The sequence below is a fragment of the Agriterribacter sp. genome, assembly GCF_035445465.1.
Taxonomy (GTDB): Bacteria; Bacteroidota; Bacteroidia; order Chitinophagales; family Chitinophagaceae; genus Agriterribacter.
In genome coordinates this window covers 42,883-100,553 of record NZ_DAOMQT010000005.1, presented here as the reverse complement: position 1 = coordinate 100,553, position 57,671 = coordinate 42,883, and the positions used below count along the sequence as shown (strand labels likewise).

Annotated in this window: 51 protein-coding genes, 1 tRNA gene and 1 pseudogene (1 of these 53 running past the window's edge); 29 read left to right on the top strand and 24 right to left on the bottom strand. The window is 42.5% G+C overall.

Annotated features, from left to right (window positions below; translation table 11 throughout):
- Nucleotides 1–1,128, bottom strand: the 5' end (the start) of a protein-coding gene (locus tag PLE34_RS04435; RefSeq protein ID WP_324554574.1) for a YfhO family protein. 1,356 nt of this gene lie to the left of the window's left edge; 1,128 of the gene's 2,484 nt are visible here — the first part of the coding sequence; its start codon is at nucleotides 1,126–1,128; the stop codon falls past the left edge of the window.
- Between the two features lie 126 nt (nucleotides 1,129–1,254).
- Here PLE34_RS04435 and PLE34_RS04430 point away from each other — a divergent pair, with 126 nt between their 5' ends.
- Nucleotides 1,255–2,028, top strand: coding sequence for a queuosine precursor transporter (locus PLE34_RS04430; protein ID WP_324554573.1), 774 nt, complete (start codon nucleotides 1,255–1,257; stop codon nucleotides 2,026–2,028).
- 93 nt (nucleotides 2,029–2,121) lie between these two features.
- Nucleotides 2,122–2,583: an NUDIX domain-containing protein gene (locus PLE34_RS04425; protein ID WP_324554572.1), complete on the top strand. Its 462-nt coding sequence runs from the start codon at nucleotides 2,122–2,124 to the stop codon at nucleotides 2,581–2,583.
- A gap of 16 nt (nucleotides 2,584–2,599) precedes the next feature.
- Here PLE34_RS04425 and PLE34_RS04420 read toward each other — a convergent pair whose 3' ends face one another.
- From PLE34_RS04420 to PLE34_RS04410, 3 genes are all read right to left on the bottom strand, one after another.
- On the bottom strand, nucleotides 2,600–3,538 hold the full coding sequence (locus tag PLE34_RS04420; protein WP_324554571.1) for a magnesium transporter CorA family protein: 939 nt from the start codon (nucleotides 3,536–3,538) through the stop codon (nucleotides 2,600–2,602).
- A gap of 252 nt (nucleotides 3,539–3,790) precedes the next feature.
- Nucleotides 3,791–4,573: a diaminopimelate epimerase gene (dapF, locus tag PLE34_RS04415; RefSeq protein ID WP_324554570.1), complete on the bottom strand. Its 783-nt coding sequence runs from the start codon at nucleotides 4,571–4,573 to the stop codon at nucleotides 3,791–3,793.
- 95 nt (nucleotides 4,574–4,668) lie between these two features.
- A complete protein-coding gene (locus tag PLE34_RS04410; protein ID WP_324554569.1) occupies nucleotides 4,669–5,544 on the bottom strand; it encodes a nucleoside phosphorylase in 876 nt (291 codons plus the stop codon).
- A gap of 63 nt (nucleotides 5,545–5,607) precedes the next feature.
- Between PLE34_RS04410 and PLE34_RS04405 the strand changes: the two genes are divergently transcribed.
- A tRNA-Cys gene (locus PLE34_RS04405) sits at nucleotides 5,608–5,681 on the top strand.
- A 45-nt stretch (nucleotides 5,682–5,726) separates the two neighbouring features.
- On the opposite strand, the gene PLE34_RS04400 is transcribed toward PLE34_RS04405, so the two are convergent.
- Nucleotides 5,727–5,972, bottom strand: a complete 246-nt coding sequence (locus tag PLE34_RS04400; RefSeq protein WP_324554568.1) for a hypothetical protein — start codon at nucleotides 5,970–5,972, stop codon at nucleotides 5,727–5,729.
- Between the two features lie 254 nt (nucleotides 5,973–6,226).
- On the opposite strand from PLE34_RS04400, the gene PLE34_RS04395 reads away from it, so the two are divergent.
- Both PLE34_RS04395 and PLE34_RS04390 read left to right on the top strand, forming a co-directional pair.
- On the top strand, nucleotides 6,227–6,997 hold the full coding sequence (locus PLE34_RS04395; protein WP_324554567.1) for an acyl-CoA desaturase: 771 nt from the start codon (nucleotides 6,227–6,229) through the stop codon (nucleotides 6,995–6,997).
- Between the two features lie 151 nt (nucleotides 6,998–7,148).
- Entirely contained in the window at nucleotides 7,149–10,223 is a 3,075-nt protein-coding gene (locus PLE34_RS04390) for a zinc-dependent metalloprotease (protein WP_324554566.1), read from the top strand.
- Nucleotides 10,224–10,275: 52 nt separating this feature from the next.
- Here the strand turns inward: PLE34_RS04390 and PLE34_RS04385 are convergent, their stop codons facing one another.
- The 3 genes from PLE34_RS04385 to rpmI all read right to left on the bottom strand — a co-directional run bounded on the left by PLE34_RS04385 (nucleotide 10,276) and on the right by rpmI (nucleotide 12,480).
- Nucleotides 10,276–11,676 carry a type III PLP-dependent enzyme domain-containing protein gene (locus PLE34_RS04385; RefSeq protein WP_324554565.1) on the bottom strand — a complete coding sequence of 467 codons (1,401 nt, stop codon included), beginning with the start codon at nucleotides 11,674–11,676 and terminating at the stop codon, nucleotides 10,276–10,278.
- A 154-nt stretch (nucleotides 11,677–11,830) separates the two neighbouring features.
- Entirely contained in the window at nucleotides 11,831–12,175 is a 345-nt protein-coding gene (gene rplT, locus PLE34_RS04380) for a 50S ribosomal protein L20 (protein ID WP_324554564.1), read from the bottom strand.
- Nucleotides 12,176–12,282: 107 nt separating this feature from the next.
- Nucleotides 12,283–12,480: a 50S ribosomal protein L35 gene (gene rpmI, locus PLE34_RS04375; protein ID WP_324554563.1), complete on the bottom strand. Its 198-nt coding sequence runs from the start codon at nucleotides 12,478–12,480 to the stop codon at nucleotides 12,283–12,285.
- A 495-nt stretch (nucleotides 12,481–12,975) separates the two neighbouring features.
- Between rpmI and PLE34_RS04370 the strand changes: the two genes are divergently transcribed.
- The 15 genes and pseudogenes from PLE34_RS04370 to leuB all read left to right on the top strand — a co-directional run bounded on the left by PLE34_RS04370 (nucleotide 12,976) and on the right by leuB (nucleotide 29,081).
- The gene (locus PLE34_RS04370; RefSeq protein WP_324554562.1) at nucleotides 12,976–15,411 is read left to right on the top strand and encodes a penicillin acylase family protein; all 2,436 of its coding nucleotides are present in this window, start codon (nucleotides 12,976–12,978) and stop codon (nucleotides 15,409–15,411) included.
- 147 nt (nucleotides 15,412–15,558) lie between these two features.
- Nucleotides 15,559–15,903, top strand: coding sequence for a hypothetical protein (locus PLE34_RS04365; RefSeq protein WP_324554561.1), 345 nt, complete (start codon nucleotides 15,559–15,561; stop codon nucleotides 15,901–15,903).
- Nucleotides 15,904–15,962: 59 nt separating this feature from the next.
- A complete protein-coding gene (locus PLE34_RS04360) occupies nucleotides 15,963–18,425 on the top strand; it encodes a DUF5686 and carboxypeptidase regulatory-like domain-containing protein (RefSeq protein WP_324554560.1) in 2,463 nt (820 codons plus the stop codon).
- A gap of 116 nt (nucleotides 18,426–18,541) precedes the next feature.
- Nucleotides 18,542–19,582 carry an aldose epimerase family protein gene (locus PLE34_RS04355; protein ID WP_324554559.1) on the top strand — a complete coding sequence of 347 codons (1,041 nt, stop codon included), beginning with the start codon at nucleotides 18,542–18,544 and terminating at the stop codon, nucleotides 19,580–19,582.
- A 91-nt stretch (nucleotides 19,583–19,673) separates the two neighbouring features.
- Entirely contained in the window at nucleotides 19,674–20,252 is a 579-nt protein-coding gene (def, locus tag PLE34_RS04350; protein ID WP_324554558.1) for a peptide deformylase, read from the top strand.
- Nucleotides 20,221–21,198 (top strand): hypothetical protein, encoded by a 978-nt coding sequence (locus PLE34_RS04345; protein ID WP_324554557.1) that lies wholly within the window; start codon nucleotides 20,221–20,223, stop codon nucleotides 21,196–21,198. The genes def and PLE34_RS04345 overlap by 32 nt, the downstream gene beginning before the upstream one ends.
- A 189-nt stretch (nucleotides 21,199–21,387) precedes the next feature.
- Nucleotides 21,388–22,296: a ribonuclease Z gene (locus PLE34_RS04340; RefSeq protein WP_324554556.1), complete on the top strand. Its 909-nt coding sequence runs from the start codon at nucleotides 21,388–21,390 to the stop codon at nucleotides 22,294–22,296.
- A 120-nt stretch (nucleotides 22,297–22,416) separates the two neighbouring features.
- Nucleotides 22,417–22,911 carry a BON domain-containing protein gene (locus PLE34_RS04335; protein WP_324554555.1) on the top strand — a complete coding sequence of 165 codons (495 nt, stop codon included), beginning with the start codon at nucleotides 22,417–22,419 and terminating at the stop codon, nucleotides 22,909–22,911.
- A 19-nt stretch (nucleotides 22,912–22,930) separates the two neighbouring features.
- A complete protein-coding gene (locus tag PLE34_RS04330) occupies nucleotides 22,931–23,353 on the top strand; it encodes an SH3 domain-containing protein (RefSeq protein WP_324554554.1) in 423 nt (140 codons plus the stop codon).
- Between the two features lie 216 nt (nucleotides 23,354–23,569).
- Complete coding sequence (locus PLE34_RS04325) at nucleotides 23,570–23,827, top strand: hypothetical protein (RefSeq protein WP_324554553.1); 258 nt, start codon at nucleotides 23,570–23,572, stop codon at nucleotides 23,825–23,827.
- Between the two features lie 23 nt (nucleotides 23,828–23,850).
- A pseudogene (locus PLE34_RS04320) lies at nucleotides 23,851–24,108 on the top strand (type II toxin-antitoxin system RelE/ParE family toxin); the annotation flags it as partial.
- A 253-nt stretch (nucleotides 24,109–24,361) separates the two neighbouring features.
- Nucleotides 24,362–25,780 carry a 3-isopropylmalate dehydratase large subunit gene (gene leuC / locus PLE34_RS04315; RefSeq protein ID WP_324554552.1) on the top strand — a complete coding sequence of 473 codons (1,419 nt, stop codon included), beginning with the start codon at nucleotides 24,362–24,364 and terminating at the stop codon, nucleotides 25,778–25,780.
- 73 nt (nucleotides 25,781–25,853) lie between these two features.
- On the top strand, nucleotides 25,854–26,450 hold the full coding sequence (gene leuD / locus PLE34_RS04310; RefSeq protein ID WP_324554551.1) for a 3-isopropylmalate dehydratase small subunit: 597 nt from the start codon (nucleotides 25,854–25,856) through the stop codon (nucleotides 26,448–26,450).
- Nucleotides 26,451–26,464: 14 nt separating this feature from the next.
- Nucleotides 26,465–27,994 (top strand): hydroxymethylglutaryl-CoA lyase-like TIM-barrel protein, encoded by a 1,530-nt coding sequence (locus tag PLE34_RS04305; protein WP_324554550.1) that lies wholly within the window; start codon nucleotides 26,465–26,467, stop codon nucleotides 27,992–27,994.
- Between the two features lie 10 nt (nucleotides 27,995–28,004).
- The gene (gene leuB / locus PLE34_RS04300) at nucleotides 28,005–29,081 is read left to right on the top strand and encodes a 3-isopropylmalate dehydrogenase (protein ID WP_324554549.1); all 1,077 of its coding nucleotides are present in this window, start codon (nucleotides 28,005–28,007) and stop codon (nucleotides 29,079–29,081) included.
- A gap of 302 nt (nucleotides 29,082–29,383) precedes the next feature.
- On the opposite strand, the gene PLE34_RS04295 is transcribed toward leuB, so the two are convergent.
- Nucleotides 29,384–29,701, bottom strand: coding sequence for a hypothetical protein (locus PLE34_RS04295; RefSeq protein ID WP_324554548.1), 318 nt, complete (start codon nucleotides 29,699–29,701; stop codon nucleotides 29,384–29,386).
- Between the two features lie 298 nt (nucleotides 29,702–29,999).
- Here PLE34_RS04295 and PLE34_RS04290 point away from each other — a divergent pair, with 298 nt between their 5' ends.
- Nucleotides 30,000–31,100 (top strand): hypothetical protein, encoded by a 1,101-nt coding sequence (locus PLE34_RS04290; protein WP_324554547.1) that lies wholly within the window; start codon nucleotides 30,000–30,002, stop codon nucleotides 31,098–31,100.
- 129 nt (nucleotides 31,101–31,229) lie between these two features.
- Complete coding sequence (locus tag PLE34_RS04285; protein ID WP_324554546.1) at nucleotides 31,230–32,366, top strand: redoxin domain-containing protein; 1,137 nt, start codon at nucleotides 31,230–31,232, stop codon at nucleotides 32,364–32,366.
- Between the two features lie 560 nt (nucleotides 32,367–32,926).
- Here PLE34_RS04285 and PLE34_RS04280 read toward each other — a convergent pair.
- The 7 genes from PLE34_RS04280 to PLE34_RS04250 form a co-directional block, all read right to left on the bottom strand.
- A complete protein-coding gene (locus PLE34_RS04280) occupies nucleotides 32,927–34,591 on the bottom strand; it encodes a RagB/SusD family nutrient uptake outer membrane protein (protein ID WP_324554545.1) in 1,665 nt (554 codons plus the stop codon).
- Nucleotides 34,592–34,611: 20 nt separating this feature from the next.
- Nucleotides 34,612–37,614 (bottom strand): SusC/RagA family TonB-linked outer membrane protein, encoded by a 3,003-nt coding sequence (locus tag PLE34_RS04275; RefSeq protein WP_324554544.1) that lies wholly within the window; start codon nucleotides 37,612–37,614, stop codon nucleotides 34,612–34,614.
- Between the two features lie 242 nt (nucleotides 37,615–37,856).
- Complete coding sequence (locus tag PLE34_RS04270) at nucleotides 37,857–38,951, bottom strand: FecR family protein (protein ID WP_324554639.1); 1,095 nt, start codon at nucleotides 38,949–38,951, stop codon at nucleotides 37,857–37,859.
- Between the two features lie 42 nt (nucleotides 38,952–38,993).
- Nucleotides 38,994–39,524 (bottom strand): RNA polymerase sigma factor, encoded by a 531-nt coding sequence (locus PLE34_RS04265; RefSeq protein ID WP_324554543.1) that lies wholly within the window; start codon nucleotides 39,522–39,524, stop codon nucleotides 38,994–38,996.
- A gap of 387 nt (nucleotides 39,525–39,911) precedes the next feature.
- On the bottom strand, nucleotides 39,912–40,271 hold the full coding sequence (locus PLE34_RS04260; RefSeq protein ID WP_324554542.1) for an ORF6N domain-containing protein: 360 nt from the start codon (nucleotides 40,269–40,271) through the stop codon (nucleotides 39,912–39,914).
- A gap of 64 nt (nucleotides 40,272–40,335) precedes the next feature.
- Complete coding sequence (locus PLE34_RS04255; protein WP_324554541.1) at nucleotides 40,336–42,375, bottom strand: ComEA family DNA-binding protein; 2,040 nt, start codon at nucleotides 42,373–42,375, stop codon at nucleotides 40,336–40,338.
- Nucleotides 42,372–43,202: a hypothetical protein gene (locus PLE34_RS04250; protein ID WP_324554540.1), complete on the bottom strand. Its 831-nt coding sequence runs from the start codon at nucleotides 43,200–43,202 to the stop codon at nucleotides 42,372–42,374. The genes PLE34_RS04255 and PLE34_RS04250 overlap by 4 nt, the downstream gene beginning before the upstream one ends.
- 129 nt (nucleotides 43,203–43,331) lie before the next feature.
- Between PLE34_RS04250 and PLE34_RS04245 the strand changes: the two genes are divergently transcribed.
- Nucleotides 43,332–44,489, top strand: a complete 1,158-nt coding sequence (locus PLE34_RS04245) for an MFS transporter (protein WP_324554539.1) — start codon at nucleotides 43,332–43,334, stop codon at nucleotides 44,487–44,489.
- A gap of 75 nt (nucleotides 44,490–44,564) precedes the next feature.
- Here the strand turns inward: PLE34_RS04245 and PLE34_RS04240 are convergent, their stop codons facing one another.
- From PLE34_RS04240 to PLE34_RS04225, 4 genes are all read right to left on the bottom strand, one after another.
- Nucleotides 44,565–45,065: a hypothetical protein gene (locus tag PLE34_RS04240; protein ID WP_324554538.1), complete on the bottom strand. Its 501-nt coding sequence runs from the start codon at nucleotides 45,063–45,065 to the stop codon at nucleotides 44,565–44,567.
- A gap of 152 nt (nucleotides 45,066–45,217) precedes the next feature.
- Nucleotides 45,218–45,859: a GNAT family N-acetyltransferase gene (locus PLE34_RS04235; RefSeq protein ID WP_324554537.1), complete on the bottom strand. Its 642-nt coding sequence runs from the start codon at nucleotides 45,857–45,859 to the stop codon at nucleotides 45,218–45,220.
- Between the two features lie 343 nt (nucleotides 45,860–46,202).
- Nucleotides 46,203–46,649 (bottom strand): DUF1573 domain-containing protein, encoded by a 447-nt coding sequence (locus PLE34_RS04230; protein ID WP_324554536.1) that lies wholly within the window; start codon nucleotides 46,647–46,649, stop codon nucleotides 46,203–46,205.
- A gap of 2 nt (nucleotides 46,650–46,651) precedes the next feature.
- A complete protein-coding gene (locus tag PLE34_RS04225; protein ID WP_324554535.1) occupies nucleotides 46,652–47,101 on the bottom strand; it encodes a DUF1573 domain-containing protein in 450 nt (149 codons plus the stop codon).
- 160 nt (nucleotides 47,102–47,261) lie between these two features.
- On the opposite strand from PLE34_RS04225, the gene PLE34_RS04220 reads away from it, so the two are divergent.
- The 4 genes from PLE34_RS04220 (at nucleotide 47,262) to PLE34_RS04205 (ending at nucleotide 50,040) form a co-directional block, all read left to right on the top strand.
- Nucleotides 47,262–47,759: a TlpA family protein disulfide reductase gene (locus PLE34_RS04220; protein WP_324554534.1), complete on the top strand. Its 498-nt coding sequence runs from the start codon at nucleotides 47,262–47,264 to the stop codon at nucleotides 47,757–47,759.
- Nucleotides 47,760–47,865: 106 nt separating this feature from the next.
- Entirely contained in the window at nucleotides 47,866–48,795 is a 930-nt protein-coding gene (mdh, locus tag PLE34_RS04215) for a malate dehydrogenase (protein WP_324554533.1), read from the top strand.
- Nucleotides 48,796–49,032: 237 nt separating this feature from the next.
- A complete protein-coding gene (locus PLE34_RS04210; RefSeq protein WP_324554532.1) occupies nucleotides 49,033–49,593 on the top strand; it encodes a hypothetical protein in 561 nt (186 codons plus the stop codon).
- A 168-nt stretch (nucleotides 49,594–49,761) separates the two neighbouring features.
- A complete protein-coding gene (locus PLE34_RS04205) occupies nucleotides 49,762–50,040 on the top strand; it encodes a hypothetical protein (protein ID WP_324554531.1) in 279 nt (92 codons plus the stop codon).
- 8 nt (nucleotides 50,041–50,048) lie between these two features.
- On the opposite strand, the gene PLE34_RS04200 is transcribed toward PLE34_RS04205, so the two are convergent.
- The 4 genes from PLE34_RS04200 to PLE34_RS04185 all read right to left on the bottom strand — a co-directional run bounded on the left by PLE34_RS04200 (nucleotide 50,049) and on the right by PLE34_RS04185 (nucleotide 54,905).
- Nucleotides 50,049–51,041 carry a glycosyltransferase family 9 protein gene (locus PLE34_RS04200; RefSeq protein WP_324554530.1) on the bottom strand — a complete coding sequence of 331 codons (993 nt, stop codon included), beginning with the start codon at nucleotides 51,039–51,041 and terminating at the stop codon, nucleotides 50,049–50,051.
- A gap of 161 nt (nucleotides 51,042–51,202) precedes the next feature.
- On the bottom strand, nucleotides 51,203–52,429 hold the full coding sequence (locus tag PLE34_RS04195) for an MFS transporter (RefSeq protein WP_324554529.1): 1,227 nt from the start codon (nucleotides 52,427–52,429) through the stop codon (nucleotides 51,203–51,205).
- 12 nt (nucleotides 52,430–52,441) lie between these two features.
- Nucleotides 52,442–53,413, bottom strand: coding sequence for a DedA family protein (locus PLE34_RS04190; RefSeq protein WP_324554528.1), 972 nt, complete (start codon nucleotides 53,411–53,413; stop codon nucleotides 52,442–52,444).
- 115 nt (nucleotides 53,414–53,528) lie between these two features.
- On the bottom strand, nucleotides 53,529–54,905 hold the full coding sequence (locus PLE34_RS04185; RefSeq protein WP_324554527.1) for a dicarboxylate/amino acid:cation symporter: 1,377 nt from the start codon (nucleotides 54,903–54,905) through the stop codon (nucleotides 53,529–53,531).
- A gap of 192 nt (nucleotides 54,906–55,097) precedes the next feature.
- Between PLE34_RS04185 and PLE34_RS04180 the strand changes: the two genes are divergently transcribed.
- Entirely contained in the window at nucleotides 55,098–56,741 is a 1,644-nt protein-coding gene (locus PLE34_RS04180; protein WP_324554526.1) for an amino acid permease, read from the top strand.
- A 109-nt stretch (nucleotides 56,742–56,850) separates the two neighbouring features.
- On the top strand, nucleotides 56,851–57,399 hold the full coding sequence (locus PLE34_RS04175) for a hypothetical protein (RefSeq protein WP_324554525.1): 549 nt from the start codon (nucleotides 56,851–56,853) through the stop codon (nucleotides 57,397–57,399).
- Nucleotides 57,400–57,671: the final 272 nt, after the last annotated feature.

Sequence of the window (57,671 nt, the reverse complement as noted above, 5' to 3'; positions counted from 1 at the left end):
AGCAGCAAGTATCCACCATTTTATACGATCTTTTATTAAAACAAGTCCTGTAATTGCCAAAAAGCAGATGATCGCTCCAAAATAAATAGTACCGGCAGTGCCCTCTTCTATTCCGCCCCAGTAACGCGGGAGGGAGTAGGCGAGTTGAACTGCGTTGTTCTCGGGTATGTTTTTTTCTGTAAGTGCAGTTACCAATTTGGAGTTTTCATCGAAATGGTCTGAAGAGCTGCTGCCAAATATATCGGGTATAAAAAAAGTAAGTATTTCGCTTTTGCCTATGCTGTAGCTGAAAGCATAATCTTTATCTAATCCTTTTGTATCTACTTTTTTTATTTCCGCCCCGGATGTTTCAAGAGTTTTACCGCCCCTCATGGTATACTTTGCATATTCGGCGGTAGTAAGTAAACTCATGGCCGAGTTGGCAAGTGCTGCACAGCCGGCAACTGCAGCCAGGGCAAGCGATATAGCCAGGTGTTTCCAGTCTTTCGCTTTAATCCATTGTACAATATACCCAAGGGTGATAATGCCTGCGGTAATAAAAAAGTAATAGCTGATCTGGGGGTGATTAAACGCTATTTCCCAGGTGGCGAATATGGCGGTAACGGCAAGTCCTAACAAATACTTTTTTTGATAGATCAGCAATAACCCCGCGAGCACGCCCGGCATATAGGCTATTGCCCACATTTTACTTTCGTGCCCCACTGCTATCAAAATAGGATTGTAACTGGCATATGCAAAAGCAAGACTGCCCATGATACCCAGAACCGGTTTTATATTAACAACGCAACAAAGGATATAAAAGCACAGGCAGGCAAGAAAAAAGAAATTGATAGGTTTAGGCAGTCCTAATGTGAATAGGGTATGAAAGTCCGGTAAAAAAGAATGAGCCTCCATAGCTACCTGGTAATTGGGCATACCGCTGAAGAGATGGGTATTCCATAGGGGAAAATGTCCATGCTCCTTTTTATATTCAAAAGAATTGTGCGACATACCTTCCCAGTGCACAATATCACTCTGCTGCAGCACCTTTCCTTCTAAAGCAGGCCGGCAATAAATTACAGACACCACTAAAAAAATGCCTATAGCTACCAGGTGAGGCACAAACGCTTTAAAATTAATTTTTTTCACTTTCAGATATTTTAATACTGATCATAATCAGGGTCGCCAAAGCAAAACTTCCCGCGAAAAGAATTTCAAATTTAAGGCGGCAAATTAACGTTATTTTTAATCTTCCCTTTAATTTTAACGCATAATATGATACAGCAAATACTCAAAGACCGGCCAACTAAACTATTTATCGGCTTTGCGGCTTTTTTTGTGGCCAATGCGCTGATCGCAGAATGTATAGGCGGTAAGATATTTTCATTGGAAAAACTATTCGGTTTCGATCCGGTTAATCTTACACTTTTCGGTCAGAGCGGGTTATCGTTTAGCCTTACCTGTGGCGTGCTGTTATGGCCTTTGGAATTTGTGATGACGGATATTGTAAATGAATATTACGGCCCCAAAGCGGTAAAAAGGATCAGCTATACAGCAGTTGCATTAATATCCTATGCTTTTATCATGTTTTATGCCAGCATCCATATTCCCTATGCCGACTGGTGGCCGGCATCAAAAGCAGGCGACGGGATACCCGACCTGCAGGTAGCCTTTAACGGCATATTCGGGCAGGGAATGTGGATCATTGTGGGAAGCTTAGTGGCTTTTTTGGTGAGCCAGTTGGTAGATGTAGCGGTGTTTCAGCGCATCAAAAAAGCAACGGGTGAAAAGAAAGTATGGCTGAGGGCTACCGGCTCTACACTGGTATCACAACTGATTGATAGTTTTATCGTTCTAACCATTGCCTTTAAATTGGGCAGTAACTGGACATGGGCGCAGGTAATTGCTGTGGGGTGCGTAAATTATATGTATAAATTTGCCATAGCCATTTTGCTTACTCCGCTTATTTATTTTGCCGAATACAGGATAGAAAAATATGTGGGTAAGGAAACGGCTATACGAATGAAACAGGCGGCGATGGAGGGATAATTTGAAAATATGAGAATATAGTTGTGGGTATGCGGGGCTGAGGGTTGAACGGATGCACAACTATAAACAACAAACTATAAACAACAAACTTCAATGTTCAACCTCAGGGTTTACGGTATACTTACGAATGAAAAGAAACAGGTATTGGTAAGTGATGAATTTATCCGGGGCAGCTATTATACCAAGTTCCCGGGTGGCGGACTCGAATTTGGCGAGGGCACAAGGGATTGCCTGAAGCGGGAATTTATGGAAGAAATGGATCTTGAGGTGAAGGTAGCATCTCATATTTACACCACCGATTTCTTCCAGATGTCGGCATTTACGCCGGATCAGCAAATTATTTCCATCTATTATTTTGTTGAGCCGTTGGCAGACATTACTGTTCCGCTAAGATCCAAACCTTTTGATTTTGACGGGCGGCAAATGAAGGTATATGAGCAAACCGGTGAAACGGAAACATTTCGCTTTATTAACTGGAATGATTTTTCTGAAGAAAGCGTAACACTGCCAATAGATAAGGTGGTGGCGGGGATGGTGAAAAGAGGTAAGTGGTAAGAGGTAAGTGATAGGGTTAGAACCATTTCTTTTTCATAAAATAAGCGCCCATAATAATAGAAACAGAGAGGGCTAATATAATGGGAATATAAAATGCGTGGGGTTGATGCTGGTAGGGAATGGGCACATTCATGCCGTAAATACTGGCTATCAGCACAGGGAACTGTAAAATGATGGTAATAGAAGTGAGCCGCTTTAATACAAAGTTTTGATTATTGGAAATAATGCTCGCAAAAGCATCTAAAGTAGCGCTGAGAATATTGGTATAGATATTGGCCATTTCAAGCGCCTGAGAAGTATCAACCACCAGGTCATCCAGCTCTTCTTTTTCCTCTTCATTCAGTCCAAGAAAGTTTGTTCTAACTAATTTCATCAGCAGCATTTCGTTGGAACGTAGTGCGGTAACAAAATATACCAGGCTTTTTTGTATGCGCATCAGATCCAGGAGTTCCTCATTTCTGTTAGAAGCATACAACTGCTGTTCCAGTATATTCCTGCGGTGATTGATTTCCTTAAGATATTCCATATAGGTTTGCGTGATCTTCTCAAAGATCTTAACCACCATCATGTTTTTTTTATCGGCGTGCCTGTTCTGAAACGTATTCAGGAATTTTTTAATAGCTCCGTTCTCAAAGGAATTTACGGTTACGATCTGGTTATGGGTGAGAATAATGCAGATAGGTATAGTAATATAAAAGGAATCGCTTTCATTGAAAGAATTATTTTCCGTAGGCGTTTTGATAACGATCAGCCTCACATTGTCTTCCAGCTCAAATCTTGAGCGCTCATCAATATCTAAGGAATCCTGTAAAAACTCAATGGGTATTTCCAGTGCTTCCGACACTTCTGCAAATTCTTCATGCTTCAGTGGTGGCAAAATATTTACCCAGGTTTCATTATCCGCCTTTTCTATTGCGGTAGTTACCCCGTTGATATTTTTGAAGTATTGAATCATTGCGGCGCAAAGGTAGGGGTATTATAATTTGAGATTTTAGATTTAAAATTTGAAATTTATACCACCAGATCATCCACCGCGCTTGTTTATTTACTATCCGGAAATTCTGTTTTATTTACTCCCGCCTGTTCAGTAGGACGAAGCAGGCATTTCCACATTCCCCACATTTGTATGCAGTCAGACGCTCCTGCGTCGCTTACCAACCGTTTTCTTCATTTTCAAATTTTCAAATTTCCCACATTTTCACATTTATTATATCCCAATCTCTCCTTTAAATACAAATTCTGCAGGACCGCAAAGCCAGATATTACTGTAATGTTTTTTTTCCGACAGGTTAAACTCCACGCTCAGCTTTCCTCCTTTGGTTTCCACGGCAATTTCATTAAAACTGTTTTCATGGTGTGCCGAAACCAATGCGGCAGCCGTTACACCGGTGCCGCAGCTTAATGTTTCGTTTTCAACCCCCCGTTCATACGTACGCACAAAAATGCTATGATCATCTAATACTTCTACAAAATTCACATTAATCCCTTCCGCTGCAAAACCATCGCTGTACCTTATTTTTCTGCCTTCTTCTATTACATCTATTTTCTGCAGGTTTTGTACAAATTGCACATAATGCGGAGAGCCCGTATTCAAAATGAAGTGATCCTTCCTGTCTGTTGTTTCCTGAACATCTTTCATCTTTAAACGAACGGTGCCCTGAACGTCTATCTCCGCTTCATGCGGGCCATCGGTGGCAATAAAATGATAGGTGGTTTTTTTTATGCCGGAATCGAACGCAAACTTTACCAGGCATCGCCCGCCATTTCCACACATGCTGCCTTCTTTTCCATCGGCGTTATAATATACCATTTCAAAGTCATAGTCTTTGTGTTTATTCAACAGCATCAGCCCGTCTGCACCTATACCAAACCGCCTGTTGCACAAAAAGTTTACCTGCGCTATAGTGAGAGAAGCATAAGCATTGTCGCGGTTGTCTAATATAATAAAATCGTTTCCCGTTCCCTGGTATTTGTAAAAATGTATATCCATCTCCTGCTTTTATGGTGCAAAGTTATTGCTTGACCGCGTTAAAAGGTTAAATAAGTTAAATGGACTCATGGTTGTTATGTTGGTGCTTTTAACACTTATATACCGGAAATAATATCAAGCGTTTTTTGAATGAGCCGGTCAATGGCCGCATTGGCGTCTTTACTGAATTGTTTGCTGATGCGGTTAGCTATAATGGCGCTAAGGCTAAGGCAATGGTGTCCCAAAAGTTTCCCCATGCCATAAATACCGGCTGTTTCCATTTCAAAATTACATATCCGGTGGGTACCAAAGCTAAAAGCAGACAATCTGTCTATAAAAGCCGGGTTGCTTAACCCCAGTCGCAGAATTCTTCCCTGCGGGCCGTAAAAACCCGGGCAGGTTACGGTAATACCCTGGTGAAACCCTTCAACGAAATGCTTGAGGAGACCTACGCTGGCACTGCTAATATAGGGCGATGCCGTATGATTATGCAACTGGATTTGGGTAATAAAAGACTGGATCAGTTGATTCTCTTCGTCATTGTTTTCATTACGATAAAAATGCAATAGGTTATCTGTCCCGATTCCGTGTGTGCTGGCAACATAATGATCAACAGGGATATCTTCCTGCAAAGACCCGGCAGTGCCAATCCGGATAACCTGCAATGTGGTAAGCGGTGATTTCACTGTTCTGGCAGCCAGATCAATATTAACCAGTGCATCCAGTTCATTCATCACAATATCAATATTGTCGGTTCCAATACCTGTTGATACAACAGAAAGCCGCTTATTGCCTATACGCCCGGTATGGGTAACAAATTCGCGGTGCTGGCACGTGTACTCTATTTCGTCAAAATGTTTGCTTACTTCTTTTACCCTGCCGGGATCGCCCACTGTTATAATAATACCGGCTAATTCTTCGGGCAGCAGATCTAAATGATAAACAGCTCCCCGCTTATTGAGAATTAGTTCAGATTCAGCAATATATTGCATGCGTAAGATAGTTGTTGTTCATAAAAATATCCTATTTTTGCAACCCGGAAAAAAAGATAAAAAGGTCCTGTGGCCGAGTGGCTAGGCAGAGCTCTGCAAAAGCTCGTACAGCGGTTCGAATCCGCTCGGGACCTCCAAAAACAATCGGCCTCAGCAATGAGGCCTTTTTTTTAAACTTAAACTTAAAAGCTGGGATATAATTTATGAATACGGTCAATCCACTCCTGGATCCCGGTATTGGTTATGTCGCTGGTACTGAAATTGGCGAGGCTAAAGCGGATGGTACGGTTTCTGGCATTTGATATAAAAATGAAATTGCCGCCGGCATAAATAGTGTACGTTTCTAAGCCGGGTGGAGAAGGCAGCTTTTTAAAATTGATAGTATTGGTCAATGCTTCAAAATCTGTCAATACACTAATGTTATTCATGATGCAAAAATAAGTGAAAAAATCAGAAGCCGGAGAAGCATTCATTACATTTTTGCTTTTCCCATTAATAATTCTTACATACGTTGTGTATTTCTTAACATAATTGTACGTAACTTTAAAGCAGTTGTTAATACAGTCAATCGTTTTCCCCGCCAGTTCAAGAACTCGTTTTTTCCTCCGGCATGTTTCCCAAAAAATAATTCCTGTATTTCATCAAGCTACCTTCTGATTGATTGGGAACAAAATCAAATGTTATGACTATACTTATTTTTTTTGTATCACTGTGGTACATGTCTTTGTTTACACAAACATTTTTTCAGCACCGTTATGCTGCGCATGCCGCGTTTAAGATGAGTAAATTCTGGGAAAGATTTTTTTTCATTTTTACTTACGTCATGCAGGGATCTTCTTATTCATGTCCGCGTTCCTATGCCGTAATGCACCGCATGCATCATGCTTATACCGACACGGAAAAGGATCCGCACTCGCCAAAATTTTCATCGAATATTTTTTCAATGATGTGGCGTACCCGGAATATTTATGTTGGGATACTTAAAGGAACCTTGCCTGTGGAATCGAGGTTTACCAAAAATCTTCCTAAATGGAATGGTTTTGATAAGTGGGCCAATTCTACTACTTCAAAAATTTTATGGATTTTGCTTTATATTAGTTTCTTTATCATTTTTGCTTCCTCGGCATGGTGGTTTTTATTGCTTCCCGTAGTAATTACGATGTGTGCTTTTCATGGTGCAATTATTAATTGGTTCGCCCATAAATACGGATATATAAATTTCAGGCTGAAAAACACTTCGCACAATTTATTTTTGGTTGATGTTTTAATGCTGGGAGAATCGTATCATAACAATCATCACAAAAATCCATCTTCCGTTAATTTTGGAAAACGCTGGCATGAAGTGGATCCTGTTTACCCGGTTATACTTTTTTTTAAATGGCTGGGTATTATCCGTTTTAATAAACCATATTATTCAAAAGGAATTATCCGCCAGGATAATAATGACCAATAATTGAAACGCTCCTTTAGGGGATGGCATCCGTTGAAGAACTTTGATGGTTAAAATAGCAGGGCATACAGAGAAACACTGAGTGAACAAAATTGGCCGGTTAAAGATCATAGTATTTACTTTATTATTTACATTTAGGTCATAAAATGCTGCTATGAGAGGCGTAATCGCTGCTTTTTGTTGTGTGTTGCTGAGTAGCGCCAAAATCTTAGCCCAGCCTGTATGTGGCTTCGACCAGTCTGATTATGCCCTCCGGCAGGCAGACCCCGCCTATAAACTCCATGTAACGTTAAATGAACAAAAGATCGAACAGCTTCTTCAGCAAAGAAAAGCCGAACGGCAATACCAGAAAAAAGAAACGGGTATTTTCACCATTCCCATTGTAGTGCATGTACTGCATGCGGGCGAACCGGTTGGTACGCCTTTTAATCCTGCCGATGAACAGATACTTGCTGCAATTGAGTATTTGAATGCTATATACAATGGCACACATGTTTCCCTAACTCCTGCGGGTACCGATGCTGCCGGTGACCTGGGCTTACGCTTTGTGTTGGCTAAAAGAGATCCTGGCTGTAATCCAACAACTGGTATTCACCGGGTTGATATGTCTTCCAATGCTGCGTATGTGGCCAATGGCGCCAGCAGTGGTAATACTAGCGAGGACATTGCTATGAAAGCCCCTATAGTATGGGACCGGTCACAATATTATAATATTTATGTAGTCAATAAAATCAATGGTCAGGATGGAACTACGGGTCAGTTTGTTGCCGGGTACGCCTATTTCCCTACTTCCAGCGTGGTAGATGGTACGGTAATGCTGGCTACGCAAATGAAGGCAGGCTCTAAAACGCTTTCGCATGAGATAGGGCATGCTTTTAATCTTTATCATCCTTTTGAAGGCTCTTCCAATATGAGCAAATGCCCCATAGGTAAAGGCGATCATGTTGACGATACAGATCCTGTTTCCTTTAATACCAGTGCTTTAGGGGTAGTTGATTTTGCCTGTCGTACGGGCAATAATACCTGTATTGATCAGCCTTATAATATCCGTACGGAAAGTAATTTCATGAATTATACCAATTGTTATACGCTTTTTACGCCCGGGCAAAGAGACCGTATGCAGGCAAGTGTATTATTAGAAGACAGAAACAGCCTTATTACATCCGCAGGTGCTGTTCCTACCTATGCAAGTCCTTCCTGCACACCTAAAATTAATTTTGAACAGCAAAGCGCCGAGCTTCCCAAAACAGCAACAACAGTAAGCGGATGCCTGAAATACCGCGACCATGTTTTTAAGCTTACCATTGGTGGCGATCCGCTGCAAAATGCCACTGCTCTGCTTGCTGTTGACCCGGCATCCACGGCGATTGAACATGGCGACTTTGATTTTCCTTCAGGGAAAAATATCGTATTCCCTGCAGGCTCAAATAGCAGCAGACCTTTTGTATTGCGGGTTTACGATAATGGCAGTTCCGCCGAAACAAAGCTTTTACGCCTGAATTTTTCTGTTAATAGCGGAGGAGGAATTGCCGAAAGGGGAAGTGCTGCCCCGGTAATGAATATCAATATTCAACCCCGGGACTATAGCCCCGTAGTTCCGGGTGGGACTGCGATCGCAACAATCGGTTCACCAACCTACCATATCAATAACGCTAAAATTTTTGATGCAACGCTTCCAAAACAAAAAACACAGATCCTTTATAAGTCGGGTGAGCTTGCAGCAGCAGGACTTTCCGCAGGAAGCCTCATTACCGGGTTACGGTTTTTTGTAGAAAAGAATACCAGCCGGGCTTTTAAGAACCTGCGCATAAAGATGGCGCAGACTACTCTTGCTCATCTCGCGGAAAATGGCAGTATCCAATTTGCCGGCAATATGACAAACGTATTATCGCTGGCATCATATGCTACGGTAAATGGCTGGAATACTTTCACGCTTGAACAGCCTTTTGGCTGGGATGGTACCAGTAACATTGCGGTAGAACTTTGTTTTGATAACGGCACGCCGGCTGCCGGGGCCGCGGATATCGTACATGCTTATAGTGATGGAAGCGATGGCGAACAAGGGAGCATGATAGAGGATGGTACCGTGAATTGCTCACAAAGCTTTGCTTTGGTGAGCTTTTACCGGAATGGTGTAAAACCTGTTGTTATGCTGGATTATACCATACAGGGTAATCCGGCGGGAAATTCAATGGGTGAATCCAAAGAAGAATATCTTGGTCCGTATAACGAGGTATACTTCTATGATAAGTTGCAGCCACAGAAAATTATGGCTAAAATTAAAAACCTGGGCGCATGGGATTATGGTTGTACAACGGTAAGTATTGACAGGGAAGGCGAAGGCGTAGCACCATTTTGGAACAACACACCGGCTCAATCCCTTGCGCGTAAAACATTTTTTGTTGCACCCCAAAATAACAACGCTTCGGGAAACTACGAAATAACCCTTTATTATACCGATGCGGAAAAAAGGGGGTATGAAACGGCAACGGGTAAAAGCTGGACCGATGTAAAAATGATCAAAACAGAAATTCCTGTTTCATCTGTTACGCCGGCAACCCCTGAAGCGGATAAGGTAAAAATAAATGCAGCGGTTGGGCATGGCCGTTTTGGTAAAGATCATACTGTGCAGGCTGTTTTTAATACGGGTTTTTCGGGGTTTTCAGTGGGTGCTTTAGATGCTGTTTTGCCTGTAAGCTGGCTTAGCTTTGAAGCTGTAAATAAGGATGGAAACGTAAAGCTCCGCTGGTCAACCGCTATGGAGTTTAATAACAGCCATTTTGAAGTGCAGGCGAGCACCGATGGAATGGGTTACACTACGGTTGGCACATTGCCTTCAAAAGGTAACAGCAATACAGCGGTAGATTATGAATATTTTCATTTGCAGCCCCGGAAGGGAAAAATGTATTACCGCATAAGGCAGGTAGACCTGGATGGAAAAAGCACTTACAGCAAAATTATAGAAGTATACATTGCAGGGAGCACCGGCCCTGAACCCTCACTATATCCTGTACCGGCAGGGAATAGTATTACGGTTCATTTTGGGAAGCCTGCTGCTAATGCCACTATTGAAATTTTAAGCAGTGATATGAAACCCGTGTATACGGGAAAAGCAGACGGCACGCTTCTAATCAAAACGATTTATACCGGCAACTGGGCCGCAGGAACGTACATAGTGAGAATAACTGCCGGGAAAAACAGTTATGTACTGAGGTTTGTTAAGCTTTAACAGGGTAGTTTATTACCACCCTGCAACTTGTAACCTGCGAATCACTTACCCCTTACTTAATATACCCCAGTATCTTCAGCATGCTTTGCGAAGATTGTTCTTTGGCGTATAGCCAGTCAACCAGTTTACCGTTCTTGTCGTATTCCACAATAACATGTTTTGGAGAGGGGATAAGGCAGTGTTTAATGCCACCGTAGCCGCTGATCTGATCCTGGTATGCGCCGGTATGAAAGAAGCCCAGATACAGGGGTTCTCCATTCACAATTTTAGGAAGAAATACTTCGTTGATATGTTCTTCAGAATCATAGTAGTCGTGACTATCGCATGTCATACCGCCAAGTACCACCCGTTGATACTCTTCTTCCCATTTGTTAATGGGAAGCAATAAAAATCTTTCGCCAATGCCCCAGGTATCGGGCAATGTGGTAATAAAAGAAGAGTCTATCATATACCAGGTTTCCCGGTCGTTCTGTACTTTTTGTCCTACTACGCTATAAATATGTGCCATGCTTTCCCCAACCGTAAAGCTGCCAAACTCTGTATAAATGTTGGGCATGGGCACTTTGGCTTTTTTACAGGCGCTTTTAATATTACGTACAATTTCATTGATCATGAACTGGTAGTCGTATTCAAACCCGAGCGAATGCTTGATAGGAAAACCGCCGCCAATATTAATGGAATCCAGCTCAGGGCATATCTTTTTTAACTGGCAATACAGGTGAATGATCTTATTGAGCTCACTCCAGTAATAAATATCATCTTTGATGCCTTTATTGAGAAAGATGTGCAGCATCTTTAACTGGAACTTGTGTTCATTTCCCTCAATCTTATCTACATAAAATTCCAGTATATCCCTTGCCCTCATGCCTAACCGGGAAGTATAGAAAGGAAAAGTAGGCTCTTCTTCAGCGGCAACACGTATGCCCAGCTTAAACGGCACTTTTACCGAACGGCGGTAAGCATCAAGCTCCTCTTTGTTATCAAGAACGGGAATTACATTTTTAAAGCCGGTATTCAGCAGCCTGGCAATACGCGAAGTATATCCTTTTTGTTTAAAGCCATTGCAGATAATATGAATGTCTTTATTGATCTTCCTTCTTTCATACAGCCGGTTAATGATCTCTATATCGTATGCATAAGAGGTTTCAAGGTGAATTTCATGCTTGAGCGCCTCTTCAACCGCAAAAGCAAAATGTGAGCTTTTGGTGCAGTAGCAATAAAAGTACTTGCCTTCATACCGGTGTTTCTTGAACGCATCTTTAAACATCTTTTTTGCCTTATCTATCTGCATGCCTATTTTGGGCAGGTAGGTAAGCTTAAGGGGTGTGCCATATTTGTCAATAAGTGCTTTCAGGTCTAATCCGTTAAAGCGAAGGTAGCCGTCTGTTACATCAAAACCTTCCTGTGGAAAATAGAAGGTTTGTTTCACCAGATCGGTGTATGATTTGTTCATTTTTTACTGTAGAAATGTTGTAAGGGTGAGCAATAAATATACAAATGTAGTTTTTTGGTGCTTTTTCCAATAAAAAACCGGTTGTGAATTTTTTTCACTACCGGTTACGTGTAATTATCTGGAAAAATTATTCAATTCATCCCTGTGTTTATCGTTATTTAACGGAAGCAATCAGCTTCTTAAAGCTTTCGGCTTCGTTCATCGCAAGGTCGGCTAAAACCTTGCGGTCAAGTTCTATCCCTTTCTGGCGCAATTTAAAGATAAACTCCGAATAGGTGAGCCCTTCTTCGCGCACAGCGGCGTTAATACGCGCTATCCATAAAGCACGGTATTCTCTTTTCTTCAGTTTCCGTCCAACATAGCTGTAGGTTAATCCTTTTTCCACTACGTTTTTGGCAACGGTTAATACATTTTTACGTTTGCCATAAAAGCCTTTGGCGGCTTTTAATATTCTTTTCCTGCGGGCCTTGGATGCAACGGCATTTACTGAACGTGGCATAATTATTAAGTTTTAAGTTGTAGTACGCTCCGGGCGTACGTAAACTGTTTTTTAAATGTTATTCTGTTAATATACGGTCTGCTGTCTCCATACAGGGAGCAACCAGCCTATTTTAAACGCAAAAGGCGTTTCACGAAATCCATATTAGACTGGTGTACCTGTCCATCAATTCTCATGGCGCGTTTGCGTTTTTTTGATTTTTTGGTAAGAATGTGACGGCGAAAAGCCTTTTGATGGGTGATCTTGCCGGTGGCGGTCACTTTAAACCTTTTCTTTGCGCTGGAATTGGTTTTAACCTTTGGCATATAAGTAAAAGTATTTATGTTATACCCGTGGGGCGGTCCCGAACAGACGGAACACTTATGGAGCCTTTGGGGCAATTTGCACTTTGTTGCTGCAAAGCAGTAAACCAAGTACACCCGTTTTTGCGGGGTGCAAAGGTATATAAAATATATGTATAGAAAAACAACTTTTTCAGATGGCTGTCAGGTGTCAGGGATCAGCCGTCAGATCAGGTGAGGTAACTACCGGGGATAGGGCGGATACTCCCTCTTTCATCTTTTTCTCTTCTCCCCCGAATTTCGGTTTTCCGGCTTCGGAATTTTAGGTTTGTGATTTATGTTGCATTACTTCGAACTTCGGATTTCCATCTTCGAATCTGGCATTTGAAATTTATTTGGTTCTTGTTATTTGTCTTTTGGTGCTTTGTATTTCTTCGGATTTAGGATTTTAGATTTCGTGCTTTATCCATAACCACAAATATTTTACCGACTTTCGCCTCAAGCCCTTAATTTTAAACCATGAGAATTGTCTTCTTTTGTCTTTCCTGTATCATAACGGTGGCAATGGTTATTGTCCTGGGTACTAACACCTTGCTACCACTTCCTTTGGGCAGCTTTTTAAGCCCCCAGCATGGTATATGGCAAAATGCAGAACCTGTGAAGCAGCATTTTAATGCCCGGCTGCACTTTTCTGAACTTAAGGGAAAATCCACGGTATATCTTGATGATCGCCTGGTGCCCCATATTGTGGCAGATAATGATGAAGACGCCTGTTTTTTACAGGGCTACCTCCATGCCCGTTTCCGCTTATGGCAGATGGAATTTCAAACCTATGCGGCGGCAGGGCGCATCAGTGAGATCGTGGGCGATAAAGCGCTGGATTTTGATAAGGGCAGAAGAAGGCTGGGAATGGTATATGCAGCGGAAAATATGCTGAAGGAAATAGAAGTCAACCCCCTTTCCAAAGCGCAGGTAGATAGCTATACAGCGGGAGTGAACGCTTATATAACGTCATTGCCCGAAAGCCGGTTGCCGGTAGAATATAAACTATTAGGATATAAACCGGAAAAATGGAGCAACCTGAAAACCGCGCTGTTTGTAAAACAGATGGCTCAAACGCTGTCGGGCTTTTCGGATGATCTGCCTTTAACAAAAGCCAAAGCTTTTTTTGGTGATGAAGCCCTGCGTATTCTTTTTCCCCAGGTAAGCGATTCGCTTGATCCTGTAATACCTAAAGGCACGCTTTTCCCCCCTGCTTCTGTTACTCCGGTTGCACCCGCACTTACCGATTCGGTATATATTAATAACATTACGGGAAACTTGCAGGAAATAGAAAAGCCCAACCCCAACAATGGGAGTAATAACTGGGCGGTAAGCGGCGCGCGAACACGAAGTGGCGCGCCTATACTTTGCAATGATCCGCATCTAGATCTGTCGTTTCCCTCCATCTGGTACGAAATGCAGGTAACCACACCCACTATGAACGCTTACGGTGTAAGCTTTCCGGGAGCACCGGGGGTTATTATAGGCTTCAACGATAGTATCGCTTTTGGCTTTACCAATTCAGAAAGAGATGTAATGGACTATTATGCCATACAGTTTAAAGACAAAACCAAAACGCAGTACAGGTTCGGCAGCGGCTGGGAAAACAGCCGGCTGAGAATTGAAACGATTAAAGTAAAAGGCAGGCCGATAGTGTATGATACGATTGCGTATACTGTTTTCGGCCCGGTTATATACGATGAAAGTTTTCCTTCTGCTACTGAACCCGGCGCAGCGTTGGCTTTGCGCTGGAAAGCGCATGATCCTTCGAACGAATTGCTAACCTGGTATTATTTAAACCGGGCCAACAATTACGAAGATTATAAAAATGCATTGCAATATTTTACCAACCCGGCGCATAATGTTGTTTTTGCATCCAAAGCCGGCGATATCGCCATCTGGCAGCAGGGCGTTTTTCCCGCGCTGTGGAACAGGCAGGGATTGTATGTGATGCCGGGAAAAGACAGCAGCTATATGTGGCAGGAGTTTATTCCCGCAGATGAAAACCCGCATATCCTTAATCCCGAAAGAGGGTTTGTGAGCAGCGCTAACCAGCGTCCGGCCGACAGCACCTATCCTTATTTTATTCCGGGCTACTATGACCTGTACAGGGGTATTGCCATTAACAGGGAGTTGTATGCCATAGATGACGTTACCGCAGATGATATGATGAAGCTGCAAAACGATAACTACAATGTATTTGCGGAAACTGCAAGACCCTTATTGCTGAAGTATGTTAACGACAGCAGCCTGAATGAAAATGAAAGAAAATACCTTGACATCGTAAGCGGGTGGTCGTTATACAATAATATTAATGAAAGAGGCGCTACTATCTTCAAGCTGTGGTACGATAATCTTGAAAAGCAGGTATGGGATGATGAATTTGAAAAAGCCGGCGTTACAGGGCTCCGTCCTTCCGAAAAAACATTAACGGAAGCCTTGCTGCGCGATACGGCGTTTAAGTACATTGATAATATTAATACGCCTGAGCAGGAAACCATTACCGATGTAATAACCAATGCTTATAAACAGGCTGCAAAAGCTGCGGATTCGCTCAGCGCTGTCAATCAGCTTACCTGGGGCGCTAATAAAAACACATCCATTTATCATTTACTGGGTGCTGCCATGATGCCTTTTGCAAGAACAGGATTGCCGGTAGGCGGCGGATCGCATATCATTAACGCCATGCAGCACAATCATGGTCCCAGTTGGCGCATGGTCATTGAACTAACAAAAGAAACGGATGCTTATGTAATATACCCTGGCGGACAGTCGGGGAATCCCGGCAGCCTATACTACGATTCATTTGTAGATAAATGGGCGGCAGGTGAATACTATAAGGCCTGGTTTATGAAAAGAGGAGAACAGGAGGGAGACAGGCTGGTATGGAAAATGGAGTTTGGGAATGAGTGAGGGGCGCAGTGGTGAATAGTCAATAATGAATAGTCTGTCGTGAGTGACGAACATTTAGCAACTAACCGGCAAATCAACCGGGCAACCAGTTAATTAACCAATCATCTGATCAGACAGCAAACTGACTAACGCATAACAATCAACAACATGAAATTTACAGCCTCCATTATATTAACCGCATTGCTGAGTTTTGTAGCCTGCCTGTATCTTCCCTGGTGGAGCATTGCGGTGGTTTCTTTTTTAATACCCCTCATCATCATTCAAAAACCTTACATGGCTTTTATAACAGGGTTTGTTGCGCTTTTATTGCTGTGGGGCGGACTTGCCTGGTGGATCAGTACCGCCAATGATCATTTGCTTGCGCATAAAATTGCTGTGCTGGTAATAAAAGCCGATAGCCCGTTGTTGCTGATTGGCTTAACGGCTTTGATTGGCGGGTTGGTAGCTGCATTTTCGGCACTCAGCGGCTCTCTGCTTCGCCGGCTGTTCTGAGTGGTTTTGCAATTTCATTTACTTACAAAGCCTTATTTTCGTTGAGGGAATGTTGTTGCATGAAAAAATACTTGCTCCTTATTATTTTTCTTACCGGCTCTCATTTGCTTGCGCTGGCTGTTCCTGTTACGGGAACAGTAAAAGACAATAAGGGAAACCTCCTTCCATTTGCTTCCGTAATAGTTAAAGGCGGCATACTGGGTACTACCGCTAATAATGAGGGAAAGTATGTGTTGAACCTTCCTGCCGGCAGCTATATACTGCAATGTATGCATGTGGGGTATAAGATGATGGAGAAGGAGGTTACGGTGCTTCAACAACCTTTGCAAATTGATTTCACGCTTCTTTTACAGGAACTCACACTGCAGGAAATTGTAATCGGCGATGGGGTGGAAGATCCCGCCTATGAAATTATACGTCAGGCCATAAAAAAGCGATCTTTTTACAAAAACCAGGTAAATGCTTTTCAATGCCAGGTATATATCAAGGGACAGCTCAGGCTGCAGGACTATCCTGCAACGATCTTCGGACAAAAAGTTGATTTTGCCGATGGAGATACAGGGAAAAATAAAATGATCTATCTCTCCGAAACCATTGCTACCTATTCGTTTCAAAAACCCGAAAAGGAAAAGGTAGAAGTTACTTCCACCAGGGTAAGCGGCCAGGCGGAAGGTTTTGGATTCGGCAGTCCGCGATACGTTACTTTTTATGATAACAATATACAGATCAGCAATGCGCTTAATCCGCGTGGTTTTATTTCTCCCATTGCTGAAAACGCCCTGAATTTTTACCGTTATCAATTCATGGGCAGCTTTACGGAGAACGGCAGGCTGATCAATCATATAAAGGTTACGCCCAAACGAAGTTATGAGCCCCTGTTCAGCGGCTATATCAATATTGTTGAGGAGGAGTGGCGGATTCATAGCGTGGACCTGATGCTTACCAAAAGATCGCAGATGGAGCTGGCAGATACATTGCGTATTGAGCACCTCTATGTGCCCGTTTCCAAAGACGTATGGATGATTCACAGCCAGGTAGTATATCCCGCGGTTAAAATGTTTGGGTTTGATGCCAAAGGAAGTTTCGTAACCGTGTATTCGGATTATACGCTTGATCCGGAATTTGATAAAAAATTTTTCAGCAATATCATTCTCGCATACGACACCGGGTCTAATAAAAAGCCGCGTGCTTACTGGGATACCGTTCGTCCGGTGCCGCTTTTGGATGATGAACTAATGGATTACCTGAAAAAAGACAGCCTGGAGATCGTACGGCGTGACCCCCGCTACCTTGATTCTGTTGACAGGAGAAAGAACAGGTTTACTCCTGCCGGTATTTTAATTTTCGGACAAACCTTTAACCGGCAAAGCAAGAAGTCATCCTTCAGTTATCCGCCATTGATTGAAATAACGAACTTTAACACGGTGGAAGGGTTCAATATCAATTTAGGTCCAACCTATGCCAGGAATTTTACAGAAAACCGGTCTGTTTCCATTACACCCACGGTGCGTTATGGATTTACCAACCGTCACCTGAATGCCGATGTTGCCACACAATATACTTTCGGGAAATGGCGTATGAATTCGATTGCGCTTGCCGGAGGTAAAAAGGTATTCCAGATCAACAATAACAACCCGGTAAAACCGATTGTTAATTCTTACAATACCCTGCTGTTTGGAAGCAACTATTTGAAAATTTATGAGGCGGCCTTTGCCGAAATATTATATACAAGAGGAGTGGGAGAGGGCACTACCATAAAAGCGAATATCAGCTACCAGGACAGGATGCCGCTTGAAAACACCGATGACACCTATTGGGGAAAAGCTAAAAACATCACCCGCCGAACGCCCAACTACCCGGTGGAACTGGTTTCAGAGAACTTTCAGCGGCACCAGGCACTGGTAGCGGCATTTACGGTTAGCTACCGGCCCGGAACAAAATATATCCAGCTACCCGAGCGGAAAATTAACCTGGGTTCTAAGTATCCGATGTTTACCGTAAGCTTTGCCAAAGGCATTAACGGCTTACTGGGCAGCGATGTGGATTATGACCGCTGGAAATTTTCCGTAAAGGATGATATTAATGTAAAGCTGGCCGGCATGTTTGATTATAACATTTCAGTAGGCGGTTTTTTTAATAACCGCAGGCTGGAGATACCCGATTACCAGCATTTCAATGGTAACCGGATGCTGGTAGCAACGGAATACCTGAACAGTTTTCAGTTGGCTCCCTATTATGCCCGCTCAACTACCGAAAGGCTGTATGCTACCTTAAATATAGAGCATCATTTCAACGGGTTCCTCACCAATAAAATACCATTCATTAAAACGCTCAACCTGCATCTTATAGGAGGCGCCAATGCGTTTGTAGTGAACAAGAATAATTATTATTATGAGGCCTTTGGTGGTATCGAAAACATACTTAAAATCCTGAGAATTGATTATGTATGGGGTTTTGGCAACCAGGGGTTCCAAACTTCCGCGGTTCGTATCGGCTTCAGGGGAGGGTTTGGTGGAAATTAATGAACAGGTATCAGGGCAGATCATACAGGAAGGCAGGACTGTATTTTTCTTCAGTTACATTATTTATTTCGAACTTAGGTCATAACTTCATCTATTATCTTTTAAATGGATTTATAATGGTTAACGAACAGGTAAAAAAATGGGGAGAGCTGGAAGGAAAAGATGTGCTGCAGTATACGCTGGCTAATAAGAAGGGTGTAACGGTAAAAATATTGAACTACGGAGGCACCATCACCGATATCATAACGCCAGGCAAAACAGGTGAAAAAGGGAATGTTATATTGTGTTTCGATTCGCTGGAAGGTTATCTGCAAAAGAACAATCCTTTTTTTGGCTGCTTAGTTGGACGGTATGCCAACCGCATTGCCAACGCCCGTTTTTCGTTAAATGGCAAAGTATACCAGCTGGCGCCGAACAACAATGGCAATACCCTGCACGGGGGCATAAAAGGATTTGATAAAAAAGTGTGGGATGCCGTTTTTACCCCCGAAAGTGCTTCGCTTCAGCTCACATATAAGAGCCCTGATGGCGAGGAAGGTTATCCGGGCAATCTTACTGTTACTGTTGTGTATACTTTATCAGAAGAAAGTGAGCTCATCATTGATTATACAGCGGTTACGGATGCGGCCACACCCGTTAACCTTACCAATCATGCATATTTTAATTTATCGGCAGGCAGTGATGCCACTGTGCTGGATCATGAACTGATGCTGCGGTCGGGTTATTACACCACAACCAACGACAAGGTTATTCCTACGGGCGATTTGGTTCCGGTAAAAAATACCCCTTACGATTTCACTTCTCCTAAAAAGATCGGAAAGGACATTGCTGCAACGGGAAATGGTTACGACCACAACTTTGTGCTGGGTAATAATACAGGTAAGCTGCAAACCATCAGCACATTGTATCATGCCGCCAGCGGCCGGCTTATGGAAACCGCCACCACACAGCCGGGGGTGCAATTGTATACAGGCAATTATTTAGATGGCAGCCTGCAGCACACACCCGCTAATATACCATACCATAAGCACGCAGGTGTTTGCCTCGAAACCCAGCACTACCCCGATTCGCCCAACCAGCCTGCATTCCCCGACAGTATTTTGCGCCCGGGTGAAAAATATCACCAGATAACCGTATATAAATTCTCGGTTAAGTAAGTTTGGATCATGCCGGTGAACAGGAATATTAGTTTACGGAATTTCAGCTAAATTTGCAGCCATAAAATAAGCGAATCAATAAGTAAAACCCATGATTTTACCCATTATAGCATATGGCGCCCCGGTGCTGAGAACAGTGTGTAAGGATATAACGCCGGACTATCCCAAATTAGGTAAGCTGATTGAGGATATGTGGGAAACCATGTATGCATCCAGCGGGGTAGGCCTGGCAGCACCCCAGGTTAACCGCGATATCCGCCTTTTTATTATAGACAGTACCCAGGTGTTTGCGGGTATGGATGATGGAGAGCGTAATAAATATCCGGATACGCCCGGAATTAAGCAGGTTTTTATTAATGCCCATATTAAGGAACTGGATGGTAAGGAATGGGCATATAACGAAGGCTGCCTCAGCATTCCCAAAATACGGGAAGATATTTACCGCAATGAGGAAGTAACCATCGCGTATGTGGATGAACAATTTGAGCCCCGCACTGCAACATTTAACGGAATAACAGCTAGGGTCATCCTTCATGAATACGATCATATTGAAGGTAAATTATTCATTGATTACCTGAAACCTTTTAAGCGCAGGTTAATGAAAGGTAAGCTCGACGATATTTCGAAAGGAAAAGTGAATGTTGATTACAAAATGTCTTTTGCAAAGTAAATACCGGCATATAACGCAACTCCTGCTGTTGTTTTTTTTACTTCCCGTGTTGCTCCCTGCCCAGCAGAACGATACCGTGACGGTGGATAAAAAAGTGATTACACTGTCGGAGATCATCATCCGTAATAATATAGACATACCTTCCTTTATTGAAAGAGTAAAAAACGATACTACTTTTTACAAGGCTTTCCGCAACCTGCGTATACTGAACTTCACTTCGCTGAATGACATCCGCATGTTTGATAAAAAAGGAAAGGTGAAAGCCGCCTTATACAGCAAAACTACGCAATGGGCCGATAAGGGCTGCCGTCATACCAGCATTGTACAGGAAGAAGTTACAGGGGATATGTATGGCAGCAACCAACAGTATAATTATTACACGCCTGAATTATATGCCAGTCTTTTCTTTGCCCCCGATACCATTTGCGGTGAAACCAATATAGTAAAAGGAACGGAGCTGAACCTGAAGGGTAAATCGGGCATGGCTAAACGTAAGGAACAATTAAAAATGCTTTTTTTTAACCCCGGCAAAGCCATACCCGGACTGCCGTTTATTGGCAGCAAAACGGCCATTTTTGAAGAAGATATGGCGCCCCTCTACGATTATCATCTCGATCTGCAGGAACACCTTGGCGAGCTGTGCTATTTGTTTGTTATAAAAGCCAGAGCGGGATTAAAAGGAGCAAAAAAAGACCGGGTAGTGATTGATGAAATGACCACCTGGTTTAGTGTAAATACATTTGAGGTGCTGGCCAGGAATTATGCTATGAGCTATAAAGCGGGTGTATACGATTTTGAGGTGCAGCTGCAGGTGGAGATGACAAAAGCGAATGGTTACCTGGTTCCGAAGTTATTGCGCTACACGGGCAACTGGGATGTGATCTTTAAAAAAAGAGAAGATGGGGTTTTTACAGCAACACTTTTCGATTTTGAGAGAAGGGAATAGTGAGAAGTGAATGGTGAATGGGTAGTCTCACGGTTATCATTTATCGTTTCACCAGGTGGAACATGAATGGTGAGAAAAGAAACGAGAGAAGTGAAAGACACTTACTCCTTATACCCTATTCCTTACCCCTTTGATACGGCATATTATGATTAACTTAACACTACTTTTTCACTTTTTAATCGTAACAATGTGTTTGCAGTAACCATACTTGGCAATAACTCGGCGCTTCCAATGCACGACAGGCATCCCACTGCCCAGGTGGTTTATTATGATGAGCATCTGTTTTTAGTGGATTGCGGCGAAGGCACGCAAATACAAATGAACCGCTATAAGATCCGCCGTAACCGTATCCGCTATATATTCATTTCCCATTTACACGGCGATCATTATTTTGGATTACCCGGTTTGCTCACCAGTTATGGGTTAAACGGACGTACGGAAGACCTGTGGATATTTTCACCGCCGCTGCTCAGGGAAATCATTGATATACAACTGCAAGCCGCCGATACGGTTTTACCTTACTCTTTACACTTTGTTGTCATCGAAAAGGAAGGTATCTTGGTTGATGAAAAGAAGATAACGGTAAGCTGCTTTGCGGTAAATCATCGTATACCCTGCTGGGGTTTTATGTTTAAGGAAAAGAACAAACCCTTAAAGCTGGATAGCGAAAAACTGAGGAAGTATGCCATCCCTTCTTCCTTTTACCAGCGGCTTAAGGCAGGGGAAGATTATATTACTAAAGATGGGATGGTTATAAAAAAAGAGTGGCTCACCCTGCCGGTACCGCCTGTGGAAAGTTATGCCTATTGCGCGGATACGGTTTATGATGAAAGCATTGCTGAAAAATGTAAGGCCGTTGATCTTTTATATCATGAAGCCACTTACTTAGATGATCAAAAAGAAAAAGCCGCCGGCCGTATGCACTCCACCAGTGTTCAGGCTGCGGCTATTGCTTTAAAAGCCAATGCCGGCAAGCTGCTGATCGGGCATTTCAGCAGCCGCTATGAAACCTTGGATGATTTTGTTACGGAAGCCCGGGCTGTGTTTCCCAATACAGACTTAGCCATAGAAGGAGCAACGTATATCATACATAAATAAGGCTAAGGGTTAAAGGCATTGAATAACCTTCAATTTAAAAATTTAATTTCAGGCAATTTTTTAGTTGGCATGATTTTCTTTTGAGTCTTAATATTATTTATTCTTAAAACCAACACTTGTATGGAAAAAACACTTTTTCGTTTGCTTAAGGGTACTATGTTTGTTGCTATGGCCGGCATCTGGCTTTTTTCGTGTAAACCTAAAATAAGCGACCAGGACATAGAAGCCAAAATTCAATCCAATACCGCTTTATCACATCTTGTGGCTACCGTACAGGATGGCGTAGTTACGCTTAGCGGGGAAGCTAAAGACCAGGCCGATCAAATGGACAGTGAAGCTGCCGTTAAAAGTATAGAAGGCGTGAAGCAGGTTATCAACAATACCACCATCGCTCCGCCTCCTCCGCCCGCTCCTGTTGAAATTGCGGCAGATGATCCTTTAACGAAAGGTATTGCAGATGCGCTTAAGGATTTCCCCACGGTTAAAGCCACCGCTGCTGATGGCATCATTACCGTTACCGGCGAAACCACGGCGGCTAACTGGAGGAAAATTAAAATGACACTGGATGGCTTAAAGCCTAAGAAAGTAGACGCCACCGCGTTAAAAATTAACTAATCTAAAAAACTAAACATATATGGCACTACAGGATAAATACAAACAGTTAGTAGATACGGCTACCGGTTCGGGTGTGGCCAATTTGCAGGTAAGAGAGCAGGATGGCGTATTATATATTGATGGTGAAGCGCCATCGGGCAGTGTAAAGGATCAATTGTGGGATATATACGGGAAAATTGACCCCAATTTTTTATCGGGAGATGTGGTAATGAATGTAAATGTAGCAACTGCCGTGGCAGGCGCTAAGGCTAAAGTAACTACCGAAACGTCTAATCTGAATATCCGTAAAGGTCCCGGTACCGATCAGCCCATTGTTGGCAAAGCGGCGCACAATGAGCTGGTAACGCTGGTGAGTAAGGCAAACGACCAGTGGTGGCTGATTAGAACCGATGACGGGGAAGAAGGCTATGCCTATGCCCGGTATTTAACGCCGGAAGAATAGGAGTATAGTATATTTTCTGTATTAAGATATAAGGGGGTACTGTTTGGTATTCCCTTTTTTCGTTCTGCAAGTCCAGATACAGTATAACCCCTTTTGTTCTATCTCCTTCGGATTTCGAATTTTAGTAACAGGCAGTATGCGGAAAATTTCTATAGTAGGCCTGCAGAACTCTTGGCGGAAAATGGTTAACTTTGAACAAACCATTAATGTTAATATATGGGAGCGTTGCCTGCTGACAAAGAAATAAAGGAATACTGGCCTAAACTTAGTCCCGGGCAGAAAGAAGTTGTATTACAGGTAGTAAAAAGTTACATTATTACTGAAGTGCCTGTAGTTCCTGAAATCGGAACAACTTTTTCAAACTACAACAACGAACTTAAGGAAGCTGAACAGGCTATTTTGGAAGGCGAGTTTTATACCCACGATCAAATGCAGGAAAGGATTGCAGGATGGAAAAAGAAACATTCCAAATAATTTGAGGTAAGAATGCTGAAAAACAATTATCCGGTATTTTCGAATATATCCTAAAAGATTCCTTTCAGCAGGCGGAGAAGGTGGTAGATGCCATCGTAGCCCGGGTAAATGCTACCGCTAAGAACCCTGAAAAGTTCCCACCAGATAAGTACAAACGGCAGAATGACGGTTCTTACCGGGCTTTTACGAGGTTTCATTATCGTGTTTCCTATCGTGTTAGTAAAAACACAATATTAGTATTGCGGATACGACATACAAGCAGGAAAGTGAAGCCATATTAAGGTGCACAGCCCTGATGAAGATCCCCTTGTGCCATTTTAATCACCAATTGAAGAAGCCTTGATCCGCTGCTGTCTGGTCTTATAGAAAAAGGTTATTTTGATCCATAGTCTGGCTCTGAAAACTCCGTTCGACATAAGGGGAGTGAAGACATCATGAGCCGGAATTGCTAAAGATTTAAATTTAAACCGGATAAATCCTGATTATCTGGCTATAATTTAAGAAATTTGCGGTTCTCTTTTAAACTCGTAAAAAATGAGCAGTAAACCGGCAACATTATTTGATAAAGTGTGGGATTCCCATGTGGTAAGAAAAATTGAGGATGGACCCGATGTGTTTTTTATTGACCGTCATTTTATTCATGAAGTAACCAGCCCGGTGGCCTTTTTGGGTTTGGAGCAAAGAGGGTTAACGGTAATGTTCCCCGGTAAAACATTCGCTACCGCCGATCATAACACGCCTACCATTAACCAGCACCTGCCCGTGCAGGATCCGCTTTCGGCCAACCAGTTAAAAGCGCTGGAAACCAATTCCGGCAAATACGGCATTTCGCATTGGGGACTCGGTAATCCCAAAAATGGTATAGTGCATGTGGTGGGTCCTGAAAACGGTATTACCCAGCCGGGCATGACCGTTGTTTGCGGCGATTCGCATACTTCCACCCATGGCGCTTTTGGCGCTATTGCTTTCGGCATCGGTACCTCCGAAGTAGAAATGGTGCTGTCTTCCCAATGTATTATGCAGCCTAAGCCAAAGAAAATGCGTATCAGCGTTAACGGCAGGCTGGGGAAGGCCGTTACGCCCAAAGATGTAGTGCTCTATATTATTTCAAAGCTAACGGCCGCAGGCGCTACCGGTTATTTTGTTGAATATGCCGGGGACGTTTTTGAACAAATGAGCATGGAAGGCCGGATGACGGTATGCAACATGAGTATTGAAATGGGGGCAAGAGGCGGAATAATAGCGCCGGACGAAACAACATTCGCCTATATTAAAGGAAAAGATAAGGCGCCTAAAGGGGAAGCCTGGGATACGGCCCTGGCTTACTGGAAAACGTTGAAAACGGATGATGACGCCAGCTTCGACAGGGAATATCATTTTGATGCTTCAGATATAGAGCCTATGATCACTTTTGGCACTAACCCGGGTATGGGCATGGGTATCAGCAACCGCATTCCCGTATCGGAAGAAGCTGGAAGCGGAAAATCGAGCTATGAAAAATCGCTCGATTATATGGGATTCCGGGAAGAAGAATCTATGCTCGGTAAAAAGGTAGATTATGTTTTTATAGGCAGTTGCACCAATGGCCGTATCGAAGACTTTCGCGCATTTGCTTCCATTATAAAAGGCCGGAAAAAAGCGGATCATGTTACCGCATGGATCGTTCCGGGCTCACACGTAGTAGAGCAGCAGATAAAAGAAGAAGGCATTCTGGATCTTTTATTAGATGCGGGATTTCAGCTGCGCCAGCCCGGTTGTTCGGCATGCCTGGCAATGAACGATGATAAAATTCCTGCCGGTAAATACGCAGTAAGCACCAGCAACCGGAACTTTGAAGGCAGGCAGGGCCCCGGCGCCAGAACAATGCTGGCCAGTCCGTTGGTAGCAGCAGCGGCAGCAGTTACGGGGGTGGTTACAGACCCAAGAGAATTGATTGCTGAGGAGAAGGTGTGAGGTATAAGGCATGAGGTATAGGGTATAAGGTATAAGGCTACAAACAAAAAACTACAAACTACAAAACTCCGAAATGGCTTACGATAAATTTACAGTACTTAAAAGCACCGCGGTGCCTATGCCTATTGAAAATGTAGACACCGACCAGATCATCCCCGCCCGCTTTTTAAAGGCAACGGAAAGAAAAGGATTTGGCGATAATCTTTTCCGCGACTGGCGGTACAACAACGATAATACCCCTAAAAAAGATTTTGTGCTGAATAACCCGTTGTATACCGGCAAAATCCTGGTTGGCGGTAAAAACTTTGGTAGCGGCAGCAGCCGTGAGCATGCTGCATGGGCCATTTACGATTATGGTTTTCGTTGTGTGGTGTCGAGCTTTTTTGCAGACATCTTTAAAAACAATTCCATCAACGTGGGCATCCTCCCGGTTCAGGTAAGTGAAATATTTTTAGATAAGATATTCACTGCTATTGAAGCCAACCCCAAAAATGAAATAGAAATAAACCTTCCCGAACAAACCATCACCATCCTTTCCACCGGGGAATCGGAATCGTTTGACATTAACGGGTATAAGAAAAATAACCTCATGAATGGTTATGATGATATTGATTACCTCCAGGCAATGAAAGCAGATATCCGTTCATTTGCAGCCACAAGTTTATACTAAAAGTTTACCTGAAAATGCCGGCAGCCCAACGCTATATTGAAATAATGGATACCACGCTCAGGGATGGAGAACAAACCAGCGGCGTATCTTTTTCCGCTTCAGAAAAATTAACGATCGCCAAACTTTTGTTGTCGGAAGTAAAGGCAGACCGGATTGAGGTAGCTTCGGCCCGCGTGTCGGAAGGGGAATTTGATGCGGTAAAAAGAATTACCAAATGGGCGAAAGCCAACGGGTATCTGAACAGGGTAGAAGTACTCACTTTTGTTGACGGAGACGTATCCGTGCAATGGATGCAGAAAGCCGGGGCAAAAGTAATGAACCTGCTTACCAAAGGCTCATTAAATCATTTAACGCACCAGCTGAAGAAAAAACCGGAACAGCATTTCGCCGATGTTGCCGCCGTTATCGCTCTTGCCGCGAAAAAAGGTATAGCGTGTAATGTATATCTTGAAGACTGGAGCAATGGCATGCGTTATTCAAAAGAGTATGTTTTTCAATATCTTGATTTCCTGCAGCACCAGCCTGTTAAAAGAATAATGTTGCCCGATACACTGGGCGTTCTGATCCCTTCGGAAACGTATCAGTATGTATCCGAAATCGTTGCGCGGTATCCCGGCATCCATTTTGATTTTCATGCGCATAACGATTACGACCTGGGAACGGCAAATGTGCTGGAAGCGGTGAGGGCAGGCGCTCATGGCATTCATCTTACTATAAACGGTATGGGTGAAAGGGCAGGTAATGCACCCCTGGCCAGTGCTATAGCCGTTTTGAACGATTTTATGCCGAAAGTAAAAACTGCGGTCGCTGAAAAATCACTTTATACGGTGAGTAAGCTGGTTGAAACATTTTCAGGATTTCGCATTCCTGCAAATAAGCCGGTAGTGGGAGAAAACGTATTTACCCAAACGGCAGGCATTCATGCAGACGGCGATAAAAAAAATAAGCTATACTGCAGCGACCTGATGCCGGAACGCTTTGGCCGCCAGCGAAAATATGCGCTGGGCAAAACCAGCGGCAAAGCCAATATTGAAAACAATTTGCAGCAGTTGGGCATACACCTGTCTGATACCGATTTAAAAAAAGTAACGCAACGGATCATAGAACTGGGCGACAGGAAAGTAGATGTTACGCAATCAGATCTTCCTTATATTATTTCGGATATATTAAACAGTGATGTTACGGAAGAAACAGTGAAAATTGAGAACTATGTATTAACACATTCCAAAGGCCTCAATCCGTCTGTAACAATAAAGGTTATGATAGCAGGCGAATTGTTTGAAGAGCATGCGCAGGGCGACGGGCAATATGACGCGTTTATGAATGCGCTCAAGAAAGTATATAAGCAAAAAAAGCTGGAGCTGCCGCTTTTAACCGATTATGCGGTTCGCATACCACCCGGCGGCAGAAGCGATGCGTTGTGTGAAACGATCATAACATGGCAGTACAATAATAAGGAATTCAAAACGCGCGGGCTCGACAGTGATCAAACCGTGTCGGCAATTAAAGCCACGCAAAAGATGTTGAATAGCATTGATGGATAAATAAAACAAAATGGCAACCAAAAAAATCTTAATTGTTCCCGGCGATGGGATAGGACAGGAAGTAACAGCAGTTGGTAAAAAAGTATTAGATAAAATTGCAGCTCAATTTGGCCACAGTTTTTCCTATGATGAAGCATTGATTGGTCATGTGGCCATTGAAGCTACGGGAGATCCGCTACCCGCTGAATCGCTGGAAAAAATGAAGCAGTCGGACGCTGTGTTGTTTGGCGCTGTAGGTCATCCCAAATATGATAATGATCCATCGGCTAAAGTAAGACCGGAACAGGGCTTGCTGAAAATGCGCAAGGAGCTGGGTTTGTATGCTAATATCCGTCCTATTAAATTATTTGACGAATTGCTGGGCGCTTCCAGCATTAAGCCCGAAATATTGAAAGGCGCCGATATTATGTTTTTCCGGGAGCTAACCGGCGATATTTATTTTGGCGAAAAAGGAAGAAAGAACAATGGCGATACAGCTTATGATGTGGCGGAATACAGTCGCTATGAAGTAGAGCGCATTGCCCGTAAGGCATTTGAATCGGCCGGAACAAGAAGAAAAAAATTATGCTCGGTTGATAAAGCCAATGTAATTGAAACCTCCCGTTTATGGAGAGAAGTAGTGCAAAAGGTAGCATTGGAATACCCGGATATTGAAGTGGAGCACCAGTTTGTAGATGCTACTGCCATGCTGCTCATAAAAGATCCCCGCCGCTTTGATGTTGTGGTTACGGCCAATTTGTTCGGCGATATACTCACCGATGAAGCTTCGCAGATAGCCGGTTCCATGGGTATGCTGGCTTCGGCTTCTATTGGTGATGGCACAGGGGTGTACGAACCCATCCATGGTTCCGCGCATGATATTACCGGCAAAGGCATTGCCAACCCGCTGGCTTCCGTTTTATCGGCTGCTTTATTATTGGATATTTCTTTTGGAATGAAAGCCGAATCCGATGCGGTTATCAATGCCGTTGATCAAGTACTTAAGTCGGGTTTTCGTACCAGGGATATTGCCGATGCGCAAACACCGGCTGATAAAATTTTAGGCACCACCGCAATGGGGGAAGAGGTGTTAGGATATTTGGGTTAAGAAAAATGTTGTGAAGTGAACGGTGAATGGTGAATAGTTTATCGTTTCACGGGCTGAGGGGTGACACGTGAGAGGTGAGATGTGAGAACAGGAACGTGAGAGTTGAATGGGAGTTTTCGTATCTGGTTTGCATTTTTATTAACAAAAGCCCCTCCGTAGAAACGAAAGGGCGTTAGTGATTGCTTGCTTTATGACTCCGCAGTTACGGGTGGAATCGAACCACCGTAAAAGGACTTGCCCGCCTTTGCCTGTCCGCTCGGCCACGTAACTCATATGTTGTGCCTGTCAAAACCGCTTATGCCTTATTGTGCCTTAAGCAATACTACCATTTCATGGATTCCTTTCTCCATGGTTAATTTTTTTTCAGTGAAATCCTTATGCTCTATTGTACATTGCACAGGTAAGCGCTGCCAGGTCTTCAAAATAAAGCTGCCATCCCTGCCGCTTATCGTTTCTTCTTCACCACTTACAATGCAGATATAGGCTCCGTTAACCGGGTTACCCGTTCCCTCTTCCACCAGTTTGCCAGCTATAATTACCGGGTCTGTATGAAGCGCTCCCGGAGTAATTAATAATAGTAATATGCAGGCCAACCAATACGGGCTAAAGAAATATTTCATAACGGGAAGATGAGGAAGAAAAAATGATAGAGAAAAATGCGCATCGTCAGCTACTTAACATCGCGCCATGGAGTTAGTGATAAGATGCGAAAAACTGTTCATCATGAAGCAAATATAGCGTTGATTTATTAGTCTACAAAATTTATAGACTAATAATTTTCATTTTTTCTACTCAGGCACAGCCTTAAAAAAATAATGTAAAATTGTTGATAATATTTACCTGATTATCACGTTTTTGGAAGAATAGGATGTTACTTTGCCTGTTCATTTTTAGACACTTATAAACATTAATTGTGTTATGCGTCATGTTTTGGTTAAAGCTGTGGAAAACATTGCTGTGAAAGGATGCGGTTCTGCTTTTCATTATTTTCAACGGGTTGCGTTTTTGGTGTGTTTATTTGCTTTTGTGTTGCTTTCCGCCGGTTGCGGGCAAAGTTTTTCAGAAACGGATCAGGCAAAAGATAGCAGTGTAATGGAGCTCCGGGAAGATGTATCGCTGAAACAGGATGCACCCGCACCGATTGATACTGCATTGTATAATCAGAAAAATATACAGTTGGCCAATGGCGACAGTTCCGGCTTGTGGCCGGTAAATGCGCCTTATCCGCTTCCGGGTGCTATTTTTCCTTTTAAGAGAGTAGTTTCCTATTATGGCAACCTGTATTCGAAGCGGATGGGGATCTTAGGCGAATTGCCGCCTGCTGAAATGTTAGCCAGGCTAAGGGAAGAAGTGGATAAGTGGGAAGCTGCAGACACCACCACTAAAGTTTTACCGGCTTTGCATTATATAGCGGTAACCGCTCAGGAAAGCCCTGGAAAAGGTGGAAAATACAGGCTGCGCATGCCTTTTCACCAGGTGGATTCTGTTTTGAGCATGGCCGCGCAAATTGATGCCATTACTTTCCTGGATGTGCAGGTGGGATTAAGCACTTTGCAGGAGGAGATCCCGCAATTAGAAAAGTATTTAATAATGCCCAATGTACATTTGGGTATAGATCCCGAATTTTCAATGAAGGGCGGGCAACGGCCCGGCACGGTTATCGGTACTTTTAATGCAGATGATATCAACTATGTTACGGGCTACCTGGCCAACCTGGTTAAACAACATAACCTTCCTCCTAAAATATTAGTAATACACCGCTTCACGCAGGGAATGGTAACCAATCATAAGCAAATCAAAACGCGCCCCGAAGTTCAGATCGTAATGGATATGGATGGCTGGGGACTGCAGGCGCGCAAAATCAATACCTACAGACAATACATTTATAAAGAACCTGTGCATTATGCAGGATTCAAAATTTTTTACAAAAACGACTTCAGGGAACCCAACAGCCGTACTATGACGCCCGAAGAAGTGCTGCAGTTAAAGCCGCGGCCGATATATATTCAGTATCAGTAGTAAGTGGTAAGTAGTATGTGGTAAGTGTTCACCCGGCAGGCTATAAAATAATAACAATGTTTTGCCATCATTGCGGCTGCAGGCAGGCGCTTAATGCTTAATTTTACGCCTTAATTAAAAATATTGTAAATGCGAAAGCTACTTATTGTATTGAGTTTTGCCTTTATACTGGCATCCTGCGCTGATAAAGGCAAATCCTCCGCCGGAGGAAAAACAGCGGGTGACACTACGTTCCTCTTAACCGGTAATATTAATGGACTGGATAATGGATGGGCTTATTTGTATCATCCGGAAAAGGAACAGCAAATACCCGATTCTGCTGAAATTGTGAATGGTAGCTTTACATTTAAAGGAACGGCGGTTCAGCCTGAATTCGTGCTTTTGGGTTATGACCAGCACGGGCAAAAAAGGTTTCCGCTGGGATTCTTCCTGGAAGGAGGAAAAATAAACATTAAAGGAACCTTAGATTCATTGTATAAAGCGGAGATCACAGGTTCTGCCGCGCAGGAAGAGCTTAAGAAATTTAATGCATTGCGTAAGCCTATAGAAGAGAAACAGAAACAATTATATGAAGCGTACCAGGTAGCTTCTATGTCGGGCGATGGACAGAAAGCAGGTGAAATTCAGCGGCAATATGAAGCGCTGGAAGGTGAAAATAAAGCGCTGGTAGCAAAGTTCGTTAAAGAGAATCCCGCTTCTTATGTTTCCGCTTTTCAACTGGCGCAAACTTTTGGCTACGATGCGGTGCCTGAAGACCTGGAGCCATTGTATAATGGATTGGATGAAGAGATTAAATCCTCTCATTTTGGGCAGGCTGTTAAGAAAAGCTTAGATGCCGCAAAAGCCACAGCTATCGGAAGCGAGGCGCCGGATTTTATATTGAACGATATTAACGGTAAGCCCGTTTCATTAGCCGCCTATAAAGGAAAGTATATCCTTTTAGATTTTTGGGCAAGCTGGTGCGGGCCATGCCGCCAGGAAAACCCGGCCGTGGTGAAAGCATATAATACTTATAAATCAAAAGGGTTCGACATCCTGGGCGTTTCTTTAGATGAGAAAAAAGACAAATGGGAGCAGGCTATTAAGCAGGACAATCTTACCTGGACGCATGTGTCGGATCTTAAAGGATGGGAGAGTGATGTGGCCGCTTTATATGAGGTTAGAGCCATACCCATGAATTATTTATTAGATAAGGAAGGAAAGATCATTGCCAAAAGCCTGAGAGGGGAAGACCTGATCAAAAAGCTGGGTGAAATATTGAATTAATATCCCGGTACATTAAACAGGGAAAGGGTCAGGGATGAAAAATACATCGCTGACCTTTTTTATTTTGTTGCACCATTATGAATGATTGAGTATTTGGGCCAAAGTTCTACCACCAAGATTGTATGCCATTAATCTAAGTAAAAATCCTTTCTTCTTTCCCCCCGGTTAGATTTCGAAGAAGGAAAGGGGCATTTGTCGGTGCTTTTTCATAAACCAATTTTTGAGAGTTCTTGACGGTTAAGCGTACAATCTTTTAAAAGAACAAACTAAAAGCAGCGATATCTTTAACCTTTAAAAAAATTGTCACCGATGATGGTGGTTTGGTTGGTGTATTGTTTTTTGGCGATCAGTTTTTAGATATAGGTGGTTTTTGGAGGGATGTTACAACCCGCGGTCAAACTTATAGGTTTTGAAAACTCCAGAGGTTGCACGAACCGAGCCGAGAGCCGGCAGCTGATAGCAAGCGAATGCATTGGGGGTCCTCAACGCAAAATAGCGCATTCATAAAAAGCGTCTCAAAATCGGGACGCTTTTTATGAATGCGTGCTTATATCATTTGTTTAATAATTCGGGTTCTGCTCTAATGCCTTATTGGTTTCCAATTCCGATTGGGGAATGGGCCACACATTATCCCTGTCTTTTTTAAAGGTTCTGGTTTCTATTACACGCATCAGGTTCGCATTCGTTACATTTTCATAATGAGGAAGCCCATTGTCATCTACTCTTGGCGCATTGGAAAGTAAACGATCGCGTATCCTTCCAAGCAAAGGGCCATTCATCACAGTTTCTGCTATTTCCCAGCGGCGGATGTCAAACCATCGCACTCCTTCACCTGCCAGTTCAGACCTTCTTTCCCTGCGAACAATAAAACGCATTTCGGCCTGTGTTTTACCGGCTGTAATGGGTGGCATATTAACGGAAGGTCTTTGGCGAATCAGGTTGATGGCATCGTACACCGATTGATCAATCTGGTTTAATTCCACTTTGGCCTCAGCATAATTCAGTAATATTTCTGCATAGCGGAATACAATCACGTTGATGTCGGGTTGATCAATGTTGTTCAAATCTTCGGGTGAAGCATATTTGCGCCATAGGTAACCGGTAAAAGTGGCAAGGGGATTTATAGCATCTGCATTCGCCACACGTTGGGGCACCGATCCGTTATAATCCCATGTTAACAAACTGTCTGGGTGCGTTTCAAATACGTAGCCGATGAACCTGGTTTGCGGCAGCACTATCGAAAAGTTTAAACGGGGATCCCTGTTGTCCCATGGCTTGGTGGGATCATACAACGGCGACTTGTCGATCGTTAATCCATCCGTACATTCATAAGAATCTACCACCACCTGGGCCGGAACTTTACTGGAGAAGCCGTTAGCTGTCCTGGAATAAAAGCGCCGTGAAATACCATGAGTACCCATGCTCCTCAGGTACTGAATAGCGAATATGATTTCAGGGGAGGTCATACCTGAATAAGTAAACACTTCGCCATAATTGCCGTGCAACTCGTTTGAACCAAGTTGCATCAGGTCGCTGGCTGCTTTTGCAGCAGCATCCCATTTTTTATTAAACAGCGCTGCCCTTGATTTAAGTGCCAAAGAGGCGCCTCTTGTGACCCTGCCCATTTGACCGGCAACAACTGGAAGTGCAGAAGCAATCGCATCCATTTCAGAAATAATAAAATTCACTACTTCTTCTTTGGTATTACGGGCCACTTGTGATTCAGCCAGCGAAACCGTCTTGGTTAATAATGGAACGCCACCAAACACTTCATTTAAATAGAAATAATAGTAGGCACGGAGAAAACGTACCTCACCCAACACCCTGTTAAGTTTATCCGCTGCCACCACGCCATTTAACCGATCGGCATTAGACAGAATAAAATTGCAACGGCTAACACCCACATATAAAGCATCCCAGACCGTTTTGGCATACCCATTATCAGAGGTGGCTATTCCCTTTCCGATAATTTGCAACTGGTTGGGGTTTCTTTCCCAGCCATTATCTGAAACATATTCCAGCGTTAAGATAAAAGGCACCGCATCTTCTCCTATAAATTGCAATGGTTGGTAACTACCGGTAACGGCCATGTCCAACTCTGCTTCATTGGATAAAAATGTTGCCGTAGAGGGGCTATCGAGTGGAAAACGCTCCAAATATTTCTTGCTGCATGAACTTGCTGTTATTACACCAAGGAAAATAATTATAAATTTTACCTGTTTCATCGTCTTCATGTTTTGATGGGTTAGAAATTAATATTTAAACCTGCGGTAATCACTTTCATTTGCGGATACCAGCCAGCGGATCCATATTCAGTTGTTACAGGCGCTTCTACATCATAACCATCCCAGTATTTATCAAAGGTGATGAGGTTTTGCGCGCTAACAAACAGGCGCACTTGCTGTATTTTCTTAAACCCAACGTTTTTGAAAGAATAACCCAGCTGAATGTTTTTCACCCGCATATAGGCCGCATTTTTAACCCAGAAAGATGAGTTTTGGATGTTATTAATTTCACTGTAGGCCAGGCGTGGAAACGCAGCATCCTTGTGTGTGGGAGTCCAGCGGTCTTTGTGGATCTCAAGCGCGGTACCACCTTGCCAGAAAGGCATGATTCCACGGCCACCCATATAACCATCAGCTTTGCCTACCCCTTGTAAGAACAATGAAAAGTCGAATCCTTTATACCCCAGATCAACATGGGCGCTGTAGCTATAGCGGGGAATAGTGGAACCAATTGTTTTTTGATCGGAACTGTTGATGACCTTGTCACCATTTAAATCTTTGTATTTAATATCGCCGGCAGCAACTTTTCCAAATTGAGTAGCGTTCTCTGATACATCGGAAGCATCTGTAAAATAGCCAATTGCTTCGTAACCATAAATAGCTCCAATAGGACTCCCTTCAAAATTCACCAGAAGCCCGGTAGTTCTGCTACCCCTCATATCTAATATTTTATTTTTAACATCAGACAATGCCAGGGTAACACCGTAAGTAAACGCACCCGCGCGGTTGCGATAATTTACAGATACATCCCATCCCCTGTTTTCCACTACGCCTGCATTTTGATAAGGAGCAGATAGGCCCAGCATACCAGGGATAGGCAATTGCAATAAGATACCTGTTGTTTTGCGGTAATAATAATCTGCTGTGATCGTTAATTTAGACCAGAGATTAAGATCTAAACCGATATTACTAACAGTTGAAGTTTCCCATTGAATATCTTTGTTGGCCATATTGCTAATTGCAGCGCCACCAAAAACTGTCTTGTCAAAAGGATAATTGCTGCTACCAACGCTTACTGACGATACATATGGATACAAGCCTATGTTCTGGTTGCCCAATTGGCCCCAGGAACCACGTAATTTCAAGTCTTTTATCGCAGAAGACGGGTTATCCATAAACGCTTCTTTACTTATTCTCCAACCCGCAGACACGGAGGGAAAGAAGGCATATTTATTTCCGGCAGCAAACCTCGATGAGCCATCATAACGGGCGTTTGCTTCAAACAGGTATTTTTCTTTGTAGTTATAATTCAGGCGACCAAAAGCCGAACGCAGAGCCCATGACGTTGCTGAACCTGCGTTAGACTGGTTTAACTGGTTTCCTGAATTGATCACCTGGTAATCCGGGAAGGTAAACACCTGGCGGTAGGCTGAAATATAACTATCCGACTGGTCTTCCTGTTGCACACCGGCAAGTACCGTTAGCCTGTGATTTGGTGCCACTTCTTTATCAAAGTTGACGGTAGCACGCAGGTTATTGTACCAGCTACGTGAAAATTGTTCGCTTAATGAATTGATACCCGGTATGGCCAGGCCTTTAGAAAAATCCGATTTGTACATCTGAATAATATGGGAAAAGATTTTCACACGTGGATCACTATAACGGGGAGCATAGTTTACCTCGGCCCAAAAAAAGTTTGCCGGTTTGTATTTTACACTAAGGTTTAAAAGTGCCATAAGGTTTTGCTCATGATACAACCCTCCAATTGCTGCACGTGCCAACGGGTTTTCACCATTATTACCTTCACCATACAAACCATTGGATAAGATCGCCTGGTTGGTGGCATTGTTCGAACGCAGGAACTGGAATATATAGGGGGCGCCTGAAGGAGGTTGTTTGATATCTGTACGACGCAATGAAAGATCTAATGTTCCACTAAACTGTCTGTTTAATTGTATATCCGTGTTGAAGCGTACGTTATATCTTTTAAAATTAACATTCGGCATAATTCCGTCCTGGTCGAGGTAACTAAATGAACCCATCATTTTCACTCTTTCACCACCTGCATTGATGCCTATATAATGACTTTGCATCATCGCATTTTTCTTCAAGGTAAGATCCTGCCAGTCTGTATCAGGATATTTATCGGGATTGCCGGCAGCGTTTGCTTTGTAATCAGCTACCACCTGTGGTGAAAAAATAGGCGAGTTGCCTACATTAACGCTAGCCTCGTTTGTAAGCTCCATGTGATCAAGCGCGTTAACAACATCCGGCAGACTGGTAGGTGATTGAATTCCTACATAGGAATTATAGTTTACAGCAACCCCTCTTTTATTGCCTCGTTTGGTAGTGATCAGAATCACGCCATTTGCGGCCCTTGCGCCATATATGGCTGCTGAAGAGGCATCCTTTAATACAGTAATACTTTCAATATCGTTAGGTTCAATATTGTTGATATCAGATTCTACACCATCCAATATTATCAAAGGGTTAGGGTCACCAAGGGTACCGATGCCCCTGATGCGTATGACGCCGCCATCAAAACCCGGTTGGCCGGTACGCTGCATAATTGTAAGTCCGGGCACAATACCTTGTAAGGCTGTTGATGTTTGTCCGACCGGTTTATTAGCCAATTCCACACCTGCCACTGTTGAAATGGAACCGGTAAGATTTACTTTCTTCTGGTTGCCGTAACCTACTACCACTACCTCCTCTAAACTGCCGGGGGCCGGCTGCATATCCACCAGCATGGAGATGGTTTGGCCATTTACGATTTTATACCCGGTAAGTGTTTGGGAGGTATATCCCACCGAAGAAACTTCAACGGTCAGATTGCCTGCCGGAAGTTGATCAAACTTAAACTTTCCTAAAGTGTCGGAGGTAGTTTGATGTGAAATTTTGTCGCTGGCTAAAGCGTTTATTGTTACGAAAGGGAGGGGCGTGCCCGAAGCGTTCCGGACCAATCCGGTAACAGAAGGTACCCTTTCCTGTGCCGCCAGGTTAATGCTACAGCATATGCACATAAAGAAGTAAAAAAGAGGCCTTTTCAAGTTTTTACTCATAAGTTTTGAGTTGGTTAAATTAAAATAAATGAAATATATTGTTGCCATTATGTTATACGAAAGCAGCAATCGTTATTCCCTAACGCATTCTAATTTTATTTTAACCCTTTTAGTGCAGGAGAATTCGAAAAAAACTTTTTCAAGGTGCAGGCATTATCTACGAGTTTTACACCCGGGATTTTAAGCATCTAATTAAGTACAGCTTATTTGGATGGAATTTGAATGATAAAAACATTATTAGCCGTATCCTGCTTCAATTGCAGTTCGTTCATAATGGCAATGTTTTGCAATATTTGATGAATGTTCTCATTTTTTCGTACACTGCCTACAAAGCGAATACGTGAAATGTATTTGGTAGGATATATTATTTTCACTTTATAAACAACAGACATATAGTCCAGAACCTTGGGGAGCATTTCCCCATTAAATTGTATGCTTGACTCTGTTTCGATACGACGGTCAGAAAGGCTCTCTACATTTTTTGGCAAGGATGCTGTTTTCCGATTACCTGAAGCCGTTGAAGGTGCTTTATCTTCATTATTAGCAATCGTGCTATATTTAGTGAACATATTCTTAGGACGATCAAAACTTATGACGTCGCCGGCGACAAGATAATATTGTTCATTCCTATTATTCTCTTCCTTACCAGATCGGCGCACCAATATTTTACCTTCCATTAACTCTACCAGCACTTTCCCCGACTTACTATTGCTTACTCTAAATTTTGTACCCAATGCAGTAGTAGCCACTTCTTTGCAAAAAACGGTGAAAGGCCGTTTCGGATTTTTAAAAATTTTAAATATAGCAGTTCCCTCCAATTGTATAGTGCGTCTGCCAGGTTCAAAGTTTCTCAGATAACTTATTTTGCTGCCTGCAGATAATTCAACAACAGAACTATCTGACAATACTATTTTTTCTGCAACCGGGGAAGCATTGAACCGAACGATTAAACCGGGAGATTCGGTGAATTTTCGGGCAGAAATTTGTGGTTGCTTGTTTGGAAAATACACTTTAATCATCCAAAAGGATAAAAACAATATGATGACAGAGGCTGCGGCATAACCCATCCTCTTATAAAAAACAATCCTTTTAGCATTAGCTGTTTTGTATTTCCTGTTCAAAAGTTCAGCTTCATGTTCCCTCCCTTTTTCATTACTATCAATAAAAGCATTCCATTCTTCTTCAGAAAAATATTGCGTATATTCAGACGGGCTATCTATCAAAGATTCATAAATGCTTTTTTTTTCTTCCGGGGAAGAATTTTTATCAAAATATTTTTTTATTAATTTTTCAATCACGTTCAAACCGATTAAGTATTATAATATAATGGTGGTCAGCACTTAGCGAAGTGATTTAAACCTCGCTCTTGCTTTTGGTAAAGCAAGTTCCATATGCTTGTTAACTGTTTTTAAAGAGATAGACAGTAAGGAAGAAATTTCCTTATAACTCAACCGTTGTTCTATTCTTAAACTGAAAACTTTTTTGCGCATGGGTGGCATTTTTTCTGTTATAATTTGCAATATTATATTAACATCGTAGGTTTCCATGGGAAGATTACCAGTGACCTCTTCTAACCCGCTTTTACCGAAGCCTTCTAATTTTAACCTTTCACTTTCTGTTTTGCGCAACACATCAATAAGCGTTGTTTTAGCTATGCGAAATATTTGCGTGGAAAGCTGCCACTCTTCACTTAAACTTTCACGGTACTCCCATAATTTAATGAAAGTTAACTGTGTTACCTCATTGGCATAATATGCAGAGCCTGTTTTCGTATAAATAAAATTATGCAGTCTCGATTGGTAGAAAGAAAATGCAAATTTAAAAGCATCATAAGAGCCCTGTTTTATGTCGTTGACAAGCAGCTGTTCCATTTAAATAAAGAATTTGAACTAAAGATATTCTTAGTTTAATCAAAAACCTAATTTTAAAATTCACTGCTCGGATGGCATTATTGATACCGGAAGCGATGAATATTTTTGTTACTTTCCCTTGAGAAGGGCGCTTTTTGTGATCTTCCGCAAATAATTGAAATCATGCAAATGGATGTTGAAAAGGTATTCACCATCCCTGACGCGGAGCCTGAAATCCATGCTATATTAACCCTTTTATGCGCTTTGATGATCGGGTCACTGGATCAGCCAGAGGGATAGCTTGACGCTTCAAAAAATGGGATTGTGCTTTTCCCCGAACTGGCGCAGCTTTGGAGGCATTGCTTTGTGTTTAGACAGACCTGTGCCTTACTGTTACCAAATTCCTCATCAATATACACTCGCTATTTCCAATTGGTTTATCAAAACCGGTATTTCACTATTTAAAATACTGGATAACATGGCAACGCCTTGTTCTGTAAAAGCCATCGGCATATATCTTACACCACCCCAACTTGAGGTGCCAATTTGGCTCCTCAAGTTTTCAAATTCCTTTCTGGTAAGCGCAAACATAAAGTCTTTGAGGAACCTGTCTATATTTCTCTTTACCTGCCTTTTCATTTGTTTTGTTTCTACGCCATACATTGCCGATAGATCCTTATCCAGCATTACTTTTTCACCACGTATTGCATACATCTTATTCAATACTTTTTGTTCTGCCACCAAAAGCTGCAACTCTTTTTTTGCCATAGCCGTTGTTTTTATGTTTATAAATAGGTAGACGGTTTTCAAATACCGCAGACTTTGATGCGTATTAAAACGTTGCCGACAACAGTACTCTTATCTCCGATTTTTTGTTTCCCTTTATTTCATCCTGACCGCTGCCGATAGCGTGTTTTCCGCTATAAATGACCTGCCCCCATTTGATCCACATATTCATACAGGTACTGAGCTTATACCTGGCGTTAATGTAATAGCGTGTTCCCTTATCGTAAAATACAGGAACTGCATAATAATACAGCACGTCATTTTCATACGCATACAGCCTGGAGTTGTAACTGTCACTTTCAAAATATTGCAGGCGTGCATTTATACGCAGGCGGCTTTGCGGAGGATTGTAAAAAACATCAAAAAAAGCCAGGAAACCTTTCTCCTCATTTGCTTTTTCCGGCTTATACCACAACAGCTCAAACCGGTGTCTTACTGAAAAAGTTTTACTAAGCCGGTGGCTGACCTGCGTGCGCCATGAACGGTTGAAAAATGGAACTACTTCATTCATAACATTAGCTTCCGTTTTTTGATTAATGGATTTCCGGCGGCTCCTGTACCGGCTATACATATCCGTTAGTTTTGAAGGCTGGTAACTGATCTGAATAAAATAGTCTTTGCCATAGGAAGGGGCATCCGTGCGGTATTTTAGCCAGGGGAAATGAAAAACATCGGCATACAAATCTACATTACACGCCGGCGCCGGCTTCAGGGAAAGCCCTGCAAATAACCCCTGCTCATTAGAAACCGTGTTACTGGCTGTAAATGCATTACCGTAAAAGGCCTGGTAAGCCTTTGCAATGCTGCGGTTCAGCAGGGAGATGCTGGCTTTAGGGTGAACGCTTACCAATACCCCGTTGATGGATGCTATATTTACATTGTTGTCAATAGCTGTTTCTCCGAAAGTATGCATGTTTTTAAAAGTGAAACCATAATCTATACTATAATTACTATGGTGCTTTCCCGTTAGGGCATAGAGGTTATAAGGCGCTGCTTCTTTTTGAATGGGCCGGTTAAAATGATATTGTATCATATTCAACCCGGCATACCAATTGCTTTTTTTAAACTTCAGGGTTGCTCCATATGCCAGTTGGTGTAAAGTGCCGTAGTCTGATCTTTCACTTTGTGTTCTGTGGTATCCCGAAGTATGAATAGACGATACAAAGTCTTCCTCTTCTGCCGGGCCTTTATTTAGTTTGGCGTCTAACTTCCTCAGAGAAAGAAAGGCTGCTCCCTGCCATTTATTTTTTTCAACCTGAACTGCAGCGCCCCGGTGAAAATAAAATGCGCCTGAAGAATTATATGGCCGCAATACAGCAGATTGCCTTTTAATATGCATTACGGCGCCCCCTTTTCCAAAAGCGAGTCCCTGCCAGTGAATGAGCCCCTGTCCCATATTAATAGTATAATCGCCCAATGCAACTGCTTTAACTATACCCATATTTCCCGCAAAAAAGTGAAAAGAATAAAAATCAAAACCTGCGGTCTTATCAAACAAAGGTTCCCCGGCATCTTTCGAAAGTGTTAACCCGTACTGCATAAGATTTTTATACTGGTATTTATAGCGAAGCATCAATCTCGAAGGATCACCTGCATAAGCACTGCCCGAGCTGTCTTTTTGCAGGTATCCTTTTGCTTTTTCTATAGCGCGTGAATAACGCAGCGCTATAGAATGGTTGCCGCCATTAAGCTGTTTTAATAGTTTGTCTTTTGTTAAGGCAGGCACTGTAAGCGCAATATAAGGCAGCAGTTTTTGAATAAGTGGTACATCCCAGCCGGGCACCGATTGCAATTCATAGATGCTAACCAGGTTACCTAATAACCTCCTGTAATTCATGAACTGGTTCACCTGCAGAGCAGATAATAATTGTAGTTCCGAAAGCTCGGCTGCATTAGCGGTGTTAAGGTTGAGCCGGTTCTTTTTCAGGTATTCTAATTGCTGCCACCAGCTATCATCCGTAGTTTCCCCATCTTCTGCCGCTTCTGTTATGGCTTCTAATTGCTGTTCCGCTTCAAAAGACGGCTGCTCCTGGCATTGTGCATACAGGGGAAACAACAGGCACAATATGAGGCTGCACCGGTTCATTCTTTAGTGCTTTTGGTCCACTGGTATAGCAGCAGTAAGCCGGGTGATATGCCCAACTGCTGATGAAAACTAACGGAAATGTCCATGCGCAGTTGCCGGTACAGGTAACCCACGCCAAAGTAGCCGGATGATGTGCCGGTAAAAATGCCCGCCCTTGCAAACAATTGCTCCAGTGGCTTATATTGAAAGCCTGCGTGCACATTCACATCCCTGTTTTTCTCTTTTATTATTTCTACCTGTGTAAAAAAGGAAGGAGCCATTTCATACCCGATGCCGGCTTTGTATACCGAAGCGATCTTTTCACCGGTATGCTTTCCTAAAGGGCTGCTTAGAGGATTGTATACCGATACACCGGTATGCACCTGCTTGCTGATATGGATTACCGATCCTATTTCAAAGTTTACTGCCGAAGCGCTTAGGTAGGAAGGTATGCGAAGATGGTAATAGTTGAATTTAGCGCCTATGCCTATATCTTCGCTCAACGCTAACCCATAGGCAATGCCTACCTGGGATTCGCTATAATCTTTATACCCGGAATAATCAGCCTGCAGCGCAAAATTTCCGGATGCTGACGGTATGGTGGCAACAGCAGTATACAGGCTGGTTTCTGCCAGCATAAATCTTCTTTCGCCATATACACCGGCATGGAAGTTTTTCAGTGTTGACAGTGCCCCGATATTGGATATAACGGAAAATGCATCCTGGAAGCTTTTGCTATATGCCCCTGAAGAAAAACAGTAAGATACTAAGGGACTATGTGTAGTTTGAGTAAAACCACCGGTGGACAGGCAAAGCCATGCCACGGTAAGCAGGTTAGCGCTTTTCATTAAATGGTGTTTGAAGAACAAATTAATAAAAAAATATTGCCCTGAAAAATATTTCCTGAATACCGGGAGCTCATATTGTTAGCCACAAATTATTTTTATCCTGCTCAAACCATAACTTAGCATTTTAATATGCCATCGTTAACACAAGTACAATCACCGGCAAGAACTGCACGCATTGCCGTTAGTGCTTTATTTTTTTCTGCCGGATTCTGCTTTTCAAGCTGGGCTTCACGAATTCCTGCTATACAGCAAAAACTGCAGCTTAGTGAGGCCGGGCTGGGTATGGTACTGCTTTCATTACCGGTGGGGCTGATGCTGAGTTTGCCCGTATCCGGCTTCTTAGTGGCACGTTATGGCAGCAGGCGAACCGTTGTTATTGCAGGCGTGGTTTATGCATTTTTACTTCCTTTTTTAGGTGTTGTTTCTTTTGTGTGGCAACTGGCAATGGTTTTGTTCCTTTTTGGTTTTGCCGGCAACCTCCTTAATATTTCCATGAATACCCAGGCTGTAAATGTAGAAGATGCATATGGCCGGTCTATTATGGCTTCTTTTCACGGGGTATGGAGTGTAGCGGGTTTTAGCGGAGCCGCTATCGGCATGCTTATGCTGGCTTTTTCTGCCTCCCCTTTTCTTCATTTTTGTATTATTACTGTTTTGGTATGGAGTATTGTTTTTGTGGTATATAAATACCTGCCGGTAAAAGATGTTCATTCGGGGAGCAACGTTCCGGTATTTGCGAAACCCGATGGCACCTTATTGAAATTAGGGCTGATTGCTTTTTGTTGCATGGTATGCGAAGGAACCATGTTCGACTGGAGCGGCATATATTTCGCCAAAGAAGTACAGGCTCCCAAATCGCTTACTACTTTGGGTTATGTAGCGTTTATGACCACTATGGCAGGAGGCCGGTTTGCCGGAGACTGGCTGTCGGTAAGGTTGGGCAGGAAAAATATGATCAGAATAAGTGGTTTGCTGATTGCCAGCGGGTTAATGCTGGCAGTAGCGCTGCCTTATATAATTCCTGCCACTATAGGTTTCCTGATCACAGGTATGGGGGTATCTTCTGTTGTGCCCCTGGTATACAGCGCTGCCGGACGGTCAGGAAAAATAGCCTCAGGTGTTGCGCTGGCGGCTGTTTCTACTATCGGCTACCTGGGATTTTTATTTGGTCCGCCGGCCATTGGATTAATAGCACAGGCATTTAGCCTGAGATGGTCTTTTACCCTGATCGCTTTCCTGGGATTAGGTACTACGTTACTGGCCGGGTTTTCTAAGATTGAAAAATAAAACAAACCAGAACAATTGTATATGCGCTGGTTTGTTTAGCTGCTTTTCCTTTTTATGTTATTCTGTGACATTCATTTACCGCATGGTTTCAAAAAAAGATACATTTCCATCAGGCGTTACCTGTAATATAATGGATTCAGACTGGTCGTTCTTTTTTAATGATACAAAATAATTGACATCACTTTCATAAGGCACCAGCGGGAATAAATCATTGAGGTTGTCTTCCTTGTCATTATACACAATGGTGTTTTCAACGCTATAATTTCTAAACTGTTTTGCAATTGTTTTACGTGCGGATTCCGGCAAATCACTATAGGCAAAATCATGCGTAGTGCCTGCGAGTTCACCGTTCCAGTCGTAAAAAGCGTGCATAAGTATGCCATTTTGCATAAATGTAGCTTCGCTGTATTGCTGATCCCTGCTCCATTGTTCGCCTTTTATGTTGGGAAAATCCGATTGAAAATCCTGCTTTGACATAAAGGTCGCTTTTTGTTTACTTGCTTTATGGGTACCATCGGCAAATGAAGCAGTACAAATAAGGGCAGCTATAAGCATTGTTAATCCTATCTTTTTCATAACTGTAGTTTTTAAAATAATGAAATTTGTTATACGCTTATACAGACTGCTGCTCAAGGTGGTCGTTTATGCCGTCATTGTTAAGCAAATGTTTTCGTGACGCGCTATAACGGAGCGTTAGGTACCAGAACATCTGCCACTTAGCGATAAGCTTAGTTTTTGATCAGAACATTTACGGAATGGGGTTGTAAAGATGGATGGTAACTCACATATGCCTGTCCTGTATTTTTGAAATTTAATTTTTCAAATAACTTTAAAATATGCGTATTGTTTATAAAAACCATACACCAGTTTATGCTGTTTTTTTCACAAAAAGACATTCTGCTTTTGGCCAGTTGCCTGCTTAATCCATTTCCGTGATACCTGTGATCAACAACCAAACGGCTGTAAAAGGCAAAGGGAAAAGCAACCGGAAGAACGAGGTGTTTCATAGATTGGTGATAGGGAAATTCATATAGGGAGTGAAATACATTAAGCCGGGCTGCTGCAACTATTTCATTTTGATCGTTCATAATGGTCCAGTGCAAGGCTGTTTCGTCTAATTCATCAAACCACCCATTGGGAAAAAGCTGCCTGTTTACAAATTTGCTTTTACCCGAATGCTCCCACACATTTACACGCAACCTATATATTTCCTTTAACCTTGATTTATCTGTTAGAAGCCGGGGCCCGGATAAGGTGGATTGCGGTTGGTAAAGACCATTTTGTAATGGATGAGTTAGCTTGCCGGGAATAGCAGATGCTGCCATGTGCTCATCCGTTGAAACACAACTGAATGCTATATTTGTTGCCATTATTTTCTGTTAAATAGAACGATTTTTTGAAAATACAAGTCCTGGTACGCTCATTTTGAATTTCGGGAATAATTAGCGCATAACCCGATGGAATTATAGAGTGGAACAGCGTCGGACGGAAGGGAGGTATGGTATGTTCTTTGCAATTATCACAACACAAAATTAATAGCGCCTTATGAGGTTGCCAAATTTAGGGGTTAACATTTCTCTCTATTTTAAAATATTCCGGATTGAGTAAATGTTTTTGATATGCCTGCCTGCGCAAAAAAATCCCCTTTGCTTTCCTGCAAAGGGGATGAAGTATGAAAAAGCGGATCCGGTATACTACCGGCCGGCCTGTAAATTATTTACCGCCTTTATTTTTTTTATTTTCCGATTCGTATTTCGCATAGGCTTCGGCGTTGAGCACATTTCCTGTAATCCTTAATTCAAGGGGAATGTCTATGCCCTGTACTTTTACATACACAGTTTTATCGAAAGGACCAGCCGCGGCAGCGTTAAATCCTGCTTTAATCACATTGCTTTTTCCTTTGGCAACGGGCTGTTCAGGTTTGGTGGGTGTAGTACAGCCGCAGGAAGCCCACGCGTTTTCTATTACAACCGGTTTATCGCTGGTATTCTGAAAGGCGAAGTCATAAGTAACAGGAGATCCCTGCTTGATTTTTCCAAAATCATGTTTTTTTTCTTTAAAGCTGATCAGGTCTTCGGCTTTTTGTTTGCCTTCGGTTTTTTGTGCAACGGCCCAGGAAGTTATGGCAAAGGCTGCCATTGTAAACAACAGTTTCTTCATATTTAATGGTTTATATTTTTTAATAATTGTACACTCGCGTTAGCAGGAGCGGGGTCGGCAGGCGTTTCCCACACTTCTCCTTTAATATACAGCAACTTTGTTTTTCCTGAATTATAAAAAACAGTTATTGCTTTTTCAAATGTTCCTTTAGCCGCCGCGTTATAACCTACTGTAATTTTTTTTGCCGCTCCGGGCGCTATCGGGTCATGGCTCCATTCAGGAGTGGTACAGCCACAGGACGCCTGAACGTTTTCAATTTGAAGCGGTTCTTTTCCCGTGTTTACCACTTCAAAGATATGGGTTACCGGTTTTCCCTGTTGGATTTTTCCAAAATCATACCGGGTTTCTTTGAGCAACAAAACATCCTTAACTGCTGCCTGAGTGGTACTGTTCTGCGCCTGCACCACTGATGCGAAGCCCAATATAAATAAAAAAGTGTAAAGCTTTTGCATTGTAATTTCGTTTCCTGTGCCTGCTACAACGTTTGTGCAAACTTACATATTGTTAAGCAACAACGTTAAAATTGTGGTTGATCCTGCATTTTTTTAACAAGCTTGTTGCTTAACTTGTGGTTTACATTTCCGTTGCTATTTTTAATTAAATTTAACCACAATGAGATATCTCTTTATCCTGCTCGTACTGTGTGTATGTAACAAACAAAGTACCGCCCAGCACGATACGGCAAAAACTGCACCATTGTATACCCAGTATCCTTTACCCCAGTTTTCTATTTTACTTACCGATAGCGTAACCTGGTATACCAAAAACGATCTGCCCAGGAAAAAGAAAACGGTGATCATGCTGTTCAGTCCCGACTGCGAACATTGCAAACATGAAACCGAATTAATAAAAAAGAACATCAGTCAGTTCAGCGGTACCCAGATAGTAATGGTAACGCCCATGCCCTTTGCTAAAATGCAGGAGTTTTATGAACATTTTGAGCTGCATAAATTTAAAAATATTACAGTAGGGCGTGATCCGAAATTCTTTTTTAGCAATTACTTCAAAGTGCATTACCTGCCTTTTTTTGCTATTTATGATAAAAACTACAAGCTGCTTAAAACTTTTGAAGGTTCCACCAAACTGGAAGACCTGGTAAAATACCTGTAATAAACAGCATCGGTTGCCGGGCGTTTTGAGCTGCCCCGAATTAACATTCGGCTAAATACCTTTATTTTGCTGAATAATATTCTTCATTTATTAAATACACTCACTAATGAAAGTAACTGTTGTAGGCGCCGGATCAGTAGGCGCAACCTGTGCTGATAATATTGCCCGGGCAGCACTTTGCGAAGAACTGGTTTTGCTGGATATTAAAGAAGGACTGGCTGAGGGCAAGGCGATGGATATGATGCAAACTGCCGCGTTATTAAATTTTGATACTAAGATTACCGGTAGCACCAATGATTATGTAAAAACAAAAGGAAGTGATGTAGTGGTGATTACTTCAGGTATTCCGCGCAAGCCCGGCATGACACGTGAAGAGCTGATTGGCATTAACGCGGGTATTGTTAAAGGCGTTACCAATAATATTCTCCAGCATTCACCCAATGCGGTGATCATTATTATAAGTAACCCAATGGATACCATGACCTATTTGGCCTTAAAATCGAGTGGGGTGCCTAAAAACCAGATCATTGGTTTGGGTGGCATTTTAGACAGTTCAAGATTTAAGTACTACCTGAGCCAGGCCTTACCTGCTTCGCCCAACGATATACAAGCGGTGGTTATAGGCGGGCATGGCGATACTACCATGATTCCGCTTACCCGCCTCGCTACTTACCAGGGTACCCCCGTAAGCGCATACGCCGGCCCTGAAACATTGAAAAAGGTAGCTGCAGATACGATGGTGGGTGGCGCAACACTTACCCGCCTGATAGGCACTTCGGCCTGGTACGCTCCGGGCGCTTCCGGTGCCGATATGGTAAGGGCAATTGTGCGGGATGAAAAGCGGCTGATACCCTGCTCCGTGTACCTCGAAGGAGAATACGGTCAGCAGGATATTTGCATGGGCGTTCCCGTAACGATAGGCAGAAACGGGTGGGAGAAGATTATTGATTTTAATTTGAATGATGAAGAGAAAGCCCTGTTCAGTAAATCGGCCGATGCGGTAAGAAACATGAATAACGTTTTAAATACATTATAAGCGCGTTATACTTTACGCTTCCAATGGTCTCCCGTGCAGGATGTTCCATAAAACAGGCTTCACGGGAGATTTTCTTAAGCTATATGCATTCACCTGTTGAATGTAGCGCATACTGTTGTAACGGCATTTTTTTACCAAGCCATTTCTAACTATATTTAAGTTTTCCAATATCGTATTGCAACCTTTGGTCCTCATTCCGTATCCTAAACTGTATCCGGTAAACTTAAATCAACGCGTATGAAGCTGGTTTTACTTTTTACATTCGTAACCCTCTCCCTGTTCGCTTATGCACAGGTTCCCTTTAACAGGAACCCGCAGCTCAATCAAACCTTATCTCCTTATTCCAATGAACGGATCAGCCCCGTAAAAAACCTGAAGATCAATCCACTGTTTAACTGGCATTTGAACCCTTATTCCAATGCCGCCATTAACCCGGGCAGTAACGCGTTGATCAATCCTAAATTAAACACAAAGATCAACCCCCACTATAATGAATTGCTGAACCCGCTGCGTTCACTGAGTTTGAACCCGTTGATGAATGGTAACTGGCTGGGATATTATTTGTTTGATAAAGAAGGTAATCACCAGGGCTACTATGTGCGGGGGGATCAATTGGTGATGCTATGTTTTGACCTGAAAGGGAAATGGACCGGTTATATGATTCAAACAGACAATAACACTTACAATTATTTTGATTTGAATGATGAATGGACCGGTATTTTTGCCTGTACTGATTCTGATAGCGGTATTAACCTGTTTAACAAGGAGAGTGAATGGACCGGCGACTACGCCAGGTAAATACCCGTACTTCTTCTCCTGTTTACATTGGCATTGCTGTATTTGCTAAAAAGCCACAATGTGCGTTGATGTAAGATAGATTTCCGCCAATGACTACCCACTGTTGTTGACAGTATGCGGCGAAAGGGATACTTTTAACAGGCAATCTTCATCCTGTAATCCTACGCTATGCTAAAATATCTTAATTCACCTTTGAAAGCCACAGGCAGCTTACTTATGCTGGCCGGTATATTTATTGCTGTATTTACCTTTGAACAGTTTCTTTTTCTCGGCCTATCCATTATTGCTTTGGGTGTACTCATACAGGTAACCGCCGGACTGCTTTTTAAGTCCTCCATAAAGCCCGGCTATAGCAGGTGGGGAGAAATAGCGTTAGTATTTTTTATTCTTACATTTTGCACCGTGCTGCTGCTGGATTACCTGGGCTTTATAAAAATAACTTTATAGCCGGTTATTCAAATCATACCTTTTACTTTATCCGCTATGGCGGTCACATCCTGCAAATGCATGCATTTAAAATGTTTTTTAGGGCATTTTTTTGTACCATAGTTAGAACAGGGTTGGCAGGGCAGCGCCGGCACAATAAAATTAGTGTGCTTTTGTGTTGATGCGCTGCCGTAATAAGGCTCCACATCCAATTTAGGCGAAGTGCCACCCCAAACAGCTAATACCGGTTTTTGAAAAGCGCAGGCAATATACTGTAAACCGGTATCGTGCGAAATAACCAGTTTGGCCTTCCGGGTAATATCGGCCGATTCATTAAGCGAAAACTTACCACAGGCATTGTATATTTTTACCGGGTCAACAGCAGCTATTGCCGTTCCTTCCTGTATATCTTCTTTGCCACCCAGCAACACCACGGGATGTTGTATTTGTAAACAAAGCTCCTGTAGTTTATATGCCGGCAGTTTTTTGGTATAATAAGAACCCCCGATAACAATGGCGATATAGCCCATCTGATGCGATAAAGGCAATTCGGTTATTTCAACTTCTTCCGCTTTGGGTATAAAATAATCCAGTCCTTTTCCGTCATCTTTTACGCCCAATGGCAGCAGGGTATTAAGGCTTCTCTGGGTAATATGAATGCCGGGCATGGTATTAATGCCCAGTTTGGTTAATAGCCATTTTTGCACACTGAGTTTACGATAGCTCAGCCATTTTGTTTTTATATCCGTTTCAAGGAAAATGCGCAGGGTACGCCAGTTTTTGTGCAGGTCAATGATATAATCATACCGCTCAAGCCTGATGTCTCTTATGGTTTGTTTAATATCCTTATCAAAATAATGGAACTTATCAATATAGGGATTGGCAACTGTAACCGCTTTAAACTTTGCCCTGGTCAGAAAATGCACTTCAGCGCCGGGGATTTGTTGTTTGAGGCAACGGATAGCAGGTGTGGTTAATACGATATCACCAATAGAAGAAAAACGAATGATAAGAAATTTCATGAACGGTGGATTAGTTAATTGGTGGAAAAGGTAATGAGCAATAGGCATATAAAGCTATAAAGATAGCTTAGAACCGAAGGCTCAATAGTCAATCTACAAATAAATTTGGTATAGATTGCTGAAGGCTGGTAGCTCATAGCTGAAGGCTGGTAGCTCACACCTCATTCCTCCACGTAATTCAAATCCTTGTTAAAGGTTTCCTTTGTGAGAATGATAGCAGCGGTACCAATAGCCATAATGATAATGGCCGAAATCCATCCGCCGGTATAAAAATTGGTAACATTGCGTAATCCCTGGAACAGGGGAAGAATAAAGATAGCCAGCATTCCCCTGATCATATTAGGTATGGTTGTAGCTGCCGTTGCCCTTATATTCGTACCAAACTGTTCTGCCCCCATGGTAACAAATATAGCCCAGAACCCGGTACCAAAGCCCAATCCTGCACATATCCAGTACATTTGTGCCGCAGTGCCATTCCATTGAACGGTAAAATACAGGATCATAAAAAAGGTCGTAATCATATAAAAAACATACAGCGCTTTTTTCCGGCTTTTGAACCACTGGCTTACAAATCCAATAATAATATCACCCAGCGAAATAGCCACATAGGCAAACATGATGGATTTTCCGGGATCAATTTTTTCAGTAATGCCCATATGTTTGCCAAACTCACTTGAAAAAGTAACCAGCACACCAATAACGAACCAGGTAGGTAAGCCTATCAATATAGCAATAATGTATTTTTTAAACCGCTCCGCGTTATTGAAAAACATAATCAGGCTGCCGCGTTTTACATTCATTTTTTTTACCTCGTGAAACATGCCCGATTCAAAAACAGATATCCGCAGCAAAAGCAATAAAAGTCCTAATCCGCCGCCAATAAAATAACAGGTGCGCCAGTGAAAATTTTCCTTGATAAAAAATGCGGCTACGGCGCCTGTTAAGCCCAGCCCCGCAACCATTGATGTGGCGATACCTCTTTTTTCTTTAGAAGTGAGCTCCGATACCAGGGTAATACCGGCACCCAGTTCTCCTGCCAATCCTAACCCGGCAATAAACCGTATCCATTTGTACTGATCAACCGTTTGTACAAACCCATTGGCGATATTGGCCAGGGAATATAAAATAATAGAACCGAACAATACGCTGATCCTTCCTTTTTTATCACCCATTACGCCCCATATAATGCCGCCAAGCAGCAACCCCCACATCTGCCATTGCAAAATCGTTTCCCCGTCGGTTAGTAATGCTGCTTCGGAAAGCCCAAGGTCTTTCAGGCTTTCAATTCTGATGATACCAAAAAGCAGTAAATCATATATATCAACAAAATAACCCAGCGCCGCTACGATTACGGCAATACTAAAAATTGTGTTTTTGGGTTGAGGCATGGGATGCTGGGTTTAAACGGTTTTTTTTGGTTTTTTTTTGCCCGACAATAACTTCCATGCCACAGGGAAGGTGGTTACCAATACAATAATAATAACAATCATCTCCAGGTGATCTCTTAATTCAAAGCCAAATTGTTTTCTTACCCATATCTGCAAAAAATGTCCGGCAAATATCATGCTCACCACCCATGCTATACAGCCTACTATATTATAGAACATGAACTTCTTCCTGTCCATTTGAACAATGCCTGCCACAATAGGTGCGAAAGTGCGTATAATGGGTAAAAAGCGGGCGAATATGATGGCGCCTCCGCCATGTTTTTCATAAAAATCATGAGCGTCATTCAGGTATTTTCTTTTAAAAAGAAAGCGGTCTTTCCAACTGTACATGGCGGGCCCTATTTTTCTTCCGAACCAATAGCCTACCATATTGCCTATAATACCTGCAATAGAAATAAGCACTGTCATCAGCAACAGGTCTATCCATTCGTTCCGGATATGCCCTATGCCAAAAGCTTTGAAGAACTCATGCACGAGGTTGCTGCTGTATATGCCTGCAACAAAAAGCAGGCTGTCGCCCGGAAGAAAAAAACCTGCAAACAAACCTGTTTCGGCAAATACAATGAATAATAAAAGCCAGAGCCCTCCATTAATAATATAAAACATAGGGTTCATCAGGTCCTTCCATGAAAAATCTTTACGAAGCGTTATGGTTTGGTCTTTTTTAAGTTCAGCTATGGATGATGAGAAATCACTGTATCCGCTGCGGCTGATTACTACAACATCGGAAGGCTGTGCTTTGATGGTAAAATAGCCGTTATCATCTGCCAGGTGTTCGTTGGTATTACCGCCTACGGTAAGGGTAGCGCTGTTAAGTGTTTCTTCATACTGGTTAAGGATCTGGAACTTTATTTCTTCTTCCTGTGCAAATAGCGCGCAGCTCATTACAATACAAATAGCCGTACCAATAATTCTTTTGATCATACTTATGGTTTGAAGTTTTTCTATTTCGGTGGCAAAATTGCATTATCTGTACAAATAAATGATCAGTTTTATTTGCTTTCTTAATAGAATATTAAAAAAGAAAGGTTAAAAATGATTAGTCGGGCTGAAATGCCAATGCTTTTTCATCATCAAATTCGCCTTCCCAGCGTGCTATTACACAACTTGCCAGGGTATTTCCAATTACGTTTACTGAGGTGCGTGCCATATCCATGAGCTCGTCGATGCCATAAATTGCCATAATGGGCCAAATAGGGAAACCAAAGGTTGAAGCCGTAGCAATCAGAATCACCAGCGATGCCCTGGGTACTGCGGCCACTCCTTTACTGGTAAGCATCAGCGAAAACCCGATCATTAACTGTTCTCCTATTGTTAAATCAATGCCTGCCGCCTGCGCAACAAATACCGAGGCTAAAGAGAGATACAAAGTAGTGCCGTCTAAATTAAAAGTATACCCGGTAGGTATAACAAAGGCTACGATCTTCCGGGGCACTCCGAACTTTTCCATATTTTCCATAGCAATCGGAAGCGCCGAATCGGAGCTGGTAGTAGCGAAAGCAATGGAAACCGGCTCTTTTATGGCCTGGATGAATTTCCGGATGGGCACTCTTATAAAAAGCAACACCGGCAATAATATCACCAGCAAAAAAACAAACAGGGCTAAATACAATGTCATCAGCAGTAAAGCCAGGTTTTTCAGGATGTCGAGGCCCAGGTGACCCACGGTTACCGAAATAGCGGCCCCTACGCCAAAAGGAGCAAAATACATAATGATATGCACAAACCTGAACATGGTTTCAGCCAGGCTTTCCGAAAATTCCAGCATTGGCTTTTTACGGTTGGGAGCCAGTTTGGCCAGCGCAATGCCAAACAGCACGCTAAATACTACAATGGGCAATACACTGCCTTCATAAATAGATTTTATAATGTTTTCGGGAAAGATATCTACAATGTGATCCTGCCAGTTTTTTTCTACTGCAACAGGCAGCTCTTTAAGTAAAGCGGCGGGAACATCTATACCTACACCCGCTTTGGTGATGTTAATGAACACCAGTCCGATAATCAGGGCAAATGTAGTAACGATCTCAAAATATAAGATAGATTTCCAGCCCATACGTCCCACCTGTTTGAGATTGGAATGGCTGGCAATGCCTACCACTAACGTAGCAAACAGCAGGGGCGCTACAATGGTTTTTACCAGACGTAAAAAGATGGTGCTCAGGAACCGGAGATGTTGAGAGAAAGCAGGAAAGTCGAGCCCTATTTCCACTCCAATGGTCATAGCAACGAATATCCAGGTGGTAAGTGATCTTTTAAACCAGGCAAATAATACCAGGCTTATAATTAAAAGCCACCGGCCTGTAAACAGTACTTTTTCAGGAATGGTTATCCAGTGTTCGAAATGAAAAAAATGCAGAGCCGCGATAATGGTGAAAAGAGCTAGCGCTAATAATCCTGAGCTGCGGGTATTCATATATAATGCTAAAACGGGCTGGTAAATTTCAAAACTAACAGAAAGTTTACGGTTAATGAAAAAGAAACTGTTCTTTTTTGATGTATACCGATATAAAACCGGCAAAGTTTCTCCTGATTTGAGCAGAAATCATTACTTTTCCCCCTAATTTCCCGGCCCTTAAAAATTTCACTTTAAATACCTACTAAGGCTATGAGTTTATTTGTAAAGAAACCAATTGCAGGATTAATTGCCGAGGCCCAGGAAACGGGGCCCGGAAGCTTAAAAAGAACTTTAGGTCCCTGGGCATTGGTGGCTTTAGGCATCGGCGCTATCATCGGCGCAGGCTTATTTTCTATTACCGGCATTGCCGCTGCCAACCAGGCGGGGCCTGCCATTACCATTTCATTTGTTGTGGCGGCGTTGGGTTGTGCTTTTGCAGGCTTATGCTATGCAGAGTTTGCATCCATGATACCCGTAGCCGGTAGTGCATACACTTACAGTTATGCCACCATGGGTGAGTTCATTGCCTGGATTATTGGATGGGATCTGGTATTGGAATATGCCGTTGGCGCTGCCACGGTAAGTATAAGCTGGAGCAGATACCTGACCAGGTTCCTGGAAGGGTTTGATATTTTTTTACCCGCATCATTTACTGCCGGCCCATGGGATGGAGGGATCATTAACCTTCCCGCTGTGCTTATCGTTATTCTGGTGAGTTTACTGCTCATCAGAGGAACCCGGGAAAGCGCATGGGCTAATTCCATTATCGTTGCGCTTAAGGTAGGTGTGGTATTGGTGTTTATTATTTTAGGATGGCAATATATCAATAAGGAAAATTATGTGCCCTACATTCCTGAAAACACAGGCAATTTTGGTGAATTTGGTTTTAGCGGGGTGATAAGGGCGGCGGCTGTAGTTTTTTTCGCCTACATTGGTTTTGACGCGGTAAGTACGGCGGCGCAGGAAGCCAAAAATCCGAAAAAGGATATGCCTATTGGTATATTAGGCTCTTTAATCATTTGTACTATATTATATTTACTTTTTGCGCACGTAATGACAGGCGTTACCAGTTATACTTCTTTCAAAGGCCAGGATGGTATTGCGCCCGTGGCGGTGGCTATTGATCATATGGGCAAAGCGGATAGCGCCGGTGTAATTCATCCGGATTATCCGTGGCTCAACCGCGCTATCATAGTGGCCATCCTGGGCGGCTACGCTTCTGTAATATTAGTGATGCTGATGGGACAAAGCCGGGTATTTTACAGCATGAGCAAGGATGGTTTATTACCTAAAGTATTTTCTAACGTACATCCCAAATTTCAAACTCCTGCCAAAAGCAACTTAATGTTTATGCTGCTGGTGAGCTTGTTTGCCGCATTTGTGCCGGCAAGGGTAGTAGGTGAGATGACCAGCATTGGTACCTTGTTCGCGTTTATCCTGGTATGCATCGGTATATGGGTGATGCGGGTAAAAATGCCTGATGCTCCCCGCGGATTTAAAACGCCGCTGGTACCGCTTGTTCCGATTTTAGGTGTGGTTACCTGCTTTTTTATGATGGCTTTTTTGCCTTTGGATACCTGGATCCGTTTAATAGTGTGGATGATCATAGGTTTTGATATTTACCTGTGGTATGGTATTTACCACAGTAAGCTTTCCGCCGGGCAGTCCGGAACCGTGGCGCAGGCAAACAGGATAGGGGGTTTAAGCGGGCTGATTTTGGCTGTATGCTTAATTATCGTTGCTTTTATACATCATCATGTTACCGATGGAGCCGACACTGTTATTTTTTATTTTTCACTCATTTTTGCTGCCGTACATGTGGTATTGTATGTACAGCGGATAATGAAAAAATAAACGTAAGCGATTTATTATACAAACCGTTTTCTTTAACAGGAAATGGTTTGTATTGTTTATTAGCAAGAAGGGAATCGTTAGCAGTAATTTTAAAAATCAAAGTAATTAAATGTATCAATTAGAATCTGAGCAACTTTGGCTTAAGTTTGAAAAATTTTTTAAAGACAGTTTGAAATTTTTTCAAACTCAAAATTCCCTTCATGAACTTTTGCTGAATAAAACCAAAATGACTGAATTTTATAAACAAAAACTATTTCAAAAAATTTCCGAACGTCTGGAGCTAAATTTATCCGAGAAAGAGTATCTACGAGTTGATATGACAATGTACAAAGTCGGTGAGAATAAGTATCATGTTCCATTCATATTTATAGAGTCAGAAAACGACCCAGATGGCGATATTGCAAACGAGATAAAAAAATTGCTTCATTTGAATGCCCCTCTTAAAATTCTAATTACTCGGGGTTCATTTGAACAAGATATTCTTAATAATGACACTCATTGGCGTTATGTTATTGAGGACTTTGCTCAATACAACCGAATGATTGGTTACTTTGCCTTCATATCAGCAAGTTGGGATAATAATAAACTTAAGTATCAGTATATCGCGTATAAAGAAAATGGAGACAAGTATTGTAGCTTACAAACATTATTTCTGTAACCCTAACAATGCAGCTTGATATAAATACCCGGCACTCAGATCGTGCCCATCAATTTTTGGTACTTTGTTCGGCTATCCCAATGCTGTCAGCAAAATCTATAACTTGTACTGTATCTCAATAATCAACTTTGGTATGTCCGATGGACCGGATCGTTATTACCCGCGCTTCGCCGATCTGTAACGTTGGTATACCCAACAAATACAAAACAAAAGCAATAGATGACCCGGAATATATTTATAGCAAACAGGCTACGGGAAGTATTGATCAACGG

What these genes read in the sequence shown, in the direction of transcription:
- PLE34_RS04240 (WP_324554538.1), bottom strand. Translation starts at nt 45,065, where the DNA reads ATGAAAAAGATAGGATTAACAATGCTTATAGCTGCCCTTATTTGTACT.
- PLE34_RS04395 (WP_324554567.1), top strand. Translation starts at nt 6,227, where the DNA reads ATGACTATACTTATTTTTTTTGTATCACTGTGGTACATGTCTTTGTTT.
- PLE34_RS04365 (WP_324554561.1), top strand. Translation starts at nt 15,559, where the DNA reads ATGAAATTTACAGCCTCCATTATATTAACCGCATTGCTGAGTTTTGTA.
- PLE34_RS04245 (WP_324554539.1), top strand. Translation starts at nt 43,332, where the DNA reads ATGCCATCGTTAACACAAGTACAATCACCGGCAAGAACTGCACGCATT.
- PLE34_RS04345 (WP_324554557.1), top strand. Translation starts at nt 20,221, where the DNA reads ATGTTGATTACAAAATGTCTTTTGCAAAGTAAATACCGGCATATAACG.
- def (WP_324554558.1), top strand. Translation starts at nt 19,674, where the DNA reads ATGATTTTACCCATTATAGCATATGGCGCCCCGGTGCTGAGAACAGTG.
- PLE34_RS04200 (WP_324554530.1), bottom strand. Translation starts at nt 51,041, where the DNA reads ATGAAATTTCTTATCATTCGTTTTTCTTCTATTGGTGATATCGTATTA.
- PLE34_RS04230 (WP_324554536.1), bottom strand. Translation starts at nt 46,649, where the DNA reads ATGAAGAAACTGTTGTTTACAATGGCAGCCTTTGCCATAACTTCCTGG.
- PLE34_RS04195 (WP_324554529.1), bottom strand. Translation starts at nt 52,429, where the DNA reads ATGCCTCAACCCAAAAACACAATTTTTAGTATTGCCGTAATCGTAGCG.
- dapF (WP_324554570.1), bottom strand. Translation starts at nt 4,573, where the DNA reads ATGGATATACATTTTTACAAATACCAGGGAACGGGAAACGATTTTATT.
- PLE34_RS04330 (WP_324554554.1), top strand. Translation starts at nt 22,931, where the DNA reads ATGGCACTACAGGATAAATACAAACAGTTAGTAGATACGGCTACCGGT.
- PLE34_RS04370 (WP_324554562.1), top strand. Translation starts at nt 12,976, where the DNA reads ATGAGAATTGTCTTCTTTTGTCTTTCCTGTATCATAACGGTGGCAATG.
- PLE34_RS04425 (WP_324554572.1), top strand. Translation starts at nt 2,122, where the DNA reads ATGTTCAACCTCAGGGTTTACGGTATACTTACGAATGAAAAGAAACAG.
- PLE34_RS04360 (WP_324554560.1), top strand. Translation starts at nt 15,963, where the DNA reads ATGAAAAAATACTTGCTCCTTATTATTTTTCTTACCGGCTCTCATTTG.
- PLE34_RS04175 (WP_324554525.1), top strand. Translation starts at nt 56,851, where the DNA reads ATGTATCAATTAGAATCTGAGCAACTTTGGCTTAAGTTTGAAAAATTT.
- PLE34_RS04265 (WP_324554543.1), bottom strand. Translation starts at nt 39,524, where the DNA reads ATGGAACAGCTGCTTGTCAACGACATAAAACAGGGCTCTTATGATGCT.
- rplT (WP_324554564.1), bottom strand. Translation starts at nt 12,175, where the DNA reads ATGCCACGTTCAGTAAATGCCGTTGCATCCAAGGCCCGCAGGAAAAGA.
- PLE34_RS04290 (WP_324554547.1), top strand. Translation starts at nt 30,000, where the DNA reads ATGCGTCATGTTTTGGTTAAAGCTGTGGAAAACATTGCTGTGAAAGGA.
- leuB (WP_324554549.1), top strand. Translation starts at nt 28,005, where the DNA reads ATGGCAACCAAAAAAATCTTAATTGTTCCCGGCGATGGGATAGGACAG.
- PLE34_RS04190 (WP_324554528.1), bottom strand. Translation starts at nt 53,413, where the DNA reads ATGATCAAAAGAATTATTGGTACGGCTATTTGTATTGTAATGAGCTGC.
- PLE34_RS04210 (WP_324554532.1), top strand. Translation starts at nt 49,033, where the DNA reads ATGAAGCTGGTTTTACTTTTTACATTCGTAACCCTCTCCCTGTTCGCT.
- PLE34_RS04325 (WP_324554553.1), top strand. Translation starts at nt 23,570, where the DNA reads ATGGGAGCGTTGCCTGCTGACAAAGAAATAAAGGAATACTGGCCTAAA.
- mdh (WP_324554533.1), top strand. Translation starts at nt 47,866, where the DNA reads ATGAAAGTAACTGTTGTAGGCGCCGGATCAGTAGGCGCAACCTGTGCT.
- PLE34_RS04255 (WP_324554541.1), bottom strand. Translation starts at nt 42,375, where the DNA reads ATGAACCGGTGCAGCCTCATATTGTGCCTGTTGTTTCCCCTGTATGCA.
- PLE34_RS04420 (WP_324554571.1), bottom strand. Translation starts at nt 3,538, where the DNA reads ATGATTCAATACTTCAAAAATATCAACGGGGTAACTACCGCAATAGAA.
- PLE34_RS04235 (WP_324554537.1), bottom strand. Translation starts at nt 45,859, where the DNA reads ATGGCAACAAATATAGCATTCAGTTGTGTTTCAACGGATGAGCACATG.
- PLE34_RS04205 (WP_324554531.1), top strand. Translation starts at nt 49,762, where the DNA reads ATGCTAAAATATCTTAATTCACCTTTGAAAGCCACAGGCAGCTTACTT.
- PLE34_RS04400 (WP_324554568.1), bottom strand. Translation starts at nt 5,972, where the DNA reads ATGAATAACATTAGTGTATTGACAGATTTTGAAGCATTGACCAATACT.
- PLE34_RS04430 (WP_324554573.1), top strand. Translation starts at nt 1,255, where the DNA reads ATGATACAGCAAATACTCAAAGACCGGCCAACTAAACTATTTATCGGC.
- PLE34_RS04295 (WP_324554548.1), bottom strand. Translation starts at nt 29,701, where the DNA reads ATGAAATATTTCTTTAGCCCGTATTGGTTGGCCTGCATATTACTATTA.
- PLE34_RS04390 (WP_324554566.1), top strand. Translation starts at nt 7,149, where the DNA reads ATGAGAGGCGTAATCGCTGCTTTTTGTTGTGTGTTGCTGAGTAGCGCC.
- PLE34_RS04260 (WP_324554542.1), bottom strand. Translation starts at nt 40,271, where the DNA reads ATGGCAAAAAAAGAGTTGCAGCTTTTGGTGGCAGAACAAAAAGTATTG.
- PLE34_RS04280 (WP_324554545.1), bottom strand. Translation starts at nt 34,591, where the DNA reads ATGAAACAGGTAAAATTTATAATTATTTTCCTTGGTGTAATAACAGCA.
- rpmI (WP_324554563.1), bottom strand. Translation starts at nt 12,480, where the DNA reads ATGCCAAAGGTTAAAACCAATTCCAGCGCAAAGAAAAGGTTTAAAGTG.
- PLE34_RS04185 (WP_324554527.1), bottom strand. Translation starts at nt 54,905, where the DNA reads ATGAATACCCGCAGCTCAGGATTATTAGCGCTAGCTCTTTTCACCATT.
- PLE34_RS04250 (WP_324554540.1), bottom strand. Translation starts at nt 43,202, where the DNA reads ATGAAAAGCGCTAACCTGCTTACCGTGGCATGGCTTTGCCTGTCCACC.
- PLE34_RS04275 (WP_324554544.1), bottom strand. Translation starts at nt 37,614, where the DNA reads ATGTGCATATGCTGTAGCATTAACCTGGCGGCACAGGAAAGGGTACCT.
- PLE34_RS04335 (WP_324554555.1), top strand. Translation starts at nt 22,417, where the DNA reads ATGGAAAAAACACTTTTTCGTTTGCTTAAGGGTACTATGTTTGTTGCT.
- PLE34_RS04410 (WP_324554569.1), bottom strand. Translation starts at nt 5,544, where the DNA reads ATGCAATATATTGCTGAATCTGAACTAATTCTCAATAAGCGGGGAGCT.
- PLE34_RS04285 (WP_324554546.1), top strand. Translation starts at nt 31,230, where the DNA reads ATGCGAAAGCTACTTATTGTATTGAGTTTTGCCTTTATACTGGCATCC.
- leuC (WP_324554552.1), top strand. Translation starts at nt 24,362, where the DNA reads ATGAGCAGTAAACCGGCAACATTATTTGATAAAGTGTGGGATTCCCAT.
- PLE34_RS04220 (WP_324554534.1), top strand. Translation starts at nt 47,262, where the DNA reads ATGAGATATCTCTTTATCCTGCTCGTACTGTGTGTATGTAACAAACAA.
- PLE34_RS04355 (WP_324554559.1), top strand. Translation starts at nt 18,542, where the DNA reads ATGGTTAACGAACAGGTAAAAAAATGGGGAGAGCTGGAAGGAAAAGAT.
- leuD (WP_324554551.1), top strand. Translation starts at nt 25,854, where the DNA reads ATGGCTTACGATAAATTTACAGTACTTAAAAGCACCGCGGTGCCTATG.
- PLE34_RS04180 (WP_324554526.1), top strand. Translation starts at nt 55,098, where the DNA reads ATGAGTTTATTTGTAAAGAAACCAATTGCAGGATTAATTGCCGAGGCC.
- PLE34_RS04385 (WP_324554565.1), bottom strand. Translation starts at nt 11,676, where the DNA reads ATGAACAAATCATACACCGATCTGGTGAAACAAACCTTCTATTTTCCA.
- PLE34_RS04305 (WP_324554550.1), top strand. Translation starts at nt 26,465, where the DNA reads ATGCCGGCAGCCCAACGCTATATTGAAATAATGGATACCACGCTCAGG.
- PLE34_RS04225 (WP_324554535.1), bottom strand. Translation starts at nt 47,101, where the DNA reads ATGCAAAAGCTTTACACTTTTTTATTTATATTGGGCTTCGCATCAGTG.